The organism is Streptomyces sp. NPDC045968, assembly GCF_056430475.1.
On the sequence record NZ_JBWKLF010000001.1, the window covers coordinates 844426 to 901832 of the forward strand.

At 71.2% G+C, this 57407-nt stretch carries 50 protein-coding genes and 1 pseudogene (1 of these 51 running past the window's edge); 20 read left to right on the forward strand and 31 right to left on the reverse strand.

Features of this window, described 5'->3' with window-relative positions:
• Positions 1-140: 140 nt before the first annotated feature.
• Both AC07FA_RS03645 and glnII read right to left on the reverse strand, forming a co-directional pair.
• Positions 141-803, reverse strand: a complete 663-nt coding sequence (locus AC07FA_RS03645) for a winged helix-turn-helix domain-containing protein (protein WP_479073019.1) — start codon at positions 801-803, stop codon at positions 141-143.
• 384 nt (positions 804-1187) lie between these two features.
• A complete protein-coding gene (gene glnII, locus AC07FA_RS03650; protein ID WP_479073020.1) occupies positions 1188-2222 on the reverse strand; it encodes a glutamine synthetase in 1035 nt (344 codons plus the stop codon).
• Between the two features lie 244 nt (positions 2223-2466).
• Between glnII and AC07FA_RS03655 the strand changes: the two genes are divergently transcribed.
• Positions 2467-3399, forward strand: coding sequence for a Gfo/Idh/MocA family protein (locus tag AC07FA_RS03655; protein ID WP_479073021.1), 933 nt, complete (start codon positions 2467-2469; stop codon positions 3397-3399).
• A gap of 87 nt (positions 3400-3486) precedes the next feature.
• On the opposite strand, the gene pdxR is transcribed toward AC07FA_RS03655, so the two are convergent.
• Positions 3487-4890: a MocR-like pyridoxine biosynthesis transcription factor PdxR gene (gene pdxR / locus AC07FA_RS03660; RefSeq protein ID WP_479073022.1), complete on the reverse strand. Its 1404-nt coding sequence runs from the start codon at positions 4888-4890 to the stop codon at positions 3487-3489.
• Between the two features lie 47 nt (positions 4891-4937).
• On the opposite strand from pdxR, the gene AC07FA_RS03665 reads away from it, so the two are divergent.
• Positions 4938-5435, forward strand: a complete 498-nt coding sequence (locus AC07FA_RS03665) for a carboxymuconolactone decarboxylase family protein (RefSeq protein ID WP_479073023.1) — start codon at positions 4938-4940, stop codon at positions 5433-5435.
• Between the two features lie 15 nt (positions 5436-5450).
• Here the strand turns inward: AC07FA_RS03665 and AC07FA_RS03670 are convergent, their stop codons facing one another.
• The gene (locus tag AC07FA_RS03670) at positions 5451-5810 is read right to left on the reverse strand and encodes an arsenate reductase family protein (RefSeq protein ID WP_479073024.1); all 360 of its coding nucleotides are present in this window, start codon (positions 5808-5810) and stop codon (positions 5451-5453) included.
• Positions 5811-5929: 119 nt separating this feature from the next.
• Here AC07FA_RS03670 and AC07FA_RS03675 point away from each other — a divergent pair, with 119 nt between their 5' ends.
• From AC07FA_RS03675 to AC07FA_RS03690, 4 genes are all read left to right on the forward strand, one after another.
• Positions 5930-6211, forward strand: coding sequence for a hypothetical protein (locus AC07FA_RS03675; protein WP_479073025.1), 282 nt, complete (start codon positions 5930-5932; stop codon positions 6209-6211).
• Between the two features lie 204 nt (positions 6212-6415).
• Positions 6416-7279: a HalD/BesD family halogenase gene (locus AC07FA_RS03680; protein ID WP_479073026.1), complete on the forward strand. Its 864-nt coding sequence runs from the start codon at positions 6416-6418 to the stop codon at positions 7277-7279.
• A 57-nt stretch (positions 7280-7336) separates the two neighbouring features.
• The gene (locus tag AC07FA_RS03685; protein ID WP_479073027.1) at positions 7337-8137 is read left to right on the forward strand and encodes a class I SAM-dependent methyltransferase; all 801 of its coding nucleotides are present in this window, start codon (positions 7337-7339) and stop codon (positions 8135-8137) included.
• Positions 8138-8177: 40 nt separating this feature from the next.
• On the forward strand, positions 8178-9986 hold the full coding sequence (locus AC07FA_RS03690; protein ID WP_479073028.1) for a choline/carnitine O-acyltransferase: 1809 nt from the start codon (positions 8178-8180) through the stop codon (positions 9984-9986).
• Between the two features lie 141 nt (positions 9987-10127).
• On the opposite strand, the gene glnA is transcribed toward AC07FA_RS03690, so the two are convergent.
• Positions 10128-11537, reverse strand: a complete 1410-nt coding sequence (gene glnA / locus AC07FA_RS03695) for a type I glutamate--ammonia ligase (RefSeq protein ID WP_479073029.1) — start codon at positions 11535-11537, stop codon at positions 10128-10130.
• A gap of 223 nt (positions 11538-11760) precedes the next feature.
• Here glnA and AC07FA_RS03700 point away from each other — a divergent pair, with 223 nt between their 5' ends.
• Positions 11761-12228, forward strand: coding sequence for an RDD family protein (locus tag AC07FA_RS03700; RefSeq protein WP_479073030.1), 468 nt, complete (start codon positions 11761-11763; stop codon positions 12226-12228).
• Positions 12229-12372: 144 nt separating this feature from the next.
• Here the strand turns inward: AC07FA_RS03700 and AC07FA_RS03705 are convergent, their stop codons facing one another.
• The 4 genes from AC07FA_RS03705 to lipB form a co-directional block, all read right to left on the reverse strand.
• Positions 12373-13080: a DUF4191 domain-containing protein gene (locus AC07FA_RS03705; protein ID WP_479073031.1), complete on the reverse strand. Its 708-nt coding sequence runs from the start codon at positions 13078-13080 to the stop codon at positions 12373-12375.
• A 19-nt stretch (positions 13081-13099) separates the two neighbouring features.
• Positions 13100-13300, reverse strand: coding sequence for an SCO2195 family GlnR-regulated protein (locus AC07FA_RS03710; protein ID WP_479073032.1), 201 nt, complete (start codon positions 13298-13300; stop codon positions 13100-13102).
• 273 nt (positions 13301-13573) lie between these two features.
• Entirely contained in the window at positions 13574-14554 is a 981-nt protein-coding gene (gene lipA, locus AC07FA_RS03715) for a lipoyl synthase (RefSeq protein ID WP_479073033.1), read from the reverse strand.
• Positions 14555-14672: 118 nt separating this feature from the next.
• On the reverse strand, positions 14673-15500 hold the full coding sequence (gene lipB / locus AC07FA_RS03720) for a lipoyl(octanoyl) transferase LipB (protein WP_479073034.1): 828 nt from the start codon (positions 15498-15500) through the stop codon (positions 14673-14675).
• 269 nt (positions 15501-15769) lie between these two features.
• Here lipB and AC07FA_RS03725 point away from each other — a divergent pair, with 269 nt between their 5' ends.
• Positions 15770-17593, forward strand: coding sequence for a regulator (locus AC07FA_RS03725; protein ID WP_479073035.1), 1824 nt, complete (start codon positions 15770-15772; stop codon positions 17591-17593).
• Between the two features lie 99 nt (positions 17594-17692).
• Here the strand turns inward: AC07FA_RS03725 and AC07FA_RS03730 are convergent.
• From AC07FA_RS03730 to AC07FA_RS03745, 4 genes and pseudogenes are all read right to left on the reverse strand, one after another.
• Positions 17693-19879: pseudogene (locus AC07FA_RS03730) on the reverse strand (alpha-L-fucosidase); the annotation flags it as partial.
• A complete protein-coding gene (locus AC07FA_RS03735; RefSeq protein WP_479073036.1) occupies positions 19876-22050 on the reverse strand; it encodes a family 20 glycosylhydrolase in 2175 nt (724 codons plus the stop codon). The gene AC07FA_RS03735 and the pseudogene AC07FA_RS03730, both read right to left, overlap by 4 nt.
• A gap of 183 nt (positions 22051-22233) precedes the next feature.
• Positions 22234-23541, reverse strand: coding sequence for an NAD(P)/FAD-dependent oxidoreductase (locus AC07FA_RS03740; RefSeq protein ID WP_479073037.1), 1308 nt, complete (start codon positions 23539-23541; stop codon positions 22234-22236).
• A gap of 152 nt (positions 23542-23693) precedes the next feature.
• Positions 23694-24593, reverse strand: a complete 900-nt coding sequence (locus AC07FA_RS03745; RefSeq protein ID WP_479073038.1) for a TIGR01777 family oxidoreductase — start codon at positions 24591-24593, stop codon at positions 23694-23696.
• 115 nt (positions 24594-24708) lie between these two features.
• Between AC07FA_RS03745 and AC07FA_RS03750 the strand changes: the two genes are divergently transcribed.
• Complete coding sequence (locus AC07FA_RS03750; RefSeq protein WP_479073039.1) at positions 24709-25227, forward strand: N-acetyltransferase family protein; 519 nt, start codon at positions 24709-24711, stop codon at positions 25225-25227.
• Here AC07FA_RS03750 and AC07FA_RS03755 read toward each other — a convergent pair.
• A complete protein-coding gene (locus AC07FA_RS03755; RefSeq protein ID WP_479073040.1) occupies positions 25217-25846 on the reverse strand; it encodes a TetR family transcriptional regulator in 630 nt (209 codons plus the stop codon). The two genes, AC07FA_RS03750 and AC07FA_RS03755, sit on opposite strands and share 11 nt — an antisense overlap.
• A 143-nt stretch (positions 25847-25989) precedes the next feature.
• Between AC07FA_RS03755 and AC07FA_RS03760 the strand changes: the two genes are divergently transcribed.
• Positions 25990-26760, forward strand: coding sequence for an SDR family NAD(P)-dependent oxidoreductase (locus tag AC07FA_RS03760; RefSeq protein ID WP_479073041.1), 771 nt, complete (start codon positions 25990-25992; stop codon positions 26758-26760).
• 25 nt (positions 26761-26785) lie between these two features.
• Here AC07FA_RS03760 and AC07FA_RS03765 read toward each other — a convergent pair whose 3' ends face one another.
• The 7 genes from AC07FA_RS03765 to AC07FA_RS03795 form a co-directional block, all read right to left on the reverse strand.
• Positions 26786-27307: a DUF4240 domain-containing protein gene (locus AC07FA_RS03765; RefSeq protein WP_479073434.1), complete on the reverse strand. Its 522-nt coding sequence runs from the start codon at positions 27305-27307 to the stop codon at positions 26786-26788.
• Between the two features lie 62 nt (positions 27308-27369).
• Positions 27370-28341 (reverse strand): helix-turn-helix transcriptional regulator, encoded by a 972-nt coding sequence (locus tag AC07FA_RS03770; protein WP_479073042.1) that lies wholly within the window; start codon positions 28339-28341, stop codon positions 27370-27372.
• Positions 28342-28430: 89 nt separating this feature from the next.
• Positions 28431-31100, reverse strand: coding sequence for a pyruvate dehydrogenase (acetyl-transferring), homodimeric type (gene aceE / locus AC07FA_RS03775; protein WP_479073043.1), 2670 nt, complete (start codon positions 31098-31100; stop codon positions 28431-28433).
• Positions 31101-31357: 257 nt separating this feature from the next.
• On the reverse strand, positions 31358-31981 hold the full coding sequence (locus AC07FA_RS03780; RefSeq protein WP_479073044.1) for a GntR family transcriptional regulator: 624 nt from the start codon (positions 31979-31981) through the stop codon (positions 31358-31360).
• Between the two features lie 147 nt (positions 31982-32128).
• Positions 32129-33913, reverse strand: a complete 1785-nt coding sequence (gene sucB / locus AC07FA_RS03785) for a 2-oxoglutarate dehydrogenase, E2 component, dihydrolipoamide succinyltransferase (protein WP_479073045.1) — start codon at positions 33911-33913, stop codon at positions 32129-32131.
• A 59-nt stretch (positions 33914-33972) separates the two neighbouring features.
• Positions 33973-35361: a dihydrolipoyl dehydrogenase gene (gene lpdA, locus AC07FA_RS03790; RefSeq protein WP_479073046.1), complete on the reverse strand. Its 1389-nt coding sequence runs from the start codon at positions 35359-35361 to the stop codon at positions 33973-33975.
• Between the two features lie 338 nt (positions 35362-35699).
• A complete protein-coding gene (locus tag AC07FA_RS03795; RefSeq protein WP_479073047.1) occupies positions 35700-37253 on the reverse strand; it encodes a leucyl aminopeptidase in 1554 nt (517 codons plus the stop codon).
• Between the two features lie 249 nt (positions 37254-37502).
• Between AC07FA_RS03795 and AC07FA_RS03800 the strand changes: the two genes are divergently transcribed.
• Positions 37503-38351, forward strand: coding sequence for an endo alpha-1,4 polygalactosaminidase (locus AC07FA_RS03800; RefSeq protein ID WP_479073048.1), 849 nt, complete (start codon positions 37503-37505; stop codon positions 38349-38351).
• Here AC07FA_RS03800 and cobS read toward each other — a convergent pair.
• Positions 38348-39124, reverse strand: coding sequence for an adenosylcobinamide-GDP ribazoletransferase (gene cobS, locus AC07FA_RS03805; protein WP_479073049.1), 777 nt, complete (start codon positions 39122-39124; stop codon positions 38348-38350). The genes AC07FA_RS03800 and cobS overlap by 4 nt on opposite strands.
• 87 nt (positions 39125-39211) lie before the next feature.
• On the opposite strand from cobS, the gene AC07FA_RS03810 reads away from it, so the two are divergent.
• Positions 39212-39973, forward strand: coding sequence for a hypothetical protein (locus AC07FA_RS03810; RefSeq protein ID WP_479073050.1), 762 nt, complete (start codon positions 39212-39214; stop codon positions 39971-39973).
• Between the two features lie 15 nt (positions 39974-39988).
• Here the strand turns inward: AC07FA_RS03810 and cobT are convergent, their stop codons facing one another.
• Entirely contained in the window at positions 39989-41095 is a 1107-nt protein-coding gene (cobT, locus tag AC07FA_RS03815; protein ID WP_479073051.1) for a nicotinate-nucleotide--dimethylbenzimidazole phosphoribosyltransferase, read from the reverse strand.
• Positions 41096-41199: 104 nt separating this feature from the next.
• Positions 41200-42402, reverse strand: a complete 1203-nt coding sequence (locus AC07FA_RS03820) for a bifunctional adenosylcobinamide kinase/adenosylcobinamide-phosphate guanylyltransferase (protein WP_479073052.1) — start codon at positions 42400-42402, stop codon at positions 41200-41202.
• Between the two features lie 86 nt (positions 42403-42488).
• Here AC07FA_RS03820 and AC07FA_RS03825 point away from each other — a divergent pair, with 86 nt between their 5' ends.
• Positions 42489-42698 (forward strand): hypothetical protein, encoded by a 210-nt coding sequence (locus tag AC07FA_RS03825; RefSeq protein ID WP_479073053.1) that lies wholly within the window; start codon positions 42489-42491, stop codon positions 42696-42698.
• 85 nt (positions 42699-42783) lie between these two features.
• On the opposite strand, the gene AC07FA_RS03830 is transcribed toward AC07FA_RS03825, so the two are convergent.
• The 3 genes from AC07FA_RS03830 to AC07FA_RS03840 form a co-directional block, all read right to left on the reverse strand.
• Positions 42784-43872 carry a S1C family serine protease gene (locus AC07FA_RS03830; RefSeq protein WP_479073054.1) on the reverse strand — a complete coding sequence of 363 codons (1089 nt, stop codon included), beginning with the start codon at positions 43870-43872 and terminating at the stop codon, positions 42784-42786.
• 102 nt (positions 43873-43974) lie between these two features.
• A complete protein-coding gene (locus AC07FA_RS03835) occupies positions 43975-44727 on the reverse strand; it encodes a class I SAM-dependent methyltransferase (protein WP_479073055.1) in 753 nt (250 codons plus the stop codon).
• Between the two features lie 38 nt (positions 44728-44765).
• Positions 44766-45365, reverse strand: a complete 600-nt coding sequence (locus AC07FA_RS03840; RefSeq protein WP_362843038.1) for a DUF3043 domain-containing protein — start codon at positions 45363-45365, stop codon at positions 44766-44768.
• A 296-nt stretch (positions 45366-45661) separates the two neighbouring features.
• Here AC07FA_RS03840 and AC07FA_RS03845 point away from each other — a divergent pair, with 296 nt between their 5' ends.
• From AC07FA_RS03845 to AC07FA_RS03865, 5 genes are all read left to right on the forward strand, one after another.
• Positions 45662-46444 (forward strand): PspA/IM30 family protein, encoded by a 783-nt coding sequence (locus tag AC07FA_RS03845; protein ID WP_479073056.1) that lies wholly within the window; start codon positions 45662-45664, stop codon positions 46442-46444.
• A gap of 10 nt (positions 46445-46454) precedes the next feature.
• Positions 46455-46733: a PspA-associated protein PspAA gene (gene pspAA, locus AC07FA_RS03850; RefSeq protein ID WP_479073057.1), complete on the forward strand. Its 279-nt coding sequence runs from the start codon at positions 46455-46457 to the stop codon at positions 46731-46733.
• 128 nt (positions 46734-46861) lie between these two features.
• Complete coding sequence (locus AC07FA_RS03855) at positions 46862-48154, forward strand: sensor histidine kinase (protein WP_479073058.1); 1293 nt, start codon at positions 46862-46864, stop codon at positions 48152-48154.
• Positions 48151-48840, forward strand: a complete 690-nt coding sequence (locus tag AC07FA_RS03860; protein ID WP_479073059.1) for a response regulator — start codon at positions 48151-48153, stop codon at positions 48838-48840. The genes AC07FA_RS03855 and AC07FA_RS03860 overlap by 4 nt, the downstream gene beginning before the upstream one ends.
• Positions 48841-49018: 178 nt before the next feature.
• Positions 49019-52156: an efflux RND transporter permease subunit gene (locus AC07FA_RS03865; protein WP_479073060.1), complete on the forward strand. Its 3138-nt coding sequence runs from the start codon at positions 49019-49021 to the stop codon at positions 52154-52156.
• A gap of 74 nt (positions 52157-52230) precedes the next feature.
• Here AC07FA_RS03865 and nadA read toward each other — a convergent pair whose 3' ends face one another.
• Positions 52231-53418, reverse strand: coding sequence for a quinolinate synthase NadA (gene nadA / locus AC07FA_RS03870; protein ID WP_479073061.1), 1188 nt, complete (start codon positions 53416-53418; stop codon positions 52231-52233).
• 221 nt (positions 53419-53639) lie between these two features.
• Between nadA and AC07FA_RS03875 the strand changes: the two genes are divergently transcribed.
• A complete protein-coding gene (locus AC07FA_RS03875) occupies positions 53640-53996 on the forward strand; it encodes a HesB/IscA family protein (protein WP_003969624.1) in 357 nt (118 codons plus the stop codon).
• Between the two features lie 68 nt (positions 53997-54064).
• Here the strand turns inward: AC07FA_RS03875 and AC07FA_RS03880 are convergent, their stop codons facing one another.
• On the reverse strand, positions 54065-55501 hold the full coding sequence (locus AC07FA_RS03880; protein WP_479073062.1) for a hypothetical protein: 1437 nt from the start codon (positions 55499-55501) through the stop codon (positions 54065-54067).
• A 116-nt stretch (positions 55502-55617) separates the two neighbouring features.
• On the reverse strand, positions 55618-55815 hold the full coding sequence (locus AC07FA_RS03885; protein WP_479073063.1) for a hypothetical protein: 198 nt from the start codon (positions 55813-55815) through the stop codon (positions 55618-55620).
• 160 nt (positions 55816-55975) lie between these two features.
• Here AC07FA_RS03885 and AC07FA_RS03890 point away from each other — a divergent pair, with 160 nt between their 5' ends.
• Entirely contained in the window at positions 55976-56950 is a 975-nt protein-coding gene (locus AC07FA_RS03890; protein WP_479073064.1) for a carbohydrate kinase family protein, read from the forward strand.
• A gap of 27 nt (positions 56951-56977) precedes the next feature.
• Here the strand turns inward: AC07FA_RS03890 and AC07FA_RS03895 are convergent, their stop codons facing one another.
• On the reverse strand, positions 56978-57407 hold the end of the coding sequence (locus AC07FA_RS03895) for an aminotransferase class V-fold PLP-dependent enzyme (RefSeq protein WP_479073065.1). It continues 953 nt past the right edge of the window; only the last 430 of its 1383 coding nucleotides appear in the window; its start codon lies beyond the right edge, outside the window; the stop codon is at positions 56978-56980.

Sequence of the window (57407 nt, forward strand, 5' to 3'; positions counted from 1 at the left end):
CGGACCCCCCCCCCCCCCCCCCCCCCCCCCCCCCCCCCCCCCCCCCCCCCCCCCCACCCACCCCCCCCCCCCCCCCCCCCCCCCCCCCCCCCCCCCCCCCCCCCCCCCTCTCCTGTCGCGGTGCGTCGCCGCAGGGCGTCTCAGGGGGCGTACTTGTAGCCCACGCGCCGGATCGTCTGGATCGCATGGCGGTGCTCCGCGCCCAACTTGCGGCGCAGCCGCGCGATATGGACATCGACGGTGCGCCCGTCACCCACGTGCCCGTATCCCCAGACCGTCGTCACCAGCTGATCGCGGGTGTGGACCCGGTGGGGGTGCGCCACCAGATGGGCGAGGAGTTCGAACTCCAGGTAGGTGAGGTCCAGCGTGACGCCGTCCACCGCCGCGGTACGCCGGGTGGAGTCGATGCGGACGGGCCCGCCGGCCGGGTCCTCGGCGACCGGCTCGGGCACGAACTGCTGGGCGTGCGGGGCCTGTTCGGGCCCGGCGGGCTGCCCCTGCCGGGAGGCCGCGACGGCCCCGGCGATGGCCGTCTGCTGGTCAGCGGGTACGAGCACCAGGTATCCGATCATCGGAGGCCGGCCCGGCAGCGCGGGCAGGGTGTGCTGCGGCGCGGGCAGCCAGGTGGCTCCCGGCGGCAGCAGATCGGCCACGTCGGCGAGGTGGACGACCTCATCGGGGTCGACGGAACGCAGCCGGGGACGGTGCGGGGAGTGGGGGCGGGTGGTGGAGGTGGCCGCAGCGGACGCCGCTGATGCCGCGGTGGCGGCGGAAGCGGCGGAGAAGGTACGAGTGTTCGCCATGAGGATCAGCTCTTTCGCGCGAGGAGTCGTCGAGGGACGTACGTCGTGCGCGCGGGCCGAAGACCGGGGTGAGCGGCTTTAGAGGGCCTGCGCGTTCCACGCGCGGCAACACACCCGGTCGAAGTCATGATGCTGACGAGAGGGCCAGAACGGCTCGAGGTCGCTGCGACCCGACGAGGTGTGCTTGAAGCTGGCCATGTACCCATTGAAGCAGACATCGCCGTAGCGCAGCAGTGCCCTCTCACCCGTCGATACGCCCTGTCCACCGGCGACGCCCGGCCGACGACGCGGGGACGCCCCCCGGCCCCGGAATCCGGGAACCGACGACGCGGGGGCGCCCACCGGAATCCGGTGGGCGCCCCCGCGTGACGACGAAGAGCGGGATCAGACCTGGTCGGCCTTCTCCAGCGCGGTGCAGCAGGTGTCGACGATCAGCCGCGTGACGACGTACGGGTCGACGTTGGCGTTGGGGCGGCGGTCCTCGATGTACCCCTTCTGGTCCTGCTCGACCTGCCACGGGATGCGCACCGAGGCGCCACGGTTGGAGACGCCGTAGCTGTACTCGTTCCACGGGGCGGTCTCGTGCAGACCCGTCAGACGGTCGTCGATGCCCGCGCCGTAGTTCTTGACGTGGTCCAGCGGCTTCGAGCCCTCGCCCAGCGACTCGCACGCGGTGATGATCGCCTCGTAGCCCTCGCGCATCGCCTTGGTGGAGAAGTTGGTGTGCGCGCCGGCGCCGTTCCAGTCGCCCTTGACCGGCTTCGGGTCCAGGGTCGCGGAGACGTCGAAGTCCTCGGCGGTGCGGTACAGCAGCCAGCGCGCGATCCACAGCTGGTCGGAGACCTCCAGCGGGGCCAGCGGGCCCACCTGGAACTCCCACTGGCCGGGCATGACCTCGGCGTTGATGCCGGAGATGCCGAGACCCGCCTTGAGGCAGTTGTCGAGGTGCTTCTCGACGATGTCGCGGCCGAAGATCTCGTCGGCGCCGACACCGCAGTAGTAACCACCCTGCGCGGCCGGGAAACCGGCCTCGGGGAAGCCGAGCGGGCGGTGGCCGTCGAAGAAGGTGTACTCCTGCTCGATGCCGAAGATCGGCTCCTGGCCCGCGAACTGCTCGGCGACCGGACGGAGCGTGGCACGGGTGTTGGACTCGTGCGGCGTCATGTCGATGTTGAAGACCTCGCACAGGACGAGGACGTCGTCGCCGCCGCGGATCGGGTCCGGACAGGTGAAGACCGGCTTCAGCACCCGGTCGGAGGCGTGGCCCTCGGCCTGGTTGGTGCTCGAACCATCGAAGCCCCAGATGGGCAGGTCCGCCACATCGGTGGAGGGCGACCCCGCCATGATCTTCGTCTTGGAGCGAAGCTTGGCGGTCGGCTCGGTGCCGTCGATCCAGATGTACTCAGCCTTGAACGTCACGGAAGCCATCCTTCGGGGGGTGCTGCGGTCTATGCCGCGCAGCTTCGCAAGCCGCGATTTCCCGGCCGTTGCCCGAATGTGAACCCCGTGTTACCGAGGTTTCCTCCGTTACTGCCCGCCCTCCGTGCGCCGGTAGCCGGAACGTCTTCGAGCGGGTGAACGGCCCGCGTCGTATACGGGGCGGACCGGTGCCCACCAGGAGGGATGCGCGGGCGGTGGCGACCCGCCGGGCACACTGGCTGCCATGACCACACCTACTGCTGCGAACACACCGCTGAGGATCGGCCTGCTGGGTACGGGGCCCTGGGCCCGCAACACACAGGCCCCGGCACTCGCGGACCACCCCGGCGTCCGGCTCAGCGGCATCTGGGGCCGCCGCCCGGAGGCGGCGGAGGCGCTGGCCGCCGTGCACGGCACCGAGGCGTACACGGGCGAAGCGGGCGTCGACGAGCTCTTCGCGGCGAGCGACGCGGTGGCCTTCGCCCTGCCGCCGGACATCCAGGCCCCGCTGGCGGTCCGCGCCGCGGCCGCCGGCTGCCACCTGCTGATGGACAAACCGATCGCGACCACCGTCGCGGGCGCGCGGGAGATCGCGGAAGCGGCGGAGAAGGCCGGGGTCGCCTCCGTGGTCTTCTGCACCTTGCGGTTCGCCACCGAGACGGCCCGGTGGATCAGCGAACAGGCCGCGCTGGACGGCTGGTTCACCGCACGCGCCCAGTGGCTCGGCGCGCTCTACGCACCGGAGGCGACCAGCGAGTACGCCGCGTCCCCCTGGCGCCGGGAGAAGGGCGGCCTGTGGGACGTCGGCCCGCACGTGCTCTCGGTCCTGATCCCGGTCCTGGGCGAGGTGACGGAGCTGACGGCGGCCCCTGGCCCCGCCGACACCACCCACCTGGTACTCCGCCACGCCTCCGGGGCTTCGAGCACGGTGACGCTCGGGCTGGGCGCACCCGTGGCGGCGGTGGGCATGGAGATCGAGCTGAGGGGCGAGCGGGGCGTGGTCACCCTGCCGGACTGGGGCGACGCGGTGGGTGCGTTCCGGGGCGCGGTGGACGCGCTGACCGATTCGGTGCGTACGGGGGTGGCGCACCCCTGCGACGTACGGTTCGGGCTGCGCCTGACGGAACTGCTGGCGGCGGCCGAGACGGGACTGCTGACGCGCGCACGGGGCGTCTGAGCGGCGGGGGCGCCGGGCCGGCGGTCGGTCCCTCGCCCGGGGGCAGCGCGGGGCGTCGAGCCCCCACGACCGGCCCGTCCCGGCCGCTCACTCCGGTGGCAACGCCCTGCACAGCGCGTCCAGGGCGTGCGGATAGGCGTGCTCGGCCGGGGTCGAGTACCCCACGACCAGTCCGTCCCGGCCGTCCTCGGTCGCCGCCGGGTGCAGGTAGTCCGCGAGCCCTTCGACCGCCAGCCCCTGCCAGGCCGCCGCCCGCACCACCGAGCGCTCCGTCCCCGGCGGCAGTTCCAGGACCGCGTGCAGACCCGCCGCGATCCCGGAGACCCGGACGTACGGTGCCCGCTCGGCCAGGGCGGCCACGAGCTGGTCGCGCCGGCGCCGGTGGCGCTGCCGCATCCGGCGCACCTGACGGTCGTAGGACCCCGACTCCACGAAGTCCGCGAGCGTCAGCTGGTCCGTGGCGCTCGACCACTGCTCGCGTTCTCCCTTGGCCGTCACGACGTCCTCCACCAGCCGCTCCGGAAGCACCAGCCAGCCGATCCGCAGCGCGGGGGAGAGGCTCTTGCTCACCGACCCCATCAGCACCACATGTTCCGGATCGAGGCCCTGGACCGCGCCGACGGGCTGCCGGTCGTAACGGAACTCGCCGTCGTAGTCGTCCTCCACGACCACACCGCCGGTCGCCCGTGCCCAGTCGACCACGGCGGCGCGCCGCTCGGGGTGCAGCGGCCCACCCGTCGGGAACTGGTGCGCGGCGGTGAGCAGGACCGCCCGGTCCGTTCCCCTCAACTCATCGACCAGAGCGCCGTGTTCGTCCACCGGGAGGGGGCGGGTGCCGACCCCCTGACCGGTGAGCAGCGCACGGTGGAACGGCAGCCCGTACGCCTCCACCGCCCACGGCCCGCCCAGCACGTCCGCCAGCAGCCGCAGCCCGTGCGCGGCGCCCGAGCAGAGCACGATGCGCTCGGGCGCCGTCCGTACACCGCGTACCCGGGCCAGATATCCGGCCAGGGCCCGCCGCAGCTCGGGCCGCCCGTGCGGATCGCCCGGCCCGAAGGCGTCGTGCGGTGCCTCGGTGAGCGCCCGCCGGGCCGAGGCCAGCCACGCGGCCCGGGGAAAGACCGAGGGGTCCGGCTTCCCCTGGACCAGGTCGTGGGCCGGGCGGACGGTCCGGGGCGGGGTCCGCTGCCGGTGTACGGGAGTGACGGGCGCCGCGCGCTCGGCGACCCGGGTGCCCGAGCCCTGGCGGGCGGTCAGCCAGCCCTCGGCGACGAGCTCCGCGTAGGCGTCCGCGACGGTGTTGCGGGCCAGCCCCAGATCGGCGGCGAGCGAACGGTACGGCGGCAGCCGGGTTCCCGGTGTCAGCCGCCCGCTCCGGACCGCCTCGCGCAGCGCCCGCATGAGCACGGCTCGCCGATTGCCCGTTCCCGACAGGGCGAGCGGCAGATCGCTGCCCAGCACCTCCGCGGAATTGACCCACGAATCAACCATCGAAATGCACCCCGTAAGCGGTCGCCGGTTCTCGTAGATTCGTACCCATGACGACGACAGAGATCAAGACCGACGCCCCGTCCACCACCACCGGCACCACCGTCCGGCTCAACTTCGCCAAGGCCGCCCCGAAGGCGTTCCGGGCCGTGATCGGCCTGGACGCCGCGGCGCGGGAGGGGCTCGACCCCACGCTGGTCGAACTGGTGCAGATCCGGTCCTCGCACCTCAACCACTGCGCGTACTGCCTTCACATGCACACCACCGACGCGCGGAAGGCGGGCGAGAGCGAGGAGCGGCTGCACATGGTCGCCGTGTGGCAGGAGGCGACGCACTTCTTCACGGAGAAGGAGCAGGCGGCGCTCGCCCTCACCGACGCGGTCACCCGGGTCGCGGACGGCGGGATCTCCGACGAGGTGTACGGGCGGGCCGCGGCGCACTTCGGTGAAGCGGAACTGGCCCAGCTGCTCGCCCTGATCTTCACCATCAACACCTGGAACCGGATCGCCCTGGCCACCGGCAAGCGAGCCGGCACCGACGAACGCTGACCGGCCGGGGCCGTATCAACGCCCCAGCGCGTCCCGTACCGCCTCATCCGTGCGTCCCACGACGGCCGTTCCGTCGTCGGCGGTGATGATCGGCCGCTGGATCAGCTTGGGGTGAGCGGCGAGGGCCTCGATCCACCGCTCACGCGAACCGGTCTCCCTCGGCCACTCCTTGAGTCCGAGCTCCTTCGCGTCCGCCTCCTGGGTCCGTGTGATGTCCCACGGCTCAAGTCCGAGCCGTTCGAGCACGTCCCGGATCTCGTCGGGCGACGGCACATCCTCCAGGTAACGGCGGACGGTGTACTCGGCACCCTCCGCATCGAGCAGGTCCACTGCGCTGCGGCACTTGGAACACGCCGGATTGATCCAGATCTCCATGGTGCCCAGGTTACGCGAGGGAGCCTCGAAAGCCCTTCTGGCCAGGGGCGATTGTCAGTGGTGGGCAGTAAAATAAAGGGAGTTCGCGAGGGTTCCACCACCGTGCCAGGAGGATGCCGATGGCCGTTGCCGCCGTCACGACCAAGCCGCTCCACGACCAGTTCACCAAGCCCCTGCGGAGGAAGCGACTCCCCGCGGGCCGGCCCCGCGAGTGGTACGTCTCCCACAACCGCCGCCTGAAGGCCATGCGCCTGGCGATCGCCCTGCTCGACGCGGGCGTCTACCAGCCGTCGAGCGCGACCAACATCCGCATACGCACCATGGCCGAGCGCCTCGGCACCCACCCGCCGTCCGACACCACCTGCCGCATGGTCCGCACCCTGATCCGCTACGGCCGCTGACCCCGGCCTCCCGCACCTGACGCCGGGGCCGTCGCCCTGATCGGGTCACCGGAGCGCGACTCGCGCTCCGGTGACCCGTTGGCGATCGGCCTCGACCGGCGAACGTCAAGGTATGACGTGTCACAGACAATGTGGCGGCGCTGTGGGAACTTCAACTCTGTTACTCGTCAGTCGAGTTATCGACGTGCGCGTGGAAGGGTCGAATTGAGCATGCTGCAAGCCACCACGCTCGACCAGGTGGTCGACACGGACCGCTACCCCCTGTCGGACCCGGGGAGCGTCCAGGGGCTGGCGGTGATCGACCAGGCCCGGCACGAACTGGCCACGGTCGGCTGCACCGTACTGCCGGACTTCATCCGCCCGTCGCTCCACGAGGTCCTGCGCCAGGAGTGCGCGGCCCTCGCACCCCAGGCGTATTTCGACGTCGAGACCGTCAACGTCTACAACATCGACGTGGACACGGCTCTGCCCGGGAACCACCCCGGCCGGCGCACCTTCCAGCGGGGCAACGCGTTCGTCGCGCGCGACCACATCCCCGCGGGCGCCCTCATCAGCCGGCTCTACGCGCACGAGGTCTTCCAGCGCTTCGTCGCCGACTGCTTCGGACTGCCGCGGCTGCACGAACTCGCCGATCCGCTCTCCGGGCTCGTTCTCAACGTCGTACGGCCGGGCATGGAGCACCCGTGGCACTTCGACACCAACGAGTACACGGTGAGCATGCTGACCCAGCAGGCGCGGGCAGGCGGTGACTTCGAGTACTGCCCGAACATCAGGTCCGCCCGGGACGAGCGCTTCGACGCCGTACGCGACGTCCTGGAAGGCCGCACCAGGGGCGAGCGCCTGCTCCTCCGGCCGGGCGACCTGCAGCTCTTCAAGGGCCGCTACTCACTGCACCGCGTCAGCCCCGTGCGGGGCGACGTGGCACGCCACTGTGCGATCTTCGCCTACAGCGAGCGCCCCGGTGTCATCGGGAGCGTGCCCCGTACCCGGCAGCTCTTCGGCCGCGTCCTGCCCGCACACCGGGCCGCCGAAGGCCGGGCCGTACGGGGAGACGAGCTGCTGGACTAGGGCCTGTCCCGCGCAGACGGTTCCCGCCCGCCCCGCGAACCACGGAGGAGTAGTCCCTTGCGTTTCGACGCGAACGGAAAAGTCTCGCTCGACCACATCTACACCGCGCCCGACCCGCGCCCGTACTTCGAGGTGCTCCGCCCCCTCGGCTACTGCGTTCCCCAACAGGCCAAGCCGTACTTCGAGAAGCTCGTCAAGGAGTACCGGGAGTCGGAGGGGGTGGCGGTCCCGACCGTCCTGGACATTGGCTGCTCCTACGGGATCAACGCCGCCCTGCTGAAGTGCGACGCGACGATGGACGAGCTGTACGCGCGCTACGGCGATGCCGCCCGGATGTCCCGCGAGGAGCTCCTGGTCCGCGACCGCGACCTCTCCCGCTCCCGCAGACCCGCGCACGGCCTCCGCTTCACCGGGCTGGACGCGTCCACCAGCGCCCTGGCCTACGCGCGCGAGGCCGGTTTCCTCGACGAAGCGGTCCACGCCGACCTGGAGGCGAACGACCCCACACCGGAGCAGCTCGCACACCTCGCCGGGACGGACATCGTGATCTCGACGGGCTGTATCGGCTACGTCACCGAGCGCACCCTCACCCGTGTCGTACGGGCACAGGGTGGACGGCGCCCCTGGATGGCGCACTTCGTCCTGCGGATGTTCCCCTTCGATCCGGTCGAGGACGCCCTGGCCGCACTCGGATACCGCACCGTCCGGGTCGACGATGTCTTCAAGCAGCGGAAGTTCGTCGACGCGCGGGAACAGGCGCGCGTGCTGGACAGCATGGCGGCCGCCGGAGTGGATGCGCGGGGCCTGGAGGAGGAGGGCTGGATGTACGCCCAGCTCTACCTCTCCCGCCCTCACTGAAACCCCGTCGCCCCTCCCACCAACCGAAAGAAGAGCCGAATTGAACGTCAGCCAGGAAGTCGCGGTCAGCGCCACCTTCGCCCGGGAGGGCGAGCTGCCACGCGTGCCGCTGCCCACGCTCGACGCGAGCTGCGAGAGGTTCCTCGCCTGGAGCGCACCGCTCCTGACCGCGCAGGAGCGCGCGGAGACCGAGGCCGAGGTCGCCGCCTTCCTGCGGCCCGACGGACCCGGCCGGGTCCTGCACGCGGCGCTGGAGGAGTACAACGGCACGGAGGGCGTGCACAGCTGGCTCGACACCTTCTGGCCGTACCGCTATCTCGGCCGCCGGGACCGGATCGCGCTCAACGCCAACTTCTTCTTCCTGTTCCAGGACACCGGCCAGGGGCAGATCGACCGGGCGGCCGGGCTCGTCGCCGGGGCGCTCCACTACAAGCGGCAGCTGGACGAGGGCCTCATCGCGCCGGTGGAGCAGCGCGGAGTGCCCCAGTCGATGGTGCAGAACAAGTACCTGTTCTCCACGACCCGTATCCCCGGCGTCCCCCTGGACACGGTGCGCGCCCCGTACGGCGACAGCGCGCCCGGTCCCTCCACGGCCCGGCACATCGTGGTGTTCTTCCGGGGCAGCATGTTCCGGCTGGACGTACTCGGTGAGGACGGCGCCCCGCACAGCCTCGACGAGATCGAAGCCGGGCTGCGTGCGGTGACCAGGGCCGATGTGCACACGGACGAGGCCGACCGGGTCGGCCACCTCACCACCATGGCGCGTGCGGAGTGGGCGGCTGCCCGGGACGGCCTCCTCGCCCACCCCCACAACGCCGGGACGCTGGACGTCATCGAGACCGCGCTGTTCTGCGTCTGCCTGGAGGACTTCGCACCCGAGGACACCAAGACCACCTGCGACGAGCTGCTGTACGGAGACCGGGGCAACCGCTGGTTCGACAAGGCCGTCTCCTTCGTCGTCCACGCCAACGGCCGGGCCGGCATCAACGTGGAGCACTGCGAGCTCGACGGGACGACCATCCTGAGCTTCACCGACGCGCTGCTCAGCACCTCACCCGAGGAGCACGCCCGCCGGTCCGGCGCCCGCCCGCAGGGTCGACCGGTCCCGACGCCCCTCACGTTCGAGCTGGACGCCGCCCAGCGCACCCAGGTGCTCTCGGCTGCCGAAGCGTTCGCCGCGTACGGTGCCGCCACCGCCACCAGCACGGTCTCCTTCGACGACTTCGGCAGCACCGCGGCCAAAGCGCTCGGCGTATCCCCGGACGCGTTCGTCCAGGCCGCCTACCAACTGGCCCACCAGCGCGCCAAGGGGCACCTCGGTGCCACGTACGAGTCGATCGCGACCCGCCAGTTCCGCCACGGCCGGACTGAGGCGATGCGCGTCGTCACCCCCGAGATGCCGGCCTTCGTGGCCGCGATGGACGACCCGGCGGCGGACCCCGAAACCCGCCGCGCCGCGTTCCGCGCGGCTGCGGGCGCCCATGTGGCCCGGGCGAAGGAATGCCAGGCCGGAGACGCCCCCGAACAGCACCTGTGGGAGCTGGAGCTCATCCAGCGCCGCCGCGGCGCCGAACTCGGCATCACCGAACAGCCCGCCCTGTACCGCTCACCGGGCTGGCTCACGATGCGGGACGACTACCTGAGCACCAGCTCGGCGCCGTCGGAGAACATCCAGTACTTCGGCTTCGGCTCCACGAGCAGCAAGTGCATCGGCATCGCCTACGTCCTGCTGCCCGACCGCTTCAACCTCTACCTGAGCACCCCGCTCCCGGTGGCCGCCCAGATGCACGCCTTCGCGGACCGCCTTCGCGAGGCGGTCGCGGAACTGCGCGAGCTGCTGGCGGGCTGACACCGCACAGGCCGCTACCCCGGCCATGGGGGTAGCGGCCTGTGCTGGCGTTTCTGACTTCACGTCAGTGAATCGGGGGAGTTTTCGCAGGTCACAGCCTGTTCCCAGGACGTAGGGCCCTGGTCACCCCGACCCCGCGGTTTAGATGTCGAAGTACAGCTCGAACTCGTGCGGGTGCGGGCGCAGCTGGATCGGGGCGATCTCGTTCGTGCGCTTGTAGTCGATCCACGTCTCGATGAGGTCGGGCGTGAAGACTCCGCCGGCGAGGAGGTAGTCGTGGTCCGCCTCCAGGGCGTCCAGGACGGCCGGGAGGGAGGTCGGGACCTGCTGGACGCCCGCGTGCTCCTCGGGGGCCAGCTCGTAGAGGTCCTTGTCGATCGGCTCGGCGGGCTCGATCTTGTTCTTCACGCCGTCCAGGCCGGCCATCAGCAGCGCCGAGAAGGCGAGGTACGGGTTCGAGGACGGGTCCGGTGCGCGGAACTCGACGCGCTTGGCCTTCGGGTTGGAGCCCGTGATCGGGATGCGCATCGCGGCGGAGCGGTTGCGCTGCGAGTAGACCATGTTGACCGGGGCCTCGAAGCCGGGGACCAGGCGGTGGTACGAGTTCACCGTCGGGTTGGTGAACGCCAGCAGCGACGGGGCGTGCTTCAGGATGCCGCCGATGTAATAGCGCGCCATGTCCGACAGGCCCGCGTAACCCTGCTCGTCGTAGAAGAGCGGCTCGCCGCCGGCCCACAGGGACTGGTGGACGTGCATGCCCGAGCCGTTGTCGCCGAAGATCGGCTTCGGCATGAAGGTCGCGGTCTTGCCGTTGCGCCAGGCGACGTTCTTCACGATGTACTTGAAGAGCATCAGGTCGTCGGCCGCGGCGAGCAGCGTGTTGAACTTGTAGTTGATCTCGGCCTGGCCGGCGGTGCCGACCTCGTGGTGCTGGCGCTCGACCTGGAGGCCGTTCTTGTCCAGCTCCAGGGAGATCTCGGCACGCAGGTCGGCGAAGTGGTCGACCGGCGGGGTCGGGAAGTAGCCGCCCTTGTAGCGGACCTTGTAGCCGCGGTTGTTCTCCTCCGACCCGGTGTTCCAGGCGCCGGCCTCGGAGTCGATGTGGTAGAAGGACTCGTTCGCCGAGGTCTGGAAGCGCACGTTGTCGAACACGTAGAACTCGGCCTCGGGGCCGAAGTACGCGGTGTCGGCGATGCCGGTGGAGGCGAGGTACGCCTCGGCCTTCTTGGCCACGTTCCGCGGGTCACGGCTGTACTGCTCGCCGGTGATCGGGTCGTGGATGAAGAAGTTGATGTTGACGGTCTTGTCGCGGCGGAACGGGTCGACACGAGCGGTCGAGAGGTCCGCGCGGAGCGCCATGTCGGACTCGTGGATGGCCTGGAAGCCGCGGATCGACGAGCCGTCGAAGGCGAGCTCCTCGGTCGGGTCGAAGACCGCCGCCGGGATGGTGAAGTGCTGCATCACACCGGGCAGGTCGCAGAACCGGACGTCGATGAACTTGACGTCTTCGTCGGCGATGTACTTCTTCACGTCGTCGGCGTTCTGGAACATCCAACTCCTCCTACTCCCGACCCGGAGAAGGGCGGGGTTGCAGCTCTTTCGTGCGGCCAGTGCGGTGGCACACGCTGGACCCGACCATAGGCAGACGGGATTTCTCAAGCATGACCCATTTGTTTCGCCCAAGTTAACCGGGCGAACTGGGCGCGGCACCTCAGCGACGTGTTCCGTGCCCCCGCCCGGCCGGGTGCAAACGCGGGCGCAGTACCGTGGACGGGTGGACAACAGGCAAGTAATCGGATCGTGGCTGTCCGGGCCGCGCGCGGCCGCCGAGGACATGGGCGTCGACTTCGGCTACCGGGGACAGCGCCTCGGGCTGCCCGAGCACGGACCGGGGTCCGTGGCTCCGCTGGGCCGGCGCTTCGGAGCGATCTTCATCGACTGGGCGCTGTGCATGGTGATCGCATACGGGCTGCTCGCTCGCGGTGACCAGCAGGCGGCCGGGAACTGGGCGCTCGGCGTCTTCCTCGTCCTGAGTGTGCTGACCGTCGGAACCATCGGCAGCACACCGGGCAAGCGCATCCTGGGCCTGCGGGTCCTCGCGGAGAACGGTGAGCGGCTCGGCACCGGGCGCGTGATCGTCAGGAGCGTGCTGCTCCTCCTGGTCATCCCGCCGCTGGTCTGGGACCGCGACGGCCGCGGCCTCCACGACCGGCTGGCCCGCGCCGTGCAGGTCCGCATCTGACGGATCGCGGATACAGGCGCCCGGAACGTGAAGAAGGGGCGGTCGTGGACCTGATCGGGTCCACGACCGCCCCTTCTTGTTACGAGGTACGAGGTACGGGCTTGTACGAGGTACGGGTACGAGGAACGAGCTGTACGGGCGGGGTCAGCGCATCTTTCCGCCGCGCGGCATCCGCATGCCCTTAGGCATCGGACCCTTCGGCAGCGGCATGTTGCTCATCAGGTCGCCCATCGCCCGCAGCCGGTCGTTGGCCGCGGTGACCTGCGGGCCGGTCAGGACGCGGGGCAGCTTCAGCATCTTGGTGCGCACCTTCTTCAGCGGCACCTGGCCCTCGCCGTCACCGACGATGATGTCGTGCACCGGCACGTCCACCACGATGCGCGCCATGCGCTTCTTCTCGGCCGCCAGCAGGCTCTTCACCCGGTTCGGGTTGCCCTCGGCGACCAGCACGATGCCCGCCTTGCCCACGGCCCGGTGGACGACGTCCTGGCTGCGGTTCATCGCGACCGCCGGAGTCGTGGTCCAGCCACGGCCGACCCGGTCCAGAACGGCCGCTGCCGCGCCCGGCTGCCCCTCCATCTGTCCGAAGGCCGCGCGCTCGGCGCGACGTCCGAAGATGATCGCCATCGCGAGGAGCGCCAGGACGAAGCCCAGGATGCCCGCGTAGACGGGGTGGCCGATCAGGAAACCGATCGCGAGGAGGACACCGAAGGTGACGATTCCCACACCCGCGACGACAAGACCGATCTTGGGGTCGGTCCGCCTGGTCATCTTGTAGGTCAGGGCGATCTGCTTGAGCCGCCCCGCGTTCTCGGCGCTGTCCGCGCCTTCAGTGTTTGCCTTCCTCGCCATGTACTGAAGTTTACGTGGCCTAAGAACGGTGGTCGGCCACGGCCTCCAGTACATGCTGGGCCTCGACCCGGTCCTTCGCCCTGCGGCGGTCCTCCAGGACCGCCGTCCAGGCGTTGTGACGGGCGGTGCGCTGGCCGCTGCTCAGCAGCAGCGACTCGACGGCACGGAGGGCGCTGGTGACGGACGGGATGGCGTTGGCGCGTACCGGCACGGCCTGCATGGTGGAGTTCCCTCTCGGAGCGGATGCGCTGACTGGGCGCGGACTGAGTACGGGAAGTGGTGACCCGGCGGCGGCCGACGGAGCTGCTGCCGCGTGTGTACCCAGGGTCACTGCTTGGTGTTACCAGCGCATGACCGGTCGGTCAAACACCAATGAAGCCTGGAATTCGGCGCCGCGCACGCCGAAGCGGCCCATACGCGTCCCCGACCTGCGGGGAGCGCATGAGCCGCTTCGAATCGGTCTTCACCGCTCAGTGGCGTTCTGTGCCCGGTTTCACACGGCGGGCGCGGTCGCCGCGGGCGCTGCCGCCAGCGCCTGACGCCGCTCGATCGCCTGCTGGAAGAGGCGTCCGGCGCGGTACGAGGAACGGACGAGCGGACCCGACATCACGCCGGAGTAACCGATCGCCTCGGCCTCGTCCTTCAGCTCCACGAACTCGTGCGGCTTCACCCAGCGCTCGACCGGGTGGTGCCGTACGGACGGCCGCAGGTACTGCGTAATCGTGATGAGCTCGCAACCCGCGTCGTGCAGATCCCGCAGCGCCTCACTGACTTCCTCGCGGGTCTCGCCCATGCCGAGGATCAGGTTGGACTTGGTCACCAGACCGGCCTCGCGGGCCCGCGTGATGACGTCCAGGGAGCGCTCGTAACGGAACCCGGGACGAATCCGCTTGAAGATCCGCGGGACCGTCTCGACGTTGTGCGCCAGCACCTCGGGGCGCGAGGAGAAGACCTCGGCCAGCTGTGCGGGCTCCGCGTTGAAGTCGGGGATCAGCAGCTCCACCTTGGTGGCGCCCGCCTCCCGCTCCGCGGTCAGGCCGTGGATCTGGCGGACGGTCTCCGCGTACAGCCAGGCTCCGCCGTCCTCCAGGTCGTCGCGCGCGACGCCGGTGATGGTGGCGTAGTTCAGGTCCATCGTGACGACGGACTCGCCGACACGGCGCGGCTCGTCGAGATCGAGGGCGGCGGGCTTGCCCGTGTCGATCTGGCAGAAGTCACAGCGCCGGGTGCACTGGTCACCACCGATGAGGAACGTGGCCTCGCGGTCTTCCCAGCATTCGTAGATGTTCGGACAGCCGGCCTCCTGGCACACGGTGTGCAGGCCCTCGCTCTTCACGAGCTTCTGCATCTGCGTGTATTCGGGGCCCATCTTCGCCCGCGTTTTGATCCACTCGGGCTTGCGCTCGATGGGGGTCTGGCTGTTCCGGACCTCCAGGCGCAGCATCTTGCGCCCGTCGGGTGCGACAGCGGACACTCCGGCTCCCCTTTGCTTTCGCTGCATTCGAATCTTCGGCGAACACCAGGGTACGCCCGTAGTTAGAACGGCTTTACGTCTGGCCAACCTGGGGCCGACGGGGCCTATTCCCCGCCCGCTAGGCGGGGGCCGGGGTGGCGGCGGGAGCGGCGGCCTTCGCGGGCTCGACGGTCCGGGGCGCGAGTGCCGCGTTCTCCAGGACGTCCCTGAGGTGCTTCTCCACGACCGGGAGGACCTCCGCGATCGTCACGTCGCGCCCCAGTTCGTACGCGAGTGAGGTGACGCCCGCGTCCCGGATGCCGCACGGCACGATCCGGTCGAACCAGGTGTTGTCCGGATTCACGTTGAGCGCGAAGCCGTGCATGGTCACACCCTTGGCGACCCGGATACCGATCGCGGCGAGCTTGCGGTCCTCGCGGCGCTGGCCCGCGTTGGACGGCGCGTACTCCGGGCCGTTCATCCGCGGGTCGAACTCCTCGTCCTGAAGGCGCGGGTCGAAGTCGAGGGAGAGCCCGCCGAGCGACGCCCGCTCCTCGACCGGGTCACCCAGCACCCAGACACCGCTGCGGCCCTCGACCCGGGAGGTCTCCACGCCGAATTCGGCGGCCGTACGGATCAGGGCGTCCTCCAGGCGACGGACGTGCGCGACGACGTCGACCGGGCGCGGAAGCTTCTGGATGGGGTAGCCGACGAGCTGCCCCGGGCCGTGCCAGGTGATCTTGCCGCCGCGGTCGACGTCGATGACCGGGGTGCCGTCCAGCGGGCGCTCGTTCTCCGCCGTGCGCCGGCCCGCCGTGTAGACGGGCGGGTGCTCCAGGAGCAGGCACGTGTCGGGGACCGTGTCCTCGAAGCGGGCGGCGTGCACCTCGCGCTGCTTCTGCCATGCCTCCTGGTACTCGACGGAATCCTCGCCGAACCCCAGACGGACGAACCGCAGCTCACTCACTTCAGGTGCCTCCCTACTAGCGGTGCCGGAAGCCCGGGGGGTGTCCCCGGAACCACGTCACCATGCACTGGCGTGCGCCCCCAGCCACTGTACGACCGCCCTCGCCGGGGCGGCCCGGCAGGTCGTTTCCGTCAGCGCCACCGGCAATCCTCACACGATCGGATGAATGTGGGGCGAAGGCCGCCGGAGGGTGCGGCCGGGGCCGCTAAATTCGCGCCGTTCCATAAGGGCTGCCCGCCCGGCCACGAAGGCAGGAGACCGTACAGCTGATGTCGGAACGACCTCCGCAGCGCACCCCCAACCGCCGCCTCGCCTCGCTCATCGCCGAAGCCGGGTTCTCCCATGCGGGTCTGGCCCGCCGGGTCGACCAGCTCGGTCTGGAGCACGGCCTCGATCTGCGGTACGACAAGACCTCCGTGACCCGCTGGCTGCGCGGCCAGCAGCCGCGGGGCACCACTCCCGCGCTGATCGCCGAGGTCTTCACCCGGCGGCTGGGGCGTCGGCTCTCCGCCCAGGACCTGGGCCTCGACGCCTGCGCTCCCGTCTACGCGGGTCTGGAGTTCGCGGCGACACCGGCCGAGGCCGTCGACATCGTCAGCGGGCTGTGGCGGAAGGACTCGGGAAGCCATGCGGAGTTACGCAAGATCGCGTTCACCCCGGCGGGGCTGGTCGTCCCCAGCCGGGACTGGCTGATCGGGCGGGCCGACGAGTGGGTGGGCGGCACGGAGTCACCGACGACGGCTGCCGCGACGCGAGGCGCGAGCGGGGTGGCCGGGGCAGCCGGGTCCGCCGGTGCGGCAGTGGGTGGCGGGGCAGCGGTGAGCGGCGGGGCTCATGCGGCGGCGGGGGCGTCAGGGGCGGTCGGTTCGCCCGGGGTGAGCGGTCCTGGTGGACTCGGCGGCCCCGGCGGAGCAGCCGCTGTGGGGGTCGTGGGCGCCCCCCGGGCTCCGGGCCGCCCGAACGGCCTCCTCGGCCCCGGTGGGCTCACCTCCCCCGGCCAGGCCGGGACCCACGGAGCGCACGGCTCCCACGGCCCCCAGACGCCGCACACCGCCACCCCGGTGCACGGCCAGGCCGGCCGGAACGGCGCCCGCGGCCCCGGTACCACCCGGCCGCCCGCGCACCCGGCGCCGTCGTCCCCCGCCCTCTCGACCGTGCCGCGCCAGCGGCAGATCGACCGGGGCCCTGGCCAGCGGGTCAGCAGCGGGGACGTCGCGGCCCTGCGCTCGGTCGGTGAGCTCTTCCGCACCCTCGACAACGCCTACGGCGGCGGACACGCACGGCAGGCCCTCGTCCGCTATCTGGAGCACGAGGCGGAGCCCATGCTCCGGGGCAGTTACGGCGAAGCCACCGGCCGGCGGCTGTTCTCGGCGGCCGCCGACCTGACCAGGCTGGCCGGCTGGACCTCGTACGACATCGCCGCCCACGGCCTCGCCCAGCGGTACTTCGTCCAGGCGCTGAGGCTCGCGCAGGCCGCGGGGGACCGGGGCTACGGCAGCTACGTACTGATGACCATGAGCCGTCAGGCGGTCTACCTCGGGCACGGCAGGGAAGCCGTGCAGCTGGCGCGCGTCGCCCAGCAGGGCATCGGATCGTCGGCGCCGCCCGTCGTGCAGGCCATACTGCACGCGGTCGAGGCGCGCGGCCACGGTGTGCTCGGCGAGGCCAGGACCTGCACCACCGCGCTCGCGCGCGCGGAACACGCCCTGGAGGCCGCGCGGCCCGGGGACGAGACCCCGCACTGGGCCCGCTACTTCGACGAGGCCCAGCTGGCCGACGAGTTCGGGCACTGCCACCGCGATCTCCAGCACTACCGGACCGCGGCCCAGCACGCCGAACGCTCACTCCAGCTGCGCGCTCCGGCGTACGCCCGCAGCAGGCTGTTCTGTCAGGTGGTGCTCGCGACCGCGCGGCTCGGGCTCGGAGAGCTCGACCAGGCGTGCTCCCTGGGCGCCGAGGCGGCCCAGCAGGCATCCGAGATGAGGTCGGTACGGGCCACCGAGTACGTACGCGACTTCGAGCGGCGCCTGGAGCCGTACCGGGACGCGGCGGCCGTACGCACCTACCGGGACCGGGTCGCCGCTCTCGGCTGACCGGCCCCGGCGGTGACCCGGTGGCGGTTCACCCCCCCCCCCCCCGCGGACGCCCCTCACCTCGACCTCCGCCAGGGACAGCGGGTCCGTGGCGGACGCCAGCTGCACCCGGACGTAACGGCCCGTGGTGCCGGGCGGAAGCTCCACCGCGGTGGGCCGCCCCGCCTGGCCGGTCATGTGCACGGCGGTCACACCCGGTGCCGTGCGGGCCTCGTCCAGCCCGTCCGCCGTGAACGGGGTGTCCGAGGTCAGCACCCAGTAGTCCTTCAGACGGTCGGCGCAGCAGTCGGCGCGATTCCACACCTCGACCTGGTCCAGCGCCGCCGATGAGCCCAGATCGACCTGCCACCACGCCTGGTTCGACGGTTCGGCGGTATGTGTCACGGAGCCCGCACCCCAGTCACCGTCGGTGTTCCCGTCGACGGCGCGTGCGGCGGGGGCGTCCCAGGCCGTGGACCGCTGGGTGGCGGGCCTGCCCCGGGCGAGGTTCTCCGGCGCCACCTTCACCTTCACCCGGGTCGTGGTCCGCATCCCGTCGTGGCGCAGCCCGATGTCCAGCGTGTAGGTGCCGGGCGGGGTCGAAGCGGGCGGGGTGAGCCGGAACGGCACCTTGGCGTCCGCGCCCGCGGCGAGCGGCGCCACCCGGGCCGAGGCGGGGGTGACCGTCCAGCCCTCGGGGCCCGAGAGCCCGATACGGGTCTCCGGCGCCCGCTTCCTGGAGGTGTTGGTCACCGTCAGGGTGCCGGCACCCGTGACACCGGGGTTGAGCTCGTCGGGCAGCTCGGTGCGCGTGCGGACCAGGCTGTGGACACCCGGGGTGGCGACCTTGAAGACGTACGCGTGCTTGCTGCTCGTGGCCCCGGCGCCCCGCGCGGGCGTCGTGACGACGACCCGGCCCCGGCCGTCCTTGCGCCACGGCAGCGGCTCTCCGCCGGAGCCCAGGAGGGTGATCCGGGTGTCGCCCGCGACCGGGGTGTCCGAACCGAGGGTCAGCTCCGTGCCCGGCCATTCCAGCGCGGTCGCGTACAGGGCACCGTCCTTGACCGTGTAGCGGATCTCGTCGCCGCCGGACGGCTCCTCGGCGTGGTGCCAGTACGTCGTGGCATAGACCGCCTCCCCGTTGGTCTTCAGCCAGGCGCCGATGTCGAGGAGGCGCTGCTGCTGGATCCCGGGGATCGTCCCGTCGGCGCGCGGGCCGACGTCGAGCAGCAGATTGCCGTTCTTGCTGACGATGTCGCTGAGCGAGTCGATCAGCTGGTCGGAGGTGAGGTGGTCCTCCTCCGGCTCGTTCTGGTTGTAACCGTAGGAGTGCGCGATGCCGCGGCTCGCCTCCCACTTGTGGGGATCGATGTCCGGCTTCACCGTGTACTCGGGTGTCTGGAAGTCGAGTTCCTTGCTGTCCAGGCTGCCGGACTCGATCGTGCAGCGGTTGGCGACCGCGACCTCCTTGGGGTTCTCCCGGTTCTTCGCCCGGTTGTAGTAGTCGGCGATGACCGACGCCGTCTTCCAGTACGAGGCGGGCTTCTCCCACTGGCCGTCGCACCAGAGCATGTCCGGGTCGTACTGATCGACCAGCTCGCGCATCTGCGGAAGCATGTAGTCGTCCACGTAGTCGTCGACCACCGGAGCGCCGGTGTACGGGACGGGGGCCCCGGTGTAGGGGTTGCGCACCGGCCGCCCGGTGTAGGAGGGGTTGTTCCACTCGTACAGCGAGTAGTAGAAGCCCGCCCTGAGCCCGCCGTCCTCGCGGGCGGCCTTGAAGAGGTCACCGGCCAGGTCGCGCTTCGGCCCGAGATCCACGGTGTCGCGTCCGCTGACCTTCGAGTCGTACAGGGCGACGCCCTCGTGGTGCTTGGAGGTCAGGACGAAGTACTTGGCGCCCGCGTCCTTGAAGAGCTTCACCCAGGCGTCGGGGTCGTACTTCTCGGCCTTCCACCGGCCGATGAAGTCGTCGTAGTCCGCGTCCTCGCCGTAGGTGTCCCGGTGGTACGTGTTCGTGGCGTTGCCGGGCGAGTTCATATACGCCCAGTACCACTCGGCGTAGCTGCCGCGGGGGCCCCAGGCGGGCACCGAATAGGCGCCCCAGTGGATGAAGATCCCGAATTTGTCGTCGTTGAACCACTGCGGGACGGGATGGCTGTTGAGGGATTCGACGGTGGGCTCGTAGTCCTTCGCGGCGGGGTCCGTCCCCGGGGCGGGGGCGGCTCCGAGCAGGCCGGCGAAGGCGGCCAGTGCGGTGGCTGCGACTCCCGTACGTCCGACGGTGCCGCGGTGCGTGCGGGTCACTGCGATTCCTTTCCGGAGAGGGCCCTGACCTGATCGGGACTCAGTGCTTCGTCCCAGGTGAGGAGGTCGTCGAGGTCTCCGCGCAGGCCGGCCTTCTCGGTGCCGACCGAGCGCAGGGGGAGCGGGATGGAGGCGCCGGCCGTGCCGACGCGCTCCCCGTCGGCGTAGAGGGTGGTGCGACCGGGCTCCGTCACCCAGGTCAGCTGCACCCAGCGGTTCAGCGGCAGGGTGTAGTCGAAGCTCAGATCGGCGGCGCCGTACCGGGTGAGGCCGACCTTGCCGGTGCCGTACTGCTGGAGCTTGAGCGCGCCCGCCCTGGAGCTGAGCAGCACCTGATCGGCGGTGCGGGCGGTGGAGCGGACCTGGACGGACACCGTCCACGGCTCGGCGACGTCCAGACCGCCGAAGCCCACGCCGTCCCGGTCGGAGTCGAAGCGCCAGGCCTGGCCGTTCACGCCGTCGGCGACGGGCGTCGGGTTGTTGATGATGTAGGAGCTGCCCGGCAGCCCGCCCGCGGTGTCCTGTGCGAAGAGCGTGTTGCCGGGGCTGCCCGCCCAGGTCCAGCCGCTCGGATACGCGGCGGTGTCGAAGGTCCAGTGATGGCTGGGGCGTCCGTCGTCCACCCGTGGGGCCGCAGGGGCGGGGGTGATTCCGGGCGGGTCACCGATGCGGGCGGCGAGGGAGCGGAAGCCGGTGACCGTGCCGGGGGTCGGCGTGGCGTTCCAGGAGCGGTCGGCCATGATCGCGCGGGCGCCGGCCATGTGCTGCTCGAAGTAGCCGTCCTCGGCCCAGAAGTTGTAGTCCGCCCAGTTCACCAGGGAGGAACCGAGCATGTCGGGTGCGGTGCTCGGTGCCCAGTCGTCGTACATCCAGGGCTCGTTCGGGTACAGGTGGTGGTAGTTGTTCGGGGTGTCGTAGAAGGGGCCGATGGCGATCTCGTCGTGGCCGGGGACGGCGGGAGCGGCGCCGGTTCCCTCCCAGGTGATGAAGACGACCGGGCCGTGCGCCTTCTGCTGGGGCGCGGTCAGGTGCTCCGAGCCGTTGTAGACGGCCGTCCGCCTGCCGTGTGAAGCCAGCACGTCGTCAAGGGTGTTGATGTACCGGTTGAGGAGGTCGCCGAGCGTGGACACCTCGGGGTCGGCGGCCAGGAACTCCTTGACGCGCGGGCAGTCGGCGAGCTGGCCGGGCACCTCCTCCCCGCCGATGGAGAACAGCGGGGCATCGAACCAGCCCGCGAACTCGTCAACGATCTCCTTGGTCTTCGCGACCGCCTTCTCGCTGGTCATGTCGATGATCCAGTCGGCGGTGAGATGCGAGTGGGTGTGCGCTCCGGTGCAGGGATTCGTACCGGAGCCGAAGCCGATGCCGAAGGCCTCGCTGATCACGGTGGCGTGTCCGGGGACCTCGATGCCGGGCATCAGCTGGACGTGATGGCGGGCGGCGAAGCTCTTGAGGTGCTCGATGTCGGCGCGGCTGTAGCTGTGTCCGGGATCGGCGAGGCCGGGGAACTTCGGGCTGTACAGGCGGAAGCCCTCGGACTCGGACAGATGCAGGAAGAGCGTGTTGAGCTTCTGGTCGCCCATCCTGCGGATCAGATTCCTCAGGTACGGGATCTGCCAGTACTTGCGGCCCGCGTCGAGATGGACCATCCGCAGCCGCTGGGCCGGCCGGTCGAGGGATCGGGCGCGCGGCAGGGAGCGGTGGCCGGGATCGGTGGCGCGCAGCAGCTGGAGCACGGTGCGTGTGCCGTAGAACAGGCCGTGGGTGGAGGCGGCCTCGATGCGTACGGGCCCCGCACTGTCGAGCCGGTAACCCTCGGCGCCGAACGGGGTGGCGGCGGGGCCGTCGGTGAGCCCCAGGACGATGTCGCCGTCCTTCGCGTGGGACACGTCGCCGCTGATGGCGGGGGTGATTCCGCTGATACCGGCGAGCTCGGTACGCAGGTGCCGGGCGAGGTCGTGGACGTTCTGCCGTGCGGGGCCCGGCAGTTCCTGACGCCCGGAGGGCAGCGCGGTCCGGGCGAGGGAGCGCGGATCGACCAGGATGCGGGTCCGCGGCGTGAGCGTCGTCAGCCCACCGAGGTCCGACCACTCGGTGGGGCGGGGGATGACCGGTGGCGGAGAGGACGCGGGAGCCGGCGCGGGATCAGCCGGCTCGCTCGCTACAGCCATAGGAGCTATTGCTCCGATGACTAGGGTGAGGATTACGGACAGTACGGGTCCAGCACGACGCACAACGGCCTCCCGATTAGCGGCAATCGGGAGGACCGTATGGTGTATGTACACGGCATGACAAGAGAGAGGTCGGATGTGTTCCTGGCGTGAGGGCTTCTCGGCGCGGAGTCCGCGGTGCTGTCAGGCAGCCGTGCCGAGCGTTGCCTCGGCCCCGTATCCCTCCTGTACACCCAGGTCGGCGAGGATCGCGGCGGCGGCGCGGCGGCCCGAGTGCAGGGCCCCCTCGACCGTGCTCGTGTCGCGGTGGTCACCGCACACGTACAGCCCGGCGAGCATCCGGACCGGGCGGTGCGGATCGTGCGGGGCGGGCATCGCCGGAACGGCCTCCGGGTCGTGATGGGCCGCCAGCAGCTCCCAGTCGTCCGTGGACGTTCCGTACAGCGCCCCGAGGTGTCTCCGGACCGAGCGGTCGAGATCCGGCGGAGGCGTACCGAGCACCGTCGATGTGATCAGCGTGCGGCCGTGCGGGGCGCGTGAGGGGTCGACCTCGCTCATGACGGCGGTGTGCGCGACCGGGCCCGAACGGTCGGCGTCCAGCAGCAGCGAGGTGCCGGTCGGCGGGGGAACGGGAGCCGTGTGGTGCAGCACCGTCACCGGGTGGAAGGACGGCATCCGCAGCCCGGGCAGCAGCTCGGCGGCCGCGCCGGCCCCGGTCGCCAGCAGCAGGGAGCGGCAGCGCAGTTCGCCGTGCTCCTTGGTGCGCACCGAGGTGATGCCCGCGGCGGTGACATGGACACCGGTCCGTACGGTGCCGGGCGGCAGCGTGGCCGCCAGGAGTTCGGGCAGGGTCGATGAGCCGCCCGCCGGTACGCACAGCCCGCCGCGCGCATAGCCGCGCAGGGCGAGATCGGCGACGCGGCTCGACGTGGTGAGCGCGGGATCGCTGAGCAGTGCGGAGAGCAGCGGGCGCAGAAAGCCGTTGACCGTACGGGACGGGAGGCCGCGCGCCGACAGGGCGGCGAGGGTGGTCCGTTCCGGCCGGGCCAGGAGGCGGGAGGCGGGTGTGGAGGCCAGCCTTGCCAGTGCCGCGCCCAGGCGGGCCTGGTCGATCGCGCCGCCCAGCGGCGCGCGGGGGGCGCTCGACAGGGAGCGCACCGCTCTGAGTGCGCCCCTCGCGCTCCGTATGGTGCCGGTGCGGTACTGGCGGCCCTCGCTGTGGACCAGCAGCCCGGGGGCGAAGCTCCTCAGCACCAGCCCTTGGAGGGCGGGGGTGAGGCCGAGCTCCGGACAGCCGGAGCTGAGCAGCGGCCCCAGGTGGTCGAGCCGGAATCCGTCCACGTCGTGCGTGACCATCCGGCCGCCGACCCAGGGGGCGGCCTCCAGGACACTGACGCTCACTCCCGCGCGGTTGAGCCGATGGGCAGCCGACAGGCCGGCTGCCCCGGCTCCGATGATGATCACGTCTGCGTGATGTGCCGTGCTGAGCACGTGCCCCTCCCCGAGTCGGTGCGACTGGTGGGAGGCTCTTGCCCCCAACAGGCCCCCGGAATGCCCGAGTTCGGGTCGAGGCTAGGAGGATGGCCGATACGGGCGCAGCAGCGCGTGCCCCGGGCACCGGGGCACGGGGTCGCACACGGGCGTCAGCGCAGGGCCGCCCGGATCGCCGCGTCGATCCCGGGGAACGCGAACGAGAAGCCTGAATCGAGCAGTTGACCGGGCAGGACCCGCTGGCTGCCCAGCACATCGGCCGCGAAGCCCCCCAGCGCGATCCGCAGCGCCGGCGCCGGGGCGGTGAACAGCGTCGGGCGGTGCAGCACCCGCCCCATCGCGGCCGTCACTTCGCGGTTCGTGACCGGTTCGGGTCCGGTGAGGTTGACCGGGCCGGACAGTTCCGGTGTGTCGATGATGTGCCGCAGGGCCGCGATGTGGTCGTGCAGCGCGATGTAGCTCCAGAACTGGCGCCCGTTGCCGAGCCGCCCGCCGAGACCCGCCCGGAACAGCGGGAACAGCCGCCCCCACGCCCCGCCCTCCCGGGCGACGACCAGGCCGGTGCGCCCGAACACGGTCCGTACGCCCGCCTCCTGCGCCGCCGCCGCGGCCTCCTCCCACTCCACGCAGACGGACGGCAGGAAGCCCTCGCCGGGCGGAGCGCTCTCGTCGACCGCGCGGTCCCCGGTGTCGCCGTAGTAACCGATGGCCGACCCGGAAAGCAGCACCTTCGGCGGGGTGTCGAGGGAGGCGACGGCCTCGGCGATCGCCGCGGTGCCCAGCACCCGGCTCTCCCGGATCTCGCGCTTGTACGCCTCCGTCCAGCGGCGGTCACCGACGCCGGCACCGGCCAGGTGGACGACGGCGTCGCAGCCCACCAGTCCCGCCACGTCGACGAACTGACGCCGGGGGTCCCACTCCACCTCGTCGCCCGCGGCGGCCGGGCGGCGCACCAGGCGGACCACCTCGTGCCCGTCGGCCAGAAGCGAACGCACCAGCGCCGCTCCGATGAGTCCTGTCGATCCGGTGACGGCGATACGGGAGTGCGGCATGGCCCCATCCTGCCTCAGCCGGGCCCCGCGACGCCGTGTTCCGGCCGTCCGGCGGAACGCCGGAACCGGGAAAAGGCGCTGACCGGGCGGGGTGGGGCATGCCACAGTGGAACACATGCCCGAACTGCGCACCCGTCCCGTCCGTCACGCCGTCCCCGCCGACAACGAGGCGCTGGGAGAACTCGACAGGGCCACCTGGTCGACGCTGCACGCGGTGCAGCCGCAGCCCCAGCCCCCGTACGAGCCCTTCTTCGACGAGGGCCACCGGCCCGAGCACTTCCTCGTGGCGGAGGCCGAGGACTCCGGGGGCGAGGCCGTGATCGCCGGGTACATCCGGCTGGTCCCGCCCACACCGCTCGCCTGCAACGCGCATGTGCGCCAGATACAGGGCCTCGCCGTCGCCGACTGGGCGCGCGGGCGCGGCATCGCGCGGGCCCTTCTGCGCGCCTCGTTCGCCGAGGCGCGGCGCCAGGGCGCGAACCGCGTCACCCTGCGCGTCCTCGGACACAACACCCCCGCCCGCGCGCTGTACGCGGCGGAGGGCTTCGCCGTCGAGGGCGTGCTGCCCGGCGAGTTCTTCCTGCATGGACGGTACGTCGACGACGTGCTGATGGGCCGCTCGCTCACGGCCTGAACAGCCGCATACCGCCCATGAGTTCGTGCAGGCAGCGTACGGCGAGCTCGGCGGGGGAGCCCGGTCCGGCGGCCGGTGCGTCCGTCATCGCCCAGGACTCCAGGGCCACCCGCACCGCGTCCGTGGCGGCCGCGGCGGCCAGCCGTACCTCCAGCGCGTCCGCGTCCGGCCCGGCCAGCCGGGTCAGTACCGGCAGCAGCCGCTCCTCCGAGTCCTGGTTGACCCGGTACCAGACGGCGCGCAGGGCCTGGTCGCCCTCCGCCGCGCGCAGCAGTCCGCGCGTCCGTACGAGCTGTTCGGCGGCCTGCTCGTCGGGTGTGGCGAGCGCGTCGGTCACGGCCTGTTCCAGTACGCCCAGAAGCGGCGCCCCGGGCTCGGCGGCCTCCAGGAGGGCGCGCCAGCGCTCCGCGCCGCCGGACAGCAGCGGCCCCACCGCGTCCTGCTTGGAGCGGAAGTACCGGTAGAAGGTCCGCAGCGCGACGCCCGCCCGGTGCGCGATCTCCTCGGCCGTGGTCGCGTCCGGTCCGCGCTCGGCGAAGAGCGCCGCGGCCGCGCGGGCGATGTCCAGCTGGGTCGCGGCCTTGCGGCGTTCGGTGAGGGACTGCTGCTGAGCGCTCATCCCCAGCAGATTACCCCGCGCGCCCAGACGTGCCCCGGACTCCGAGTGCACGAAATGCCGTAGTGGCAAAACGTGCCATCCAGTCGTACTGTGGACACTGCTCAGCAGACTCGTCGGGGGATTCAGGACCGGGAGAGAACACCATGAACCGCTATGAAAGCCGCCGCACACTCATCACCGGCGCAGGCTCCGGCATCGGACAGGCCACCGTCCACCGCGTCCTCGCCGAAGGTGGCCGGGTCGTCGCCGCGGACGTCAACGAGGCCGGCCTCAAGGCGACGTACGCCACGGCCGTCGCCCGCGGCACCGCCGACCGCCTCACCACCACCGTCCTCGACATATCGGACGAGACGGCGGTCCGCGAGGGCGTCGCCTCGGCCGTCGCCACGCTCGGCGGCCTCGACGTCCTCGTCAACGCGGCCGGAATCCTGCGCTCCGAGCACACGCACAAGACGACGCTCGACTTCTTCAACACGGTCATCGCGGTCAATCTCACCGGCACGTTCCTGATGATCCGCGAGGCGATTCCGGCACTCCTGGCCGGTGACCGGCCGGTCGTCGTGAACTTCTCGTCCACCTCGGCGAGCTTCGCGCACCCGTACATGGCGGCGTACGCGGCCAGCAAGGGCGGCATCCAGTCGATGACCCACGCACTGGCGAGCGAGTACAGCAAGCAGGGGCTCCGGGTGGTCGCCGTCGCGCCGGGCTCGATCTCCTCCGACATGACGAGCGGCAACGGCCCGGGTCTGCCCGCCGACGCCGACCTCTCGCTCTTCATGAAGCTCACCCCCGCGCTCGGCGAGGGGTTCGCCAGCCCGGACACGGTGGCAGGCGTGGTCGCGATGCTCGGCTCCGAGGACGGCGCGTTCATCACCGGCACGGAGATCCGTATCGACGGCGGCACCCACTACTGAGGCGCCCGCCCGGCCTCTTCGGGGCTCAGGACGCGCCGAAGCGGTCCCAGAGCGAAGGGAAGCGCGCGGCCAGCGCGGAGTCGTCCTCCAGGCTGAACGGCACACCCTCCGGTTCGGTCGGCTGGGGCGGAAGACCGAGGTCCGGCGCGACCACGCCGGTGAGCTGTTCGTACGCCTCGTCGGCCGCGTAGCCGAGATCCTCACCGTCCCCGTCGAACTCCTCGTCGAAGTCGTCGAGGAGTTCGGCGAGGCTGTCCGGATCGTGCACCGCGCCTTCGAAGACCTCCCGGCCCTGGCCGATCAGCCAGCAGCGGAAGTAGTCGAAGGCGTCGTCGCTCGCCCCGCCGAGCAGCACGGCGGCGGCGCCCCACAGGTCCCAGCGGTACGCGCGGTTGTAGCGGGCCTCGAAGTGCCGGGCGAAGTCCAGCACGGAGTCGGGGTCGAGCTGCACCAGCCGTTCGACGAGCAGATCGGCATGGTCCTCGGGGTCGCCCTCGGCGGCCTCGCGGGTGCTGTCGATGATCTCCCAGAACTCCGTCTCGTCCATCACGGGTCAAGCATCGGCCTTGGGAGCGGGCGACGCACGCGGAGACACCGAAATGAAGCCCTTCAGCGATAGAGATCGCGCAGGCGTTCGGCCGCATCGGAGAACCGTGCGCGGAAGTCGGCCGGTTCGAGGACTTCCAGCTCGGGTCCCAGCGCCAGCAACGGGCCGAACGCGATGTCGAGGGACTCCACGGGCAGGGTGACCGTGCGCCAGCCGTCGGCACCGGGCGGATCGGCGCGCTCCAGCGCCTCCTGGACCGCCGCTCGGTCGCCGGCGTACGTGAGGCGCCGGGCACCGGCCTGGGAGATCCGTATGGTCACTTCGGTACGGAGGATCGACCGCGCGAACTGCGCGGAGCGCTCGTCCCAGAAGCGCGGCAGGTCGAAGCACTCGTCCCGCACGAAGCGCTCCTCGGACAGGGCGACGGCCGAGAAGCGGTCGATCCGGTACACCCGGAACGTGTCCTCCACCCGGGCGCAGAGGTACCAGATCCCGCCCTTCAGGACGAGTCCGTACGGGGCCAGCTCCCGCTCCACATCGCTCTCCGCGCCGGCGCTGCGATAGTGCGCCCTGACGATCCGGTCGTCCCAGACGGCCTCCGCGACGGCGGGCAGCAGCTCGGGTGTCACGGCCTCCTGGTACCAGCCGGGGGCGTCCAGATGGAAACGCTGAGCGGCGCTGTCGGAGGCGTCCCGCAGCGAGGGCAGCAGAGCGGCCGACACCTTGAGCCGGGCGGCGGACGCGGCGTCGTCGAGCCCCATCTCGCGGAGCGCGGACGGCAGCCCGGACAGGAAGAGCGCCTCGGCCTCGTGGCGGGCGAGGCCGGTGAGCCGGGTGCGGTACCCCCCGACCAGCCGGTAACCACCGGCCCGCCCCCGCTCGGCGTACACGGGAACCCCGGCCTCGGAGAGCGCCTGGGCATCCCGGGTGACGGTCCGCTCCGACACCTCCAGCTCCTGGGCCAGCTGTGCGGCGGTCATGGAGGGCCGGGACTGAAGAAGCAGCACCATTTTGATGAGACGGGCAGCGCGCATGGGGCCATTGTGGGGGCGGCGCAGAAGGATGCCCTCAATCGCCGGGATCTTTCCAGCCCGCCCGGCGATTGAGGGCAGAAACGGCCAGGTCAGAAACCGTACCGCTCCCGGGCCTCCTTCACGGCGGACGCCGGCACCTCGCCGCGTCGCGCCAGCTGGGCCAGCGCCGCGATCGCGACCGACTGCGCGTCGACCCCGAAGTGACGGCGGGCCGCCTCACGGGTGTCGGAGAGGCCGAAGCCGTCCGTGCCGAGCGAGGACCAGTCCTGCTCCACCCACTGGCTGATCTGGTCGGGAACCGCACGCATCCAGTCGCTGACGGCCAGCACGGGACCCGGCGCACCCGACAGCGCCTGCGTCACGTACGGCACCCGGTGCTCGCCGTGGAGTATCGCCTCGTCGGCGAGCAGCGCCTCGCGCCGCAGCTCGCCCCACGAGGTCGCGGACCAGACGTCCGCCGTGACACCCCAGTCCGCGGCCAGGAGTTCCTGCGCCTCCAGGGCCCAGTGGATCGCCGTACCGGAGGCAAGCAGCTGGAGCCGCGGCGCGTCCGCGCTCGCGGGCGTGCCCTCCTTGAAGCGGTAGAGACCCTTGACGATGCCCTCCTCGACGCCTTCCGGCATCGCGGGCTGCTGCTTCGGCTCGTTGTAGACCGTCAGGTAGTAGAAGACGTTCTCGGCCTCGGGGCCGTACATCCGGCGCAGACCGTCCTTGACGATCACCGCGATCTCGTACGCGAACGCCGGGTCGTAGTTGAGCGACGCCGGGTTCGTGGACGCGATCAGGTGCGAGTGGCCGTCCGCGTGCTGGAGGCCCTCTCCCGTCAGCGTCGTCCGGCCCGCGGTGGCGCCGACGATGAAGCCCTTGCCGAGCTGGTCGGCGAGCTGCCACATCTGGTCGCCGGTCCGCTGCCAGCCGAACATCGAGTAGAAGATGTAGAACGGGATCATCGTCTCGCCGTGCGTCGCGTACGACGTCGACGCGGCGATGAAGTCGGCCATGGCCCCGGCCTCGGTGATCCCCTCGTTGAGGATCTGGCCGTCCTTGGCCTCCTTGTAGTACATCAGCTGGTCGCGGTCGACCGGCTCGTACGTCTGGCCCAGCGGCGAGTAGATACCGGCGGACGGGAACAGCGACTCCATGCCGAAGGTGCGCGCCTCGTCCGGGACGATCGGCACCCAGCGCTTGCCGGTCTCCTTGTCCCGCATCAGGTCCTTGGCCAGGCGGACGAACGCCATGGTGGTGGCCATCTCCTGTTTGCCGGAGCCCTTGTAGAGGGCCTTGAACGCGCGCTCCTCCGGCTCGGGCAGCGCCACCGCGTGCACGCGACGGGCCGGAGCGGGGCCGCCGAGCGCGGCACGGCGCTCCTGGAGGTAGCGGACCTCGGGGGAGTCGGCGCCCGGGTGACCGTAGGGCACCAGGCCGTCCACGAACGCGCTGTCCGGGATCGGCAGACCGAGGAGTTCGCGCATGTCCTTGAACTCGTCGGCCGACAGCTTCTTCATCTGGTGATTGGCGTTCTTGGACTCGAAGCCCTTGCCGAGCGTGTAGCCCTTCACCGTCTGCGCGAGGATCACGGTCGGCGCGCCCTTGTGCTCGACGGCCGCCCGGTACGCCGCGTAGACCTTGCGGGCCTCGTGACCGCCGCGCGAGGTGTAGAAACACTCGGCGATCTTCGCGTCGGTGAGCAGCTTGGCCAGCTCGGCGAGCGCGGGCTCGGCGCCGAAGAAGTGCTCGCGGATGTACGCGACATCACGCGTGGCGTACGTCTGGAACTGCGCGTCCGGGACCTCGCGGAGCCGGCGGACCAGCGCACCCGTGGTGTCCAGCTGGAACAGCTCGTCCCAGGCGTTGCCCCAGAGCGTCTTGACGACGTTCCAGCCGGCCCCGCGGAACGCGCCCTCCAGCTCCTGGACCACGCGGAAGTTGGCGCGGACCGGGCCGTCGAGACGCTGGAGGTTGCAGTTGATGACGAAGGTCAGGTTGTCGAGCTGCTCACGGGCCGCGAGGGCGAGGGCCGCGGTCGACTCGGGCTCGTCCATCTCGCCGTCGCCCAGGAAGGCCCAGACGTGCGAGTTCGACGTGTCCTTGATGTTGCGGTTGGCCAGATAGCGGTTGAAGCGGGCCTGGTAGATGGCCGAGAGCGGGCCGAGGCCCATCGACACGGTGGGGAACTCCCACAGCCAGGGCAGCCGCCGCGGGTGCGGGTAGGAGGGCAGTCCCTCGCCGCCGGCCTCCTGGCGGAACTTGTCGAGCTGCTGCTCGCTGAGCCGGCCGTCGAGGAAGGCGCGGGCGTAGATGCCGGGGGAGGCGTGGCCCTGGATGTAGAGCTGGTCGCCGGAGCCGTCCCCCTCCTTGCCGCGGAAGAAGTGGTTGAAGCCGGTCTCGTACAGCCAGGCCGCCGAGGCGAACGTGGCGATGTGGCCGCCGACGCCGAAGCGGGCGCCACGGGTCACCATGGCTGCCGCGTTCCAGCGGTTCCAGGCGGTGATGCGGGACTCCATCTCCAGGTCACCGTCGAAGTCGGGCTCCGCGGCGGTCGGGATGGAGTTGACGTAGTCGGTCTCCAGCAGCTTGGGCAGCGCGAGACCGGCACCCTCGGCGTGCTGGAGCGAGCGCCGCATGAGGTACGCGGCGCGGTGCGGGCCGGCGGCCTTGGTGACGGCGTCCAGGGAGGCCGCCCATTCAGCGGTCTCCTCGGGGTCACGGTCCGGGAGCTGGTCGAGCTCGCTCGGAAGCTTTCCTACGGGGTCGGTCATGATCGCCGCCTTCCGGAGAGGAGGGGGGTGGAGAAGGCCCTGACTGGCAGGACAGGGCGATGGGGCCGGTGGGCCCGCGGAGTGAACTGTAAATCGCTGATCGATGATCGATCAAAGGGTTGAAGCGGAAAACTTCTCGATATGAAGAAAGTGGCATTCGGTGCCTCGAAACGGGGCACGCAGTGACGCCATAAAAGGGATAAAAAGGGCGCTCGACTGTGCAGTCGAGCGCCGGGTGCTACAGATGGGCAGACAGTTCACGCACGGGGCGCGCAGCCCAGCACGTGTGCCTTAGCCAGCACGCCGATCTGCGGGTCCTTCCGCAGGAACGCCTCGATGAGCGCCTCGTGCTCCTCCGCGTACGACTTCTGGACCGTGCCGAGCCAGCGGATTGACAGGGCCGTGAACACCTCGATGCCCAGCCCCTCCCAGGTGTGCAGCAGTACGGCGTTCCCGGCGGCCCGCACCATCTCCCGGTGGAAGGCCACGGTGTGCCGCACCTGGGCCTCGCCGTCGGCCAGCCGGTCCGCCTCGTACAGGGCCGCCACGTGCGGTGTCAGGGCCGAGCAGTCCTCGCCGAGCCCGGGGGCCGCCAGCTCCGCCGCGATCTGCTCCAGGCCCGCTCGTACGGGATAGCTCTCCTCCAGATCGGCCGCGGTCAGATTCCGGACCCGTACGCCCTTGTTGGGTGCCGACTCGATCAGGCGGAGCGTCTCCAGCTCGCGCAGGGCCTCCCGGACGGGGGTCTGGCTCACTTCCAGCTCGGTCGCGATGCGGCGCTCCACGATCCGCTCGCCCGGCTTCCAGCGCCCGCTGACGATCCCGTCCACGATGTGCTCGCGGATCTGTTCGCGCAGCGAGTGGACGACGGGCGGGGTCATGAGGGGCTCCTTCTGAGCAATCCGGCGCTGCCTGCACCAGCACGGTCACCTGGGTGACCGCTGGTGTCTAGACAATACGGCGGCGCCCCCGGCCGGAAGTGTTCCGGACGGGGGCGCCGCTGGTGAGGCTGGTTACAGGTGCGTCGCTCAGAGGCCGAGCTCGACCTCGAACTCACCGGCTTCCAGGATCGCCTTGACCGTCGTCAGGTAGCGGGCGGCGTCCGCGCCGTCCACCAGGCGGTGGTCGTAGGAGAGCGAGAGGTACGTCATGTCGCGCACCGCGATCGTCTCGCCGAGGTCCGGGTGGTCGATGACCACCGGACGGCGGACCGTGGCACCGATGCCCAGGATGGCTGCCTGGTTCGGGGGCACGATGACGGTGTCGAACAGCGCACCGCGCGAACCGGTGTTGCTGATCGTGAAGGTGGCACCGGACATGTCGTCCGGGGTCAGGCCGCCGCCGCGGGCCTTGCCGGCCAGCTCGGCGGTCTTCTTCGCGATCCCGGCGATGTTCAGGTCGCCCGCGCCCTTGATGACCGGGGTCATCAGGCCCTTCTCGGCGTCCACGGCGATGCCGATGTTCTCCGAGTCGAAGTACGTGATGGTGCCTTCGTCCTCGTTGATCCGGGCGTTGACGACCGGGTGGGCCTTCAGCGCCTGGGCCGCCGCCTTCACGAAGAACGGCATCGGGGACAGCTTGACGCCCTCACGGGCGGCGAAGGACGCCTTCGCCTGGTTGCGCAGCTTCATCAGCTTCGTGATGTCGACCTCGAGCACCGAGGTCAGCTGGGCCTGCGAGTGCAGCGCCTTCATCATGTTGTCGCCGATGACCTTGCGCATGCGGGTCATCTTGACCGTCTGACCGCGCAGCGGGGACGTCTCCAGCTTCGGCGCCTTGGCGGCGGCCGGAGCCGGAGCGGCGGCGGCGGCCTTGGCGGCCTCCGCGGCGGCGACGACGTCCTGCTTGCGGATACGGCCACCGACACCGGTGCCCTTGACCGCGCCCAGGTCGACACCGTTCTCGGCGGCGAGCTTGCGGACCAGCGGCGTGACGTACGCGCCGTCGTCACCGGAAGGCGCGGCCTGGGCGGCCGGTGCCGGGGTGACGGGTGCCGGAGCGGCCGGAGCCGGGGCTGCCGGAGCAGCGGGCGCCGGAGCCGGGGCTGCCGGAGCGGCGGGCGCCGGAGCGGCGGCGGGTGCCGGTGCGGCGGCGGGTGCCGGTGCGGCCGGGGCCGGAGCCGGTGCGGCCGGAGCCGGAGCAGCGGCCGGAGCCGGTGCGGCGGGGGCCGGGGCGGCGGCCGGGGCTGCGCCCGCGGCACCGATGACGGCGAGCTTGGCGCCGACCTCGGCGGTCTCGTCCTCGGCGACGACGATCTCCAGCAGCACACCGGAAACCGGGGCCGGGATCTCGGTGTCGACCTTGTCCGTGGAGACCTCGAGCAGGGGCTCGTCCTCCGTGACCTCCTCGCCGACCTCCTTCAGCCAGCGGGTGACGGTGCCCTCGGTGACGCTCTCACCGAGCGCGGGGAGGGTGACGTCGGTGCCGGACGCGGACGAGGCACCGGTGGCGGCCTCGGCGGTCGGAGCCGCGGCGGGGGCCTCGGCCTCGGTGGACGGCGCGGCCGGAGCCTCGGCCTCGGCCGGGGCCGGGGCCGCGGCGGGCTCTGCGGCCGGAGCGGCCGCGGGTGCGCCCGAACCGTCGTCGATGACGGCCAGTTCGGCGCCGACCTCGACGGTCTCGTCCTCGGCGACCTTGATGGAGGAGAGGATGCCGGCGGCGGGTGCCGGGATCTCGGTGTCGACCTTGTCGGTCGAGACCTCGAGCAGCGGCTCGTCGGCCTCGACGCGCTCGCCCTCGGCCTTCAGCCAACGGGTGACAGTGCCCTCGGTGACGCTCTCGCCGAGCGCCGGAAGGGTTACGGAAACCGACATGGTTTCAGTTGCTCCTAACGAATTGCGGAAGTGGTCGGTCGTCGCGCCCGTTCGACTGGTCAGTCGTGGGAGTGGAGGGGCTTGCCGGCCAGGGCCAGGTGAGCCTCGCCGAGCGCCTCGCTCTGGGTCGGGTGGGCGTGGATGAGCTGCGCGACCTCGGCGGGCAGCGCCTCCCAGTTGTAGATCAGCTGGGCTTCGCCGACCTGCTCGCCCATACGGTCACCGACCATGTGGACGCCGACCACGGCACCGTCCTTGACCTGGACGAGCTTGATCTCACCCGCGGTCTTCAGGATCTTGCTCTTGCCGTTGCCCGCGAGGTTGTACTTGAGGGCGACGACCTTGTCCGCACCGTAGATCTCCTTGGCCTTGGCCTCGGTGATGCCGACGGAGGCGACCTCGGGGTGGCAGTACGTCACCTTCGGCACGCCGTCGTAGTCGATCGGCACGGTCTTGAGACCGGCCAGCCGCTCCGCCACCAGGATGCCCTCGGCGAAGCCGACGTGGGCGAGCTGGAGGGTCGGGGCCAGGTCGCCCACGGCCGAGACCGTCGGGACGTTGGTCTGCATGTACTCGTCGACGAGGACGTAACCGCGGTCCATCGCGACGCCGGCCTCCTCGTAGCCCAGGCCCTGCGAGACCGGACCGCGGCCGATGGCGACCAGAAGCACCTCGGCCTCGAAGGTCTTGCCGTCGGCGAGCGTCACGCGGACGCCGTCCTGCGTGTACTCGGCCTTGTCGAAGAAGGTGCCGAGGTTGAACTTGATGCCGCGCTTGCGGAACGCGCGCTCAAGGATCTTCGAGCTGTTCTCGTCCTCGACCGGGACCAGGTGCTTCAGGCCCTCGATGATGGTGACGTCGGTGCCGAAGGACTTCCACGCCGAGGCGAACTCGACGCCGATCACGCCGCCGCCCAGGATGATCGCGGACTTCGGTACGCGGTCCAGCTTCAGCGCGTGGTCCGAGGAGATGACGCGGTTGCCGTCGATCTCCAGGCCGGGCAGCGACTTCGGCACGGAGCCGGTCGCCAGCAGCACGTGCCGACCGGTGACGCGCTCGCCGTTCACGTCCACGGAGGTGGGGGAGGAGAGCCGCCCCTCACCCTCGATGTAGTGCACCTTGCGCGAGGCGATGAGGCCCTGCAGACCCTTGTACAGGCCCGAGATCACCTCGTCCTTGTACTTGTGGACGGCCTCGATGTCGATGCCCTCGAAGGTGGCCTTCACGCCGAACTGACCGGCCTCGCGGGCCTGGTCGGCGATCTCGCCGGCGTGCAGCAGCGCCTTCGTGGGAATGCAGCCGTTGTGCAGGCAGGTGCCGCCGACCTTGCCCTTCTCGATCAGGGCGACTTCCAGACCCAGCTGCGCTCCGCGCAGGGCCGCGGCGTACCCGCCGCTACCACCGCCGAGGATCACTAGGTCGAAAACGGTGCTGGCGTCGTTCGCCACGTCACGTCCTCCATGCATGTGCGCCGTACGCCGGGCCCCGTCGCTGGGGTGTGACCGGCCGGTCGGCTGGTGTTCGGCCGCTTTTGTTATTCGGCCCTGTGGTGGGGGCCCTGTCCTGCCGAGAACCCATCTTCGCACTTGTTGACGGTGGGCGGGACGCGGGGCCCGGGTCGGAGGCGGATGATCAGCCGACTCGGGGCGTTACTGCCGCGTACATACCTACGGATTTCGTTGCGGGCGAAATTCGTACAAGGCGAGCGGGACGGCTGACCGGGGCCAGTACGTGAACGCGTACGGCCCCGGACGTATGCCCGGGGCCGGCGTCACGAAGGAAGGGCTCAGCCGAGGTCGCCGGCGGCGGTGCGCTCCGCCAGGCCGACCAGGGTGCGGACCGCGGAACCGGTACCGCCCTTGGGCGTGTAGCCGTAGGGCGCGCCCTCGTGGAAGGCGGGGCCCGCGATGTCCAGGTGCGCCCAGGCGATGCCCTCGCCCACGAACTCCTGGAGGAACAGACCGGCCACCAGGCCGCCGCCCATCCGCTCGCCCATGTTGGCGATGTCGGCGGTCGGGGACTCCATGCCCTTGCGCAGGTCGGCGGGGAGCGGCATCGGCCAGGAGGCCTCGCCGACCTCCTCGGCGATCTCGTGGATGGAGGTACGGAAGGCGTCGTCGTTCGCCATGATGCCGAAGGTGCGGTTGCCCAGGGCGAGCACCATGGCGCCGGTCAGCGTGGCGACGTCGACGATCGCGTCCGGCTTCTCCTCGGAGGCGCGGGTCAGCGCGTCGGCGAGGACGAGACGGCCCTCGGCGTCCGTGTTGAGGACCTCGACGGTCTTGCCGCTGTACATGCGCAGCACGTCGCCCGGGCGGGTGGCGTTGCCGGACGGCATGTTCTCGGCGAGCGCGAGCCAGCCGGTGACGTTGACCCGGAGGCCGAGGCGGGCGGCGGCGACGACGGCCGCGAACACGGCGGCGGCGCCGCTCATGTCGCACTTCATCGTCTCGTTGTGGCCGGCCGGCTTGAGCGAGATGCCGCCCGAGTCGTAGGTGATGCCCTTGCCCACGAGGGCCAGGGTCTTCTCCGCCTTGGGGTGCGTGTAGGCGAGCTTCACCAGACGGGGACCGTGGGTCGAGCCCTGGCCGACGCCGAGCAGACCGCCGAAGCCGCCCTTCACGAGCGCCTTCTCGTCGAGGACCTGCACCTTGATGCCGTGCTCCTTGCCCGCGGCGGTGGCCACGGCGGCGAAGGACTCGGGGTAGAGGTCGTTCGGCGGGGTGTTGATCAGGTCGCGGGCGCGGTTGATCTCCTCGACGAGCGCGGTGGCGCGCTCGGCGGCGGCCTTGAACGCCTTGTCGCGCGGCTTGGTGCCGAGCAGGGCCACCTCGGCGAGGGGCAGCTTGGGGCCGTTGTTCTTGGCGCCCTTGGGAGCGAGCGAGTTCTCGCCGCCCTGGTAGGCGGTGAAGGCGTACGCGCCCAGGAGCGCCCCCTCGGCGACGGCACCGGCGTCCTCGACGGACTCGACGGGCAGCGCGAAGCCGGCCTTCTTCGAGCCGGCCAGCGCGCGGGCGGCGGAGCCTGCGGCCCGGCGCAGCACCTCGGGGTCGTACGCGTCGTCCTTGTCCGGGACCGCGCCGAGCCCGACCGCGATGACGACCGGGGCCTTGAGGCCGGACGGCGCGGGGAGCTTCGTCACCTCGCCCTCGGCGCCGGAGGCACCCAGGGTCGCCAGGACGGTGGCGAGCTTTCCGTCGAACGCCTTGTCCACGGCCTCGGCGCCCGGCGCGAGGACCAGGTTCCCGGACTTGGATCCAGCGTCCTTGGCGACGCCGACGACGAGTGCGTCGGCGCGCAGCGTCGCCGCCCCGGCAGTGCTGAGAGTGAGAGCAGTCACGGTGGTGAAATCTCGCTTCCGTTGAGTTCTGTTTCGGTCGAGGGGTGGGCCGACCGTGCCCGGCGCATCGTAGACGGCGCCGCAATGTGCCGGGAATGAGCCTACGCGCGCCTTTCCTGTTGCCTCACAGCGGCGGGCCGTCCCCGGGCCCGCCCGGGTGTACGCCGCGTGCCGGACGGCCGGGTCCGGCGGGAAGGGGCCGCGCCAGTAGGGTCGTTGCCGGTGCGGTGACGAGCGGGGGAGAGAACGATGCGGTGGCAGGGTCGGGTCCGCGGTACGAGGCCCTGGGCATCGCTGTCCGCCACCGTCCCGATTCTGTTGGCTCTGCTCACCGCCTGCACCTCGGGAGCTCCGGCCGACGCCCCGGCCCACGGGCGGAGCCCGGCGGCCTACTGGCGCCCGGAGCCCGGTGTCGACTGGCAGTGGCAGCTCTCAGGCCGGCTGGACCCCTCGGTGGACGCGCCGGTCTACGACATCGACGGCTTCGAGAACGGCGCGGCGGAGGTGGCGGAACTGCACCGCCGGGACCGCAAGGTCATCTGCTACCTCTCCACCGGTGCGTGGGAGGAGTTCCGCCCGGACGCCGGGAGGTTTCCCGCGTCGGTGCTCGGCAAGGGCAACGGCTGGAAGGGCGAACGCTGGCTGGACATCCGCCGCACCGACGTCCTGGAGCCGTTGATGGAGGCCCGGATCGCGATGTGCGCGAAGAAGGGCTTCGACGCGGTGGAGCCGGACAACATGGACGCCTACCTCAACCCGTCCGGCTTCCCGCTCACCGACGGCGACCAGCTGCGCTACAACCGGCTGATCGCCCGTCTCGCCCACGCGCACGGTCTCGCCGTCGGCCTGAAGAACGACCTGGACCAGATCCCCCGGCTGGAGCCGGACTTCGACTTCGCGGTCAACGAGCAGTGCGCGCAGTACGAGGAGTGCGACGCCGTCACCCCGTTCATCGAGGCGGGCAAGGCGGTCTTCCACGCGGAGTACGAGCTGGAGCCGGCCGACTACTGCGCCGAGTCCCGGCGGCTGAAGCTGAGCTCCCTGCGCAAGGAGTACGCGCTCGGCCCCTGGCGCAAGACCTGCCCTGCCCGCGACTAGAACGCCAGCACCACCAGGGCGGCCGTCGCGGCCGTCTCCTCCAGCGCGCCGAACACATCCCCCGTCACCCCGCCGAAGCGCCGTACACAGTGGCGCAGCAGCAGATGGGCGACGCCCAGGGCGACCACCACGGCCAGCGCGTGGTGCACGGCACCGTGACCGCCCAGCAGGGCGCCCGTGCCCGCACAGGCGGCGACGGCCAGGGCCGACACGATCACCGCGCCGCTGAAGGGGACCGTGCCCGCCACGGCCGCTCCCAGGCCCTCGGGCCGGGCCGGCGGGACGCCCTGACGGGACGCCAGGGTGAGCGCGAGCCGGGCGGCGACGGCGGCCACGACCGTCCCCGCGGCGCCGTGCGCCCACCCCTGCCCGTACAGCTCGAAGAGGACGGCGACCTGCGCCAGCAGGACGAACAGCAGCGTGATGACACCGAACGGGCCAATGTCCGACTGCTTCATGATGCGCAGTGCTTCCTCGGCGGGCTTGGCGCTGCCGAGGCCGTCGGCGGTGTCCGCGAGGCCGTCCAGATGAAGTCCCCGGGTGAGGGCCGCCGGTACGGCGGCGGAGACCACCGCCGCGAGCAGGGGGCCGGACCCCAGCAGCAGGGACAGGGCGCCCGGCACGGCCGCGAGCAGGCCCACGAGGAGCCCGGCGAGCGGGGCGCAGAGCATGCCGGCGCGGGCGGTCTCGCGGTCCCAGCGGGTCACGCGGACGGGGAGCGCGGTCAGGGTGCCGAAGGCGAAACGTATGCCGTGGCTGTTCAGGGAGGTCACGGCGCGCAGGCTAGCGGGTGCCCGTCACCGATAGATTGCCCAAATCGCTTCAAAGGTGCTGAAGGTGACTTATCGGGAGTGGATGGCATGGGGAACTGGTTTCACCAGAACATCGTCGAGCCGGGCAAGCTTCCGATGCTCCTCGCGCTGAGCGCCTTCGTGCTGACGTTCGCCGTCACGCGCATGATCACGCGGCTGATCCGGGCCGGCAAGGGCCCGTTCCGCAACGTCACGCCCGGCGGCATGCACATCCACCACGTGGTGCCCGGGGTGGTGCTCACCGTGGTCGGCGGCTTCGGCGCGGTGGCCAGCGGCCGGGAGGGGTTCGGCGCCGGCATCTGGGCGGTGGTCTTCGGCGTGGGGGCCGGGCTCGTGCTCGACGAGTTCGCGCTGATCCTGCACCTGGACGACGTGTACTGGACCGAGCAGGGCCGGCAGAGCGTGGAGGTCGTCGTGCTCACCGCCTCGCTCGTGGGGCTCTTCCTGGCCGGTTTCTCGCCGCTCGGGGTGGACGAGCTGAGCGACGACGAGCAGCAGGGACGGCTGAGCCTCCTGCTGACGCTCGTCGTCAACTTCGCCTTCGTGCTGATCGCCCTGTTCAAGGGAAAGGCACGGATGGCGGTCCTCGGCGCGCTCGTCCCGTTCGTGGCCCTGATCGGCGCGGTCAGGCTGGCCCGGCCGGCCTCGCCGTGGGCGAAGCGCTTCTACCGGAACAGACACCGGGCCAGGTCCAAGTCGGTGCTGCGCGCCTACCACCACGACGTGCGCTGGGCCGGCCCGCGCCGCAGGTTCCAGGACCTGATCGGCGGCGCCCCCGACCGGGTCCCGCTCCCCGGCCCCAAGCCCTGACCGCGAGGGACCGGGTCAGGCGCCCGCGGCCTTCTCGTCGTCCTCGACGGCCCCGGAGTCCCCGGCTTCCTCGTCGGCCTCCTCCGGAGCGCGCTCCGGCAGTTCCGCCGCCAGCGCGGCAGCGGCCTGCACCAGCGGAAGCGCCAGGAGTGCCCCGCTGCCGCCGCCCACGGTCACCCCGTGATCGAGCAGCGGCGTGAGCGCCATCCGGTCCAGCGCCTTGGCCTGCGCCGGCTCGCCGCTCGCCTGACCCGCCAGCCACCAGTCCGGCGCCCGGAAGGCGGCCCGCTGGGCCACCAGCGCACAGGCCGCCCCGACCACGCCGTCCAGGATCACCGGCATCCGGCGGACCGCGCTCTGCAGCAGGAAGCCCGTCATCGCCGCCAGATCGGCGCCGCCGACCGCGGCCAGCAGCTCCAGCTGGTCGCCCAGCACCGGCCGCGCCCGGCGCAGCGCATCGCGGATCGCGGCGCACTTGCGCATCCACGCCAGGTCGTCGATCCCCGCGCCGCCACGGCCGGTGACCACCGAGGCGTCCGTGCCGCACAGGGCCGCGATCAGGGTGGCGGCCGCGGTGGTCCCGCCGACGCTCAGATCGCCGAGCACCACCAGGTCCGTGCCGGAGTCGGCCTCCTCGTCGGCGATCGCCATGCCCAGCCGTACGGCCTGCTCGGCCTCCTCGGCCGTCAGCGCGTCCTCGATGTCGATGCGCCCGCTGCCGCGCCGCACGCGGTGGCGTACGACGGACTCGGGCAGCAGCTCCGGATCGCAGTCCAGGCCGGCGTCGACGATCCGTACGGGGACGGAGAAGCGGCGGGCCAGCACGGCCACGGGGCTCGCACCGTCCAGCGTGTCCCGCACGAGCGCGTACGCGGTGCCCGCGGCGCGGCCGGAGACATCCAGTTCCGCCACCCCGTGATCCGCGGCGAAGACCACCACGCGCGGGCGCTCGACCGGCCTGACCGGTACGGCCTGCTGGGCCGCCGAGAGCCATTCCCCCAGCTCGTCGAGGCGCCCGAGCGCCCCGGGCGGCACGATCAGCCGCTCCCGTCGTTCCTCGGCATCGCGCCGTACGCCGCCGTCGGGGCGTTCGATGAGGTCGGAGAAGTCGTCCAGATTCACGGGGGTCTGCCTCGCGGGGTCGGTGCGTGATGTCCGGGAACCCGGCGGCGGGCTCCCGGACGGAACAGTACCCGGCAGCATTCTGACGCCCCGTCAGTGCGTGCTCACCCCCGCAGCACCAGCGCCTGCCCCGCCACCACCAGCAGCACGTGCTCGCACTCCGCCGCGAACCCGGCGTTCAGCCGCCCCAGCTCGTCCCGGAAGCGCCGTCCGGAGGCCGTCGCCGGGACCACCCCCGAACCCACCTCGTTCGTCACCGCCACCACGGTCCGCCGGGTCCCGCGCACCGCGCGTACCAGCTCGGCGACCCGCTCCCGCAGCGCCGCCTCACCGCCGCCGGCCCACGTCGCGTCGTCCCAGGCGCCCACCCGGTCCATCGCGTCCGTCAGCCACAGCGACAGGCAGTCGATCAGCAGTGGGGGACCGTCCGCCGCCAGCAGCCCGGCCAGCTCGCAGGTCTCCTCCGTACGCCACGCGGCGGGCCTGCGATCCCGGTGCACCCCGACCCGGGCCGCCCACTCCGCGTCCCCGTCCCGGCGGCCGCCGGTCGCCACGTACACCACCTCGGGGAAGGTCTCCAGCCGCTGCTCGGCCTCCAGCGACTTCCCCGACCGTGCGCCGCCGGTCACCAGCGTGCGCCGCGGCACATCGGGTACGGCGTGGTATTCGCCCACCACCAGCGTCGTCCCGTCCGGCACGGCCCGCGCCCCGGCCGCCGCGAGCCGCCGGTCCAGCGCGTCGCCGGGCGGCGCGTCGTGGTCCAGATGGACGGCGATCACCTCGGTCGTCGGCCCGACCGCCTCGACCGCCCGCAGCCGGGCCACCGCGTCGGGGCGCCCGATCACATCGCCCACCACCATGTCGTACGGCTCCGCCGCCCGGTCGGCGAGACCGCTGGGAGCGGCTCCCGGCGGCAGGTACAGCAGCCGTTCGCCCTCCGGTGACGTCACCTCGTACCCGGTCCCCGGCGCGTCCATCGGCACCGCCCGCACCCGGTGGCCGCTGATCAGCGTCAACACCTGGCCGTCCGGCACCCGGCCGGCCGACGGCAGCCCCGCAGGCAGTTCGAGGGCGGGCCCGTCGTGGGGGTGGGTCAGCAGCACCTGCCGTACGGCGGTGAGCGAGTGACCCGCGCGGGCGGCGGCCAGCACGGCCCCCGGCGTGAGGTCGAGCAGCAGCGCGTCGTCGACCAGCAGTGCGGTCGCGGCACGCGCCCGCGCACCGCGGGCCGAGGCGCAGGCGGCGCAGGGACATTCGGGCCGCGGCAGCCCGTCGGGGGCTCCGGTGCCGAGCAGAGTCAGTTCCACGTGCTGATCCTCCCGCGTCCGGGCACCGGCTGCGCGCCCGGGTGAGGTACTAGGCTCTGGGCAGCAACGTGACCCAGGAGGCGGACATGGCGTGGACGTGGCGGTTCGAGAAGTCCGACGGTACGGAGACGGAGCCGGCGCTGACGCCGGACGAGTTCACGACCCAGGGCGATGCGGAGTCGTGGATCGGTGAGTTCTGGAAGGAGCTCAAGGAGGGCGGAGCGGAACAGGTCACGCTCTTCGAGGACGCGACGAAGATCTACGGTCCGATGAGCCTCTCGGCCGACCAGGGCTGACGCACCGTCCCCGTACCCGGTCGCCGGACAGGCCTGTCGCACGGGCCCGTCCGGCGATCGGGGGAACACCGTCCGGCGACAGGCCCTAGATCTCGCCCAGCGTGACCTCGGCCGTCTTCCGCGCGTCGCTGCGTACGTACGTCACGGTGACCTTCTGGCCGGGCTCGTCGTCCGTCAGGGCCTCCGACAGTGAGGTGATCGTCGTGACCGCGGTGTCGCCGATCTTCGTGATGATGTCTCCCACCCGCAGCCCCGCCTTGTCGGCGGCGCCGCCCCCGGCCACGCTGACCAGCGCCACCCCGGCCGGCCGGTAGTCCTCGTCGACGACCGTGCGGCCGGTGACGTTCAGGGCCGCCCGGCCGGAGTCGGTGACCTTGCCGTCCTTGATGATCTGGCCGGCGACCGTCTTCACCATCGAGACGGGAATCGCGAACCCGATGCCCGGCGCCGCACTGTCACCCAACTGCGGGTCCGTCGCCGCCAGAGTCGGGATGCCGATCACCTCGCTGTCGAGGTTCACGAGCGCGCCGCCGCTGTTGCCCGGGTTGATCGCCGCCGAGGTCTGCACCATGTTGGCGATGGTCGCCCCGGTGCCGCCGCCCGCGCGGCTCTCGGTGACGGTCCGGCCGAGGGCCGAGACGATGCCCTGGGTGACGCTGCTGGACAGGCCCAGCGGCGAGCCCATCGCCAACACGATCTGTCCGACCGCGACCTTGTCGGAGTCGCCGAACTTCGCGGGCCTGAGCCCGTCGGGCATCGCGTCGAGCTTGAGGACGGCCAGGTCCTGTTCCGGATAGGCGGAGACCAGGGAGGCGTCGAGCACCTTCTCGCCGGTGGCGACGGTGACCTTGAAGGTCTTCTCGTCGCCGACCACATGGGCGTTGGTGACGATATGGCCCTTGGTGTCGTAGACGATGCCGGAGCCCAGGCCGCCGGACGCGTCGATCTGTACGACGGACGGCAGGACGTTCTTGATGACGTCCTGGTAGTCGCTCTGCAGATCGTTGGCCCGGGACACGGGCCCCTGCCGCGCGGAGTCCGACCGTGCGGCCTCGGGCGCCGCGGAGCCGGAGTCCGTACCGGAACAGCCGCCCACCAGGGAGATCGCGCAGACGCCGGCGGTCAGGGGCAGCAGCAGTCGGCGCAGGCGACTGCGAGGAGGGGATGCGTGCATGTCCGGAGTATCACCAGCGGTCCCGCGCGCGGGCCTGCGGTGCTGGGCCGACCGGGCGTACGGCCGCCGACCGGGCGCCGCCCCGGAACCGTCCCGGCCGCGTCAGCCGCGTACGCCGCAGAGGTGCAGCAGCGCCGCCACCCGGCGGTACGGATCGGTCCGCCCCGCCCGGTCCTCCGCGTCCAGCAGCCGTGCCAGCTCCGGCGCGTCCGGGAGCTCCACGTCGTTGCCCACGTTGTCGCAGAACACCCGCACCCCGTACCAGGCGTGCAGCGGCGCGGCGCTTCCGGCGAGCGTGGCGGTCAGGACGTCCAGCCGGTCGGCGCGCACCGTGACGCCCAGGCGGTTGGTGTACGTGTCCGTGTCGAACGCGGCCAGTGCCCCGTCGAAGTCCCCGGCCGTCCCCGGCCGCATGGCGAGCGCGTCCGCGTTCCGTACGAGCAGCGAGAGGAGTCCGCCCGACGCCAGCATCCGGGCCAGGCCCGCCAGCATCGGATCGGGCTCCTGGACATACATCAGCACGCCGTGGCAGAGCACCAGGTCGAAGCTGCCGGGCAGGAAGTGCACGCCCGTGTCCTGGCCGTCGCCCTCGATCAGCCGGACCCGCTCGCGGATGCCCTCGGGCTCGTCCGCGAACGTCGCCCGGGCGACGTCCAGCATCCCGCTGTCGGACTCCAGACCGGTCACCGAGTGACCGGCCCGGGCCAGGCGCAGGGCCTGGGTGCCCTGCCCCATGCCGACGTCGAGCACCCGCAGCCGCTGCCCCACCGGGAAGCGCGCGGCTATCTGCTCGTCCAGCTGCCGGGCGACGAGCTCCTGGCGGACCACGTTGCGCAGTCCGCCGAGGCCCTTCATCCACGCCGGAGCGGCCCCCGAGAAGCCGGAGGCCGCGCTCAGGGCCGCTCTCCGCGCTTGACCTGCGGCTTGGGCAGCCGCAGTCGGCGCATCTGGAGCGTACGCATCAGGCCGTACGCGACGGCGCCGCGCTTCGGGGTGTCGGGGAAGCGCTCCCGCAGCTGCTTCTTGAGCCGGAACGCCAGACCGATCGAGTCGACGACGATCAGCACGATCACGCCGAGCCAGAGCAGCAGAGAGATGTTCTGGATGTTCTGGATCTGGATCACGCTGAGGATCAGGATGATCACCGCGAGCGGCAGGAAGTACTCGGCGATGCAGAAGCGTGAGTCCACGAAGTCACGGACAAAGCGCCGGACCGGCCCCTTGTCGCGCGGCGGGAGATAACGCTCGTCGCCCGTCGCGAGCGCCTCGCGCTGCTTGGCCAGGTCGGTTCGCCTGGCTTCGCGCTGGCGCTTCATGGCCTCCTTGCGGTCGGTCGGCGTGCTGGAGGCACGCCGGCGCTGCGTCTGGGCCTCGCTGCGCTTGGGGGTGGGGCGACCCTTCGGTGACTGGGGGTCGCGGGGCTGCTTGGAGAGGTCCGCCGTCACCTTGCCGGTGGGGGCCTTCTCGTCCTTGGAGGAACGGCTACGGAACACAAAACCCAAGGGTACGGGGTCGGCCACGACGAGAAGGGGCCGGGCGGGAACGATCCGGCAACGGCCCGCGTCCTTAAAGGCATCCCGACAGGGGCAGAACGGACGATGCCGTGCGTTTCCCTGACTGTCACCTACTCCCTGCGCGGGAGCGGTGACGGGCGGCAGTCGTCCTTGGGGAGGAGCACATCCGTGCTCCGACAGTGCGGTAATGGAGACAGGGCCCGTACTGTGGGTTCTGTTGGAGTGCCGGAGCTCAGTCCGTCAGAAGGGGGCGCGCGAAGCCCATGAGCGGTGTCATGAAGCGTATGGGAATGATCTTCCGCGCGAAGGCAAACAAGGCCCTTGACCGGGCCGAGGACCCGCGCGAGACCCTCGATTACTCGTACCAGAAGCAGCTGGAGCTGCTTCAGAAGGTGCGTCGCGGTGTCGCCGATGTGGCGACCTCGCGCAAGCGGCTGGAATTGCAGCTGAACCAGCTGCAGGGCCAGTCGTCGAAGCTGGAGGACCAGGGCCGCAAGGCACTCGCGCTCGGCCGCGAGGATCTGGCCCGTGAGGCGCTGTCCCGCCGCGCCGCCCTCCAGCAGCAGGTCACGGACCTGGAGACGCAGCACCAGACGCTGCAGGGCGAGGAGGAGAAGCTCACTCTCGCGGCCCAGCGGCTCCAGGCCAAGGTCGACGCCTTCCGTACCAAGAAGGAGACCATCAAGGCGACCTACACGGCGGCCCAGGCGCAGACCCGGATCGGCGAGGCGTTCTCGGGTATTTCCGAGGAGATGGGCGACGTCGGCCTGGCGATCCAGCGGGCCGAGGACAAGACCCAGCAGCTCCAGGCGCGAGCCGGGGCCATCGACGAGCTGCTCGCCTCCGGTGCCCTGGACGACCCGTCCGGGACGGCGAAGGACGACATCGCCGCCGAGCTGGACCGGATCTCCGGTGGTACCGATGTAGAGCTGGAGCTGCAGCGCATGAAGGCCGAGCTGGCCGGCGGCTCCTCCGCACAGCAGCAGGCCATCGAAGGCGGCACGCAGGACGCCGCACCGCAGGCGCAGCAGAGTCCGCACAGGTTCGACAAGCAGTAAGGGCAACGTCATGATCGTACGGATCATGGGGGAGGGTCAGCTCACGCTGGCCGACAGTCACCTCGCCGAGCTCAACAAGCTCGACGACGAGCTGCTCGCAGAAATGGAGAGCGGCGACGGCGCGGGTTTCCGCTCCACGCTCCAGGCACTTCTGGACAAGGCGCGAGAGCTCGGTTCACCCCTGCCGGACGACTCCCTGGAGCCGTCCGAACTGATCCTGCCGTCGTCCGACGCGACCCTCGAAGAGGTACGCGACATGCTCGGCGACGACGGCCTGATCCCCGGCTGACGTGCCACCCGCTCCAGCACCCGCCTCTGTGCCCCGCCCGGTCCGCCGGCCGCGGGGCACAGTGCTGTACCGCAAGCCGTACCCGTACGGGACGTGACGGCGCGCGACACGCCGTACCGTAGCTCGACGTGACCACCCTCGGAACCGGGTTCGCGCGTGCCCACCGCTGGCTGCGCGGCCATCCCCTCGCGTTCGACGCGGGGCTCGCCCTGGCCGTGCTCGTCTGCATGATCTGCGCGTCGTTCGCCGATCCGAACCACGGCGCGAACGGGCCCTCCTTCGGCACCCGCACCCCCGAACCGTTCAGCGTGCTCCTGATGGTGCTCGGTGCCGCGGCGCTCGTCCTGCGCCGGCGCAGGCCCATGGAGGTGCTCGCCGCGACCGGGGTGCTGTCCGCCGCCGAGTTCGTGGTGATGGACCCGCCCGCCCCCGTGGTGATGAGCGCCGTGATCGCGCTCTACACGGTGGCCTCCCGCACCGACCGGCCGACCACCTGGCGGGTCGGCCTGCTGACCATGACGGTGCTGACGGCGGCGGCGATGTTCTTCGGCTCGGCCCCCTGGTACAGCCAGGAGAATCTCGGTGTCTTCGCGTGGACCGGCATGGCGGGCGCGGCGGGGGACGCCGTCCGCAGCAGGCGCGCGTTCGTCGACGCGATCCGGGAGCGCGCCGAACGCGCGGAGCGCACCCGCGAGGAGGAGGCGCGCCGCAGGGTCGCCGAGGAGCGGCTGCGGATCGCCCGGGACCTCCACGACGTCGTCGCCCACCACATCGCCCTCGTCAACGTCCAGGCGGGCGTCGCGGCCCACGTCATGGACAAGCGCCCGGACCAGGCCAAGGAGGCGCTGGCCCACGTCCGGGACGCGAGCCGCTCCGCGCTCAACGAACTCCGTGCCACCGTCGGTCTGCTGCGCCAGTCCGGCGACCCGGAAGCACCCACCGAACCGGCTCCCGGACTCGCCGTACTCGGCGAGCTGGTGAACACCTTCCGCCATGCCGGACTCCCCGTCGAGGTGGCCTGCACCGACCAGGAGAACCCGCTGCCGGCAGCCGTCGACCTGGCCGCCTACCGGGTCATCCAGGAGGCGCTGACCAACGTGCGCAAGCACGCCGGGGCGGACGCGAAGGCCGAGGTGAGTGTCGTACGGGTCGGGGCGACCGTCGAGATCACGGTGCTCGACAACGGCAGGGGCCGGGCGGGCGAGGGGGCGTCCGCGGAGGGAGGGGCCGAGAGGGAGGGCGACGGCGGCGGCCACGGACTCATCGGTATGCGCGAACGCGTCACCGCGTTCGGCGGCACCCTCACCGCGGGCCCCCGCTACGGCGGCGGATTCCGCGTCCATGCGATCCTGCCGGTCAAGGCCCGCACGGGTGAGCAGGCGACGTCCGGCGCACCGGGCGGAACGGGGTGGTACGTGTGAATCCGATCAAGGTGCTGCTCGCCGACGACCAGGCCCTGCTGCGCAGTGCCTTCCGGGTGCTGGTCGACTCGGAGCCCGACATGCAGGTGGTGGGAGAGGCCGCGGACGGCGCCGAGGCCGTGGAGCTGGCCCGTTCGACGCGCGCCGATGTGGTGCTGATGGACATCCGGATGCCCGGCACCGACGGCCTCGCCGCCACCCGCATGATCAGCGCGGACCCGGATCTGGCGGATGTCCGGATCGTCATGCTCACCACCTTCGAGGTCGACGAGTACGTGGTGCAGTCCCTGCGCGCGGGCGCGTCCGGCTTCCTGGGCAAGGGCGCCGAACCGGACGAACTGCTCAACGCCATCCGGATCGCGGCGGGCGGCGAAGCGCTGCTCTCCCCGGCCGCGACCAAGGGGCTCATCGCCACCTTCCTCGCCCAGGGCGGGAGTTCGGGCGAGGGGCCGGACGCCGCCGCGTACTCGGAACGGCTCGCCGCACTCACCGTGCGCGAACGCGAGGTCCTGGTCCTGGTCGCGGGCGGGCTCTCCAACGACGAGATCGCCGAGCGGCTCACCGTCAGCCCCCTCACCGTCAAGACCCATGTGAACAGGGCCATGGCCAAGCTCGGCGCCCGGGACCGGGCCCAATTGGTGGTAACCGCGTACGAATCGGGCCTGGTGCGTCCCCGGGCCGAGTAGCGGCCGGGGCAAGGGGTGGAGACGCGGTGTACTCCACCTGCGGTATGCGCGGCATAAGAAAGCACCCCCGGGGCCGACGATTCGGCCATGGGGAGCGGCGATCGTATAAGCGGGCGGAGCGTGTCCCCCTTGATCGCCCGCCCATCTGCCGCGTACGCCACAGAAGAGAGACCCACCCATGTCCTGGCTGTCCAGATTCAGCCTCGCACAACGGGCCCTGATCGGGCTGATCTCGATCGTCGCGCTCGTATTCGGAGCGATCGCGATCCCGCAGCTCAAGCAGCAACTGCTGCCCACCATCGAACTTCCGATGGTGTCGGTGCTCGCCCCTTACCAGGGTGCGTCCCCCGATGTGGTGGCGAAGCAGGTCGTCGAACCGCTCGAGAACTCCATCAAGGCCGTCGACGGCGTCGAGGGCATCACCGCGACCGCCAGCGAGGGCAACGCCGTCATCATGGCGACCTTCGACTTCGGTGACCAAGACACCAAGCAGCTCGTCGCGGACATCCAGCAGGCCGTCAACCGCGCCCGCATCCAGCTCCCCGACGACGTCGACCCCCAGGTCATCGCCGGCTCCACGGACGACATTCCGACGGTCGTCCTCGCCGTCACCTCGGACAAGGACCAGCAGGCGCTCGCCGACCAGCTGGACCGTACGGTCGTGCCCGCCCTCGACGACATCGACGGTGTCGGCCAGGTGACGGTCGACGGTGTCCAGGACCTCCAGATCTCCGTCACCCCCGACGACAAGAAGCTCGCCGCGGCCGGCCTGAACGCGGGCTCGCTGTCCCAGGCCCTCCAGTCGGGCGGCGCGACCGTCCCCGGCGGCTCGTTCTCCGAGGCGGGCAAGAGCCGCACGATCCAGGTCGGCGGCGGCTACACCTCCCTGAAGCAGATCGAGGACCTGACGGTCTCCGCGCAGAACCCGGCGACCGGCAAGCCCGGCAAGCCGGTCCGCGTCGGTGACGTCGCCACGGTGAAGGAGGAGCCGTCCACCGCGGTCTCCATCACCCGCACGAACGGCAAGCCCAGCCTGGCCGTCATGGCCACGATGGACAAGGACGGCAGCGCCGTCGCCATCTCCGACGCCGTCCGCGACAAGCTCCCCGGCCTGCGCAAGGACCTCGGCGCCGGCGCCGAGCTGACCGTCGTCTCCGACCAGGGCCCGGCCGTCTCCAAGGCGATCTCCGGTCTGACCACCGAGGGCGCGCTCGGCCTGCTCTTCGCGGTCATCGTGATCCTGGTCTTCCTGGCCTCCCTGCGCTCGACCCTGGTCACCGCGGTCTCCATCCCGCTGTCCGTGGTCCTCGCGCTGATCGTGCTGTGGACCCGTGACCTCTCGCTGAACATGCTCACGCTCGGCGCGCTCACCATCGCCATCGGCCGGGTCGTCGACGACTCGATCGTGGTCCTGGAGAACATCAAGCGGCACCTCGGCTACGGCGAGGAGCGCCACTCGGCGATCATCACCGCCGTCAAGGAGGTCGCCGGAGCGGTCACCTCCTCGACGCTCACCACCGTCGCCGTGTTCCTCCCGATCGGTCTGGTCGGCGGCATGGTCGGCCAGCTCTTCGGTTCGTTCTCCCTGACCGTCACGGCGGCCCTGCTGGCCTCGCTGCTGGTCTCGCTGACCGTGGTCCCGGTCCTGTCCTACTGGTTCCTGCGCGCTCCCAAGGGCGCCACGGAGAATCCGGCGGAGGCCCGCCGCAAGGCCGAGGAGAAGGAGGCGAGCAGCAGGCTCCAGCGGCTCTACGTCCCGGTGCTGCGCTTCGCGACCCGGCGCCGTATCACCAGCATCGTCCTCGCCGTCGCCGTGCTGTTCGGCACCTTCGGCATGGTCCCGCTGCTGAAGACCAACTTCTTCGACCAGGGCGAGCAGGAAGTCCTGTCCATCAAGCAGGAGCTCACCGCGGGCACCAGCCTGGCGGCCGCCGACGAGGCGGCGCGGAAGGTCGAGAAGGTACTCGCCGACGAGAAGAACGTCGAGGACTACCAGGTCACGGTCGGCTCGTCCGGCTTCATGGCGGCCTTCGGCGGCGGTACGGGCGCCAACCAGGCCTCCTACCAGGTGACCCTGAAGGACTCGGCCGCCTTCGACGCCACCCAGGAGCGGATCGACGAGGCCCTCGGCAAGCTCGACGGGATCGGTGACACCACCATCGCGGCGGGCGACGGCTTCGGCAGCCAGGACCTCAGCGTCGTGGTCAAGGCCGCCGACGGGGACGTCCTGAAGAAGGCCTCCGAAGAGGTCCGCACCGCGGTCGCCGGTCTGAAGGACGTCACCGACGTCCAGAGCGACCTGTCCCAGAGCATCCCGCGCATCTCGGTGAAGGCCAACGACAAGGCGGCCGCGGCCGGGTACAGCGACGCCACCCTCGGCGCGGCCGTGGCGGGCGCCGTGCGCGGCACCCCGTCCGGCAAGGCGATCCTGGACGACACCGAGCGCGATGTCGTCGTCACCTCGGCCCACCCGGCCGCCACCATGGCCGAACTGAAGGACCTCCGGCTCGGCGCGGTCAGGCTCAGCCAGATCGCCGACGTCGAGCTGGTCCCCGGGCCGGTCTCCATGACCCGGATCGACGGTCAGCGCTCCGCGACCATCACGGCCAAGCCCACCAGTGACAACACCGGTGAGGTGAGCGCCGCGCTGCTGAAGAAGATCGACGGTCTGAAGCTCCCGGCAGGCGCCACCGCCACCATCGGCGGTGTCTCCGAGGACCAGAACGAGGCGTTCCTCAACCTGGGCCTCGCCATGCTGGCCGCCATCGCGATCGTCTTCATGCTCCTGGTCGCGACGTTCCGCTCGCTGGTCCAGCCGCTGATCCTGCTGGTCTCCATCCCGTTCGCGGCGACCGGCGCGATCGGCCTGCTCGTCGCCACCGGCACCCCGATGGGTATCCCGGCGATGATCGGCATGCTGATGCTGATCGGCATCGTGGTGACCAACGCGATCGTGCTGATCGACCTGATCAACCAGTACCGGGCCCAGGGCCTGGGCGTCGTCGAGGCGGTCGTCGAGGGCGGCCGCCACCGCCTCCGTCCGATCCTGATGACGGCGCTGGCGACGATCTTCGCGCTGCTCCCGATGGCGCTGGGCGTCACCGGCGACGGCGGCTTCATCTCGCAGCCGCTCGCCGTCGTGGTGATCGGCGGCCTGATCACCTCCACGCTGCTGACCCTGCTGCTCGTGCCGACGCTGTACGCGATGGTCGAGCTCCGCAAGGAACGCCGCGCGAAGAAGAAGGCGGCCAAGCGCGAGAAGAAGGCCGGCGTCCCGGCTCCGGCGTCCCCGGAGGCGGAGCCCGCGAAGGCCTGACACCCCGCGGCACACGAAGGCCCCGGCACCGTTCACACGGTGCCGGGGCCTTCACACGTCAGGGTCGCCCGCCCCTACGGCAGCGCCAGCATCCGCTCCAGAGCCAGCTTCGCGTACTTCTCCGTCTCGGGGTCGACCACGATCCGGTTGACGAGGTTGCCCTCGGCCAGGGACTCCAGCGTCCACACGAGATGCGGCAGGTCGATCCGGTTCATCGTCGAGCAGAAGCAGACCGTCTTGTCGAGGAAGACGACCTCCTTGTCCTCGGCCGCGAAGCGGTTGGCGAGGCGCCGCACCAGGTTCAGCTCGGTGCCGATCGCCCACTTGGAGCCGGCCGGGGCCGCCTCCAGGGCCTTGATGATGTACTCCGTCGAGCCGACGTAGTCAGCGGCGGCCACGACCTCGTGCTTGCACTCGGGGTGCACCAGCACGTTGACGCCGGGAATGCGCTCGCGCACGTCGTTGACCGACTCCACCGAGAAGCGTCCGTGCACCGAGCAGTGCCCGCGCCACAGGATCATCTTCGCGTTGCGCAGCTCCTCGGCGGTCAGGCCGCCGTTCGGCTTGTGCGGGTTGTAGAGGACGCAGTCCTCCAGGGTCATGCCCATGTCCCGTACGGCCGTGTTGCGGCCCAGGTGCTGGTCCGGCAGGAAGAGGACCTTCTCGCCCTGCTCGAAGGCCCACTCCAGGGCCTTCTTCGCGTTCGACGAGGTACAGATCGTGCCGCCGTGCTTGCCCGTGAAGGCCTTGATGTCGGCGGAGGAGTTCATGTACGAGACGGGCACCACCTGCTCGGCTATGCCGGCGTCGGTCAGTACGTCCCAGCACTCGGCGACCTGCTCGGCGGTGGCCATGTCGGCCATCGAGCAGCCGGCCGCCAGGTCGGGCAGCACGACCTTCTGGTCGTCACCCGTCAGAATGTCCGCGGACTCGGCCATGAAGTGCACGCCGCAGAAGACGATGTACTCGGCCTCCGGGCGCGCGGCCGCGTCCCGGGCGAGCTTGAAGGAGTCGCCGGTGACATCCGCGAACTGGATGACCTCGTCGCGCTGGTAGTGGTGGCCGAGGACGAAGACCTTGTCCCCGAGCTTCTCCTTGGCGACGCGGGCGCGCTCCACCAGGTCCGGGTCGGACGCGGAGGGGAGATCGCCGGGGCATTCGACGCCGCGCTCGCTCTTCGGGTCGGCCTCGCGGCCGAGCAGCAGCAGAGCGAGGGGCGTCGGCTGTACATCCAGGGGCTGGGCGGTGGTCACGACACGCACCCTTTCTTTTCTGCGGCAAGCCTTTTCGTCTATTTGACGCTATCTATCATAACCGCTTCGTGTCAGTTTGACGATGCCGATAGCGTCGATGTGACGCATCCCCCCGCCGGGGCGGTGTGCGAGCATGAAAGGGAACAGGCAAGCGCCGGTCCCGGAATGAATCCGAGGCTCCGACGGTTGCAACGTCGGCAAGCAGTCCGAACAACCCGGGAGAGAAGCAGATGTCCGTATCGGACGAGACCACCACCGTGAGCGACGGCATCCTCCTGTCGGACGCCGCCGCGGCCAAGGTCAAGGGCCTGCTGGAGCAGGAAGGCCGCGAGGACCTGGCGCTGCGCGTCGCCGTCCAGCCCGGCGGCTGCTCCGGCCTGCGCTACCAGCTCTTCTTCGACGAGCGTTCGCTCGACGGCGATGTCGTGAAGGACTTCGACGGCGTCAAGGTCGTGACCGACCGGATGAGCGCCCCGTACCTGGGCGGCGCCTCCATCGACTTCGTCGACACCATCGAGAAGCAGGGCTTCACGATCGACAACCCGAACGCCACGGGTTCCTGCGCCTGCGGTGACTCCTTCAGCTGAGGCTGAGCGCATACGACTGCGGCGGCCGCCCCGGAGGAATCCGGGGCGGCCGCCGCAGTCGTATGCGCTCAGGCGCGCGGCACCGCGGCGCCCGAGGCCGCGTCCACGACCTTCCGGTCACCCGTCGGCGCGTCCAGCGTGACCGTCCGCTTGAGTTCCTTGGCGACCAGGATGCAGACCTTCTTCTCGTCCGCCGGGGTCTCCGTGACGGACACCCGCACCTGGCCCGCACTCTCCTCGGCGTGCGCCGCGTAGGTGCTGCACACACCGCCCCAGAACGTCACCGTCAGGGTCCGGCCGTCCGTGCTGTACGAGGTGATCCGCCGGTCCCCGGTCTTCGGAGCGGGCTCCGGCTTCGCGAGGTGAGCGGGGTCCACGGCCACCTGCGAGACCGTGCTGCCCGGTCCGCCCGTGGTCGGCCGCACCGAGAACAGCCAGGACGGTACGAGCGTCTGCTTCCCGTCCACGTACTGCGTGGAGAGTCCGAACACCGCCTTGTCCACCGTCATCACGAACGGCTTCGCGGCAGCGCCCCGCGCCATGCAGTCCGCCGGAGGAACGCTCTGCTCGCCCTCCAGGGGTACGGGGGTGGCGCACCCGCCGGCCTCGGGAGTGGCGCTGCCCCTGGAGGAGGCGTTCAGCTGCTTCAGCGCCGCCTCGGCGCCGACCACCGGATACGTGTCGCCCTTCTCCAGGCCCTTCAACTGCCCGGTGCCGCCCACCACTTCACCGTCGGCGCCCACCTGGACCCCGGTCGACCAGCCGTACGTCGGCAGCCCGCCGATCACCGGGTCGGCGTTCACCACCCGTACGGAGCCCATCACCTGGTCCGTGTCGAGCGCCGCGTTCTCCTGGCCGAGCGCCTTGAGTACGGGCGCCGCCGCGGCCTCGGCGGCCTTCTCGCTCACCGGGGAGGCCCCGCCCGGCGCGGTATCGCCGGCGGGCTTGTCCGCGCAGACCGTGGTGGACCGGCACTGGTCCGGCCCGCCCGGTCCGTACCGTGCGAAGGCCCAGGTGCCCGGCGCCTGCTTGTCGACCCGGAGGAGCGGACCCGAACCGTCCTTGTCGGTGCCCACCTTCCAGACGCCGCCCGCCGCCCTGGGAGTGCCGTCCAGTTCCAGCGCCCGTGCCAGCCGGGCCACCTCGGCCGCGCTTACCGTGCCCGTCGAGCGGTGGACGGCCGCCGTGTCCGGCCCGTCGGGCAGCTCGCCGGAGGCCCGGTAGACGATTCCGTCCCCGTTGGGCGGCGGTTCGCCGGGGGCGATGCCCCTCGACGGCTCGGAGGGACTGTCGGCCGGCATGTCCAGGGAGAGCAGGGGAGGGGTGCGCTCACCCCGGGCCGCCGCCCTGTCGTCCGCGCCGCCGTCGCCGCCCGCGGCGGCCGCGGCCCAGTACGCGCCACCGCCCCCGGCGAGCAGCACCGCCGCCGCCACCGAGGCGACGGCGAGGGGCGAACGCCGCCGCCGTGGGCCGGACACGTCGTTGTCAGGTCGCTCGGTGCTCACCGGATCGCTCCTTCGACTGCATTCGCCGGTCGGTCGTACCGCCTGTCGCCCGGGTGGGGACACCGGTGGGACGGAGCAGGGGAGCGCGCGGTTCCACGGCGGAACCGCGCGCGTTCTCAGTCGCCGTACTCGGACATCGCGTCGATGAGCCGGGCGGAGGCGGGCGGCACCGTTACCCCGTGAATCAAGGACGGGGTCACCGGCGCCGTGGCAGTCTTCGCGGGTACCACCCAGTGCGGCGCCATCCGCGCGCAGTCTCCGCGCAGCTCGGCCAGGCTCATCTCGGATTCGCGTGGGGCGATGTGCTTCGGCATATCCGCACCGTACGCACCTGATGGCTCAGGTAGAAAGACCTACTATCGGGTAGTTTTCCCCCTTCGGCCCTGGTGCGGCGAACGGGTAGCGTGAACTGTCACGCCGTCCCGGAGGGTGCGCTCACACGTTTCCTCCGCCTTCCGCAGGAGCAGCATTCCCGTGCGCATTGCAGTCACCGGCTCCATCGCCACCGACCACCTCATGACCTTCCCCGGCCGTTTCGCGGACCAGCTGGTCGCCGACCAGCTGCACACGGTCTCGCTCTCCTTCCTGGTCGACAACCTCGACGTGCGCCGGGGCGGTGTCGCGGCCAACATCTCCTTCGGCATGGGACTCCTCGGCACCCGCCCGGTCCTGGTCGGCGCGGCCGGTTCGGACTTCGACGAGTACCGCGCCTGGCTCGACCGGCACGGCGTCGACACCGGCTCCGTCCGGATCTCCGAGGTCCTGCACACGGCCCGGTTCGTCTGCACGACGGACGCCGACCACAACCAGATCGGCTCCTTCTACACGGGCGCGATGAGCGAGGCCCGGCTGATCGAGCTGAAGAACGTCGCCGACCGCGTGGGCGGCCTCGATCTCGTCTCGATCGGCGCCGACGACCCGGAGGCGATGCTCCGCCACACCGAGGAGTGCCGCACCCGGGGCATCCCCTTCGCCGCGGACTTCTCGCAGCAGATCGCGCGGATGGACGGCGACGAGATCCGCATCCTCCTCGACGGCGCCACGTACCTCTTCTCCAACGAGTACGAGAAGGGGCTCATCGAGTCCAAGACCGGCTGGACCGACGAGGAGATCCTGGCCAAGGTCGGCCACCGGGTGACCACGCTCGGCGCCCGCGGCGTCCGGATCGAGCGCGTCGGCGAGGCGACGATCGAGGTCGGCTGCCCCGACGAGGAGACCAAGGCCGACCCGACCGGCGTCGGCGACGCCTTCCGCGCCGGCTTCCTCTCCGGTCTGGCCTGGGGCGTCTGCCTGGAGCGCGCCGCCCAGGTCGGCTGCATGCTCGCCACCCTGGTCATCGAGACGGTCGGCACCCAGGAGTACACCCTGCGCCGCACCCACTTCATGGACCGCTTCACCAAGGCCTACGGTCACGAGGCCGCCGCCGAGGTCCAGGCGCACCTCGGCTAGGGCCGGCCCGTCTCCTGGTCCGCCGGTTCAGTGGAGCCGGCGGACCAGATAGGCCGAGCCCCGCTCCGCGGGCCGCTCACCCGCGTACTCCTGCTCGCGCATCTCGCACCAGGCGGGGATGTCGAGCCGCGCCGCCTCGTCGTCGGCCAGGACCGTCACCGTGCCGCCCACCGGTACGTCCCCGATCACCTTTGCGAGCTCGATCACCGGGATCGGGCAGCGCTTGCCCAGCGCGTCGACGACGAGCGAAGCCGTCGCGGCGGGGGAGGGGGCCGCCGCCGCGGGGGCGCCCAGTCGCTCCCGTACGCCCGCGACGACCCCGGGCAGCACCTCCAGGAAGCGGTCGACGTCCGCCTCGTCGGTCCCCGTGGGCAGCGACACGCGGACGTTCCCCTCGGAGAGCACCCCCATCGCCTTGAGCACATGGCTCGGCATCAGCGTGCTGCTCGTACAGGAC

Coding starts and splice junctions, on each gene's coding strand:
- AC07FA_RS03645 (WP_479073019.1), bottom strand. CDS start 803: ATGGCGAACACTCGTACCTTCTCCGCCGCTTCCGCCGCCACCGCGGCA.
- AC07FA_RS03655 (WP_479073021.1), top strand. CDS start 2,467: ATGACCACACCTACTGCTGCGAACACACCGCTGAGGATCGGCCTGCTG.
- pdxR (WP_479073022.1), bottom strand. CDS start 4,890: ATGGTTGATTCGTGGGTCAATTCCGCGGAGGTGCTGGGCAGCGATCTG.
- AC07FA_RS03665 (WP_479073023.1), top strand. CDS start 4,938: ATGACGACGACAGAGATCAAGACCGACGCCCCGTCCACCACCACCGGC.
- AC07FA_RS03670 (WP_479073024.1), bottom strand. CDS start 5,810: ATGGAGATCTGGATCAATCCGGCGTGTTCCAAGTGCCGCAGCGCAGTG.
- AC07FA_RS03675 (WP_479073025.1), top strand. CDS start 5,930: ATGGCCGTTGCCGCCGTCACGACCAAGCCGCTCCACGACCAGTTCACC.
- glnA (WP_479073029.1), bottom strand. CDS start 11,537: ATGTTCCAGAACGCCGACGACGTGAAGAAGTACATCGCCGACGAAGAC.
- AC07FA_RS03705 (WP_479073031.1), bottom strand. CDS start 13,080: ATGGCGAGGAAGGCAAACACTGAAGGCGCGGACAGCGCCGAGAACGCG.
- AC07FA_RS03710 (WP_479073032.1), bottom strand. CDS start 13,300: ATGCAGGCCGTGCCGGTACGCGCCAACGCCATCCCGTCCGTCACCAGC.
- AC07FA_RS03725 (WP_479073035.1), top strand. CDS start 15,770: ATGTCGGAACGACCTCCGCAGCGCACCCCCAACCGCCGCCTCGCCTCG.
- AC07FA_RS03735 (WP_479073036.1), bottom strand. CDS start 22,050: ATGGCTGTAGCGAGCGAGCCGGCTGATCCCGCGCCGGCTCCCGCGTCC.
- AC07FA_RS03745 (WP_479073038.1), bottom strand. CDS start 24,593: ATGCCGCACTCCCGTATCGCCGTCACCGGATCGACAGGACTCATCGGA.
- AC07FA_RS03750 (WP_479073039.1), top strand. CDS start 24,709: ATGCCCGAACTGCGCACCCGTCCCGTCCGTCACGCCGTCCCCGCCGAC.
- AC07FA_RS03755 (WP_479073040.1), bottom strand. CDS start 25,846: ATGAGCGCTCAGCAGCAGTCCCTCACCGAACGCCGCAAGGCCGCGACC.
- AC07FA_RS03760 (WP_479073041.1), top strand. CDS start 25,990: ATGAACCGCTATGAAAGCCGCCGCACACTCATCACCGGCGCAGGCTCC.
- AC07FA_RS03765 (WP_479073434.1), bottom strand. CDS start 27,307: ATGGACGAGACGGAGTTCTGGGAGATCATCGACAGCACCCGCGAGGCC.
- AC07FA_RS03770 (WP_479073042.1), bottom strand. CDS start 28,341: ATGCGCGCTGCCCGTCTCATCAAAATGGTGCTGCTTCTTCAGTCCCGG.
- aceE (WP_479073043.1), bottom strand. CDS start 31,100: ATGACCGACCCCGTAGGAAAGCTTCCGAGCGAGCTCGACCAGCTCCCG.
- AC07FA_RS03780 (WP_479073044.1), bottom strand. CDS start 31,981: ATGACCCCGCCCGTCGTCCACTCGCTGCGCGAACAGATCCGCGAGCAC.
- sucB (WP_479073045.1), bottom strand. CDS start 33,913: ATGTCGGTTTCCGTAACCCTTCCGGCGCTCGGCGAGAGCGTCACCGAG.
- AC07FA_RS03800 (WP_479073048.1), top strand. CDS start 37,503: ATGCGGTGGCAGGGTCGGGTCCGCGGTACGAGGCCCTGGGCATCGCTG.
- AC07FA_RS03810 (WP_479073050.1), top strand. CDS start 39,212: ATGGGGAACTGGTTTCACCAGAACATCGTCGAGCCGGGCAAGCTTCCG.
- AC07FA_RS03825 (WP_479073053.1), top strand. CDS start 42,489: ATGGCGTGGACGTGGCGGTTCGAGAAGTCCGACGGTACGGAGACGGAG.
- AC07FA_RS03830 (WP_479073054.1), bottom strand. CDS start 43,872: ATGCACGCATCCCCTCCTCGCAGTCGCCTGCGCCGACTGCTGCTGCCC.
- AC07FA_RS03835 (WP_479073055.1), bottom strand. CDS start 44,727: ATGAAGGGCCTCGGCGGACTGCGCAACGTGGTCCGCCAGGAGCTCGTC.
- AC07FA_RS03845 (WP_479073056.1), top strand. CDS start 45,662: ATGAAGCGTATGGGAATGATCTTCCGCGCGAAGGCAAACAAGGCCCTT.
- pspAA (WP_479073057.1), top strand. CDS start 46,455: ATGATCGTACGGATCATGGGGGAGGGTCAGCTCACGCTGGCCGACAGT.
- AC07FA_RS03865 (WP_479073060.1), top strand. CDS start 49,019: ATGTCCTGGCTGTCCAGATTCAGCCTCGCACAACGGGCCCTGATCGGG.
- AC07FA_RS03875 (WP_003969624.1), top strand. CDS start 53,640: ATGTCCGTATCGGACGAGACCACCACCGTGAGCGACGGCATCCTCCTG.
- AC07FA_RS03885 (WP_479073063.1), bottom strand. CDS start 55,815: ATGCCGAAGCACATCGCCCCACGCGAATCCGAGATGAGCCTGGCCGAG.